Here is a 57,671-nt window from a genome sequence, read left to right as displayed (position 1 = left end):
GCCAGGATCGGCAGCGTCGTGCTGTTCGTGCCCGGTCCGCCGCCGGTCATCACGTAGATCAGCGTGAAGACGGAGAGCGTCTGCAACGTGGTCAGCATGAGGTTGGTCGAGATGCTGCGTCGGATGACCGGCAGCGTGATGTAGACCAGGCGTTGCCAGCCGGTGGCGCCGTCGACCTCGGCCGACTCGGAGATCTCGGGGGGCACCTCCTGAACCGCCGCCGAGTAGACGAGCATCGAGAACGCGGCGCCGCGCCAGATGTTGGCGAGGATCACCGAGAGCATCGGCATCGCGTAGAGCCAGTTGGCGCCCGTGATGCCGAACCACGACAGGACCGTGTTGAGCGTGCCCGCGTCGTTGAAGAACGCGTACGCCGCGAAGGCGGCGACGATCTCGGGCAGCACCCACGCGGCGATGACGAACGTGCCGACGATCGAGCGCACGACCTTGTGGCCGTTCCGCATCAGCAGGGCGAGCCCCAGGCCGACGACGTTCTGGCCGACCACGGCCGAGAAGAAGACGAAGGCGAGCGTCAGCAGCACCGACTTCGGGAAGTCCGGGTCGGCGAACAGCTCGGTGTAGTTGCGGAATCCGATGAACTCCGACCCGCCGGCGGCGTAGCCGGTCAGCGAGGCGTCGGTGAACGAGCCGTAGAAGCTCGAGATGACGGGCCCCAGCAGGAACAGGGCCAGCAGCACGAACGCCGGGACGAGCGGCAGGGTGCGGGCACCGGTGCGCAGGGCGCGCGCCTTCGACGCACCCGCCCGGCGACCCGACTTCTCGCCGTGGGGCCCGGGGCCGGGCCCGGAGGCCCCCGGTCGGCCGCTCTCACGGCCGACCGGGGTGGGGGCGATGGTCGCCATCCGGCTAGTCCCCCGCCTTCTGCGTCTGGTCCTCGCCGACGATGCCGACCAGTTGGTCGTCGAACGCGGCCGCCGCCTCCTCGGGCGACTGCTGCCCGGTCATGACGGCCTCCATCGCGACGGTGATCTCGTTCGAGATGCGGCTGTAGTCGGTGGTCGCCGGACGGAAGTGCGTCACCGGCACGATCGACGAGAAGAACGCGAAGGTCGGGTTGCTGCCGACGTACTCGGGGTCCTCCGCGACGTCGCTGCGCACCGCGATCTGGCTGGCGGCGATGTCGTAGCTCTGCGAGCCGTCCTTGTCGAGCGCGTCGGCGATGAACTCGAACGCCTTGTCGGGGTTCTTCGTCTTCGAGCCGACGGCCAGCGTCCAGCCGCCCGACATGCTCGTCGCGCCCGGCTTCGCCCCGTCCTGGGTGGGCATGGGCGCCTGGCCCATCACGTCGTTCCACTCGGGCCACGGGTTGGTGCCGGTCTCGAGCCAGGTGCCGCTCATCCACGAGCCGTCCAGGGCGATGGCGAGCTTGCCCTGCGGAAGCCACTCACCACCGACGATGGTGGCGATGTTGGTGTCCAGCGCCTCCTCGGGTTTCGGTCCGATGCCGCCCTGGTAGACGTCCTCGATGAAGCCGAGCGAGTCGACGAAGCCCTGCGAGTCGGTGAGCCACTTGCCGGTCTCGTCGTCGTAGAGGGTGCCGGTCGGCGTGCCGTAGAGCAGCATCTCGAAGCCCTGCATGGTCGCGCCCTCGCCCTGCGGCTTGCCCGAGTAGACGTTCAGCGGGACCACGTCGGGCACCTTCGCCTTGACCGTCTCGGCCGCGTCGAGCACGTCCTGCCAGGTCTTCGGCTCCCACGGCACGGGCAGCCCCGCCTGCGCGAAGAGGTCCTTGTTGTACCAGAGGGCCCGCGTGTCGGTGCCCATCGGGATGCCGTAGGTCTTGCCGTCCTCGCCGACGCCCGCCTCCTTGGCGTTGTCGTAGAACTTCTCCCAGTCGTCCCACGCGTCGGTGTACTCGTCGAGCGGCAGCAGATAGCCGGCCGCCGCGTCGCTCTTCACCTTGAACGTGTCCTCGTACATGACGTCGGGTGCGGTGGCCGCCGACCGGTTCATCAGCGCGAGCTTGGTGAAGTAGTCGTCGTTCTGCGCCGCGATGGGCACGAACTCGACCTTCATGCCGGGGTTGGCCGCCTCGAAGGTCTTCGCGGTCTCTTTCATGTGGGCGTCCATCTGCGTGAACGTCCCGAACTTCTGGTACGCGACCTTGATGGTGTCGGAGTCGCCGCTACCGGCACCCCCCGAGCATCCCGAGGCCAGCAGGGCCGTGGCGACCGCTGCGGCGGCGACGGCCAGTGCGCGCTTGCGCCCCCGGGCCGAGGTGAACGTGCGTGACATGGTGCTCCTTTGCTCCAGTCGCGTCGGCGTCGGGCTGCTCTGCCCGACCGCGATTCGATTACTACATCGTATGGAGTAACTCGTGTCAAGATCCTCGCGCGCAACGGTCCGGTAACGACGCGACGGCCGAGGAGGCGCGGGTCACGCAGGAGTCGCGGGTCACGACGCCAGGAGGCGCGGGTCCCGGCCGCAGGAGGCGCGGCTCGGCCCCGTCAGGCGCGGATCAGCAGGGCGGACGGTCGCGGCGAGAACGTCTGGTCGAGCACCAGGCAGGCCGCTCCGACGGCCGCGACGTCGATTCCGATCGACGACTCGACGAGCCGGATCGGGTGCTTCGGGACCAACGCCGGGTCGTCGCGGAGCGCGGCCGGCAGCACGGCGAGGACGTGCCGCGACAGAGGCGCCCAGAACGGTCCGCCGAAGACGACCTCGTCGAGGTCGAGCAGGTTGACGATGGTCACCAGGGCCCGGGCCAGGTGTCGCCCGGCCCCGTGCAGCACGTGCAGGGCCCCGGCGTCGCCCGCGTCCGCCTTGTCGACCAGGGCGACGAACGCCTCGTCGATGCGACGCATGTCGACGTCGTCCCCGCTGCGTGCCGCCTCGGCGAGCGCGTCGTCCGACACGTCTCCCTCGACCAGCACTCCCGTGGCGACGGCCTCGCGCACGAGGGCGTGCGGCGTGATCAGCTCGCCCACGCAGCCGATCCGCCCGCAGGTGCAGCGGTGACCGTGGTCGTCGACCATCACGTGCCCCGAGTCCCCCGCGTTCGCGCTGGCCCCGCGCAGCACGTCGCCGCCGAGCACGAGCCCGGTGCCGTAGCCGGTGCCGTAGTAGACGAAGGCGAAGTCGCTGCGCTCACCCGCGCCTCCGTCGCTCAGCCAGAGCTCGGCGACCGCGCAGGCCGTGACGTCCTTCTCGAGCAGGACCGGCAGGCCGGTGGCCTCGCTGAGCGCCCGGCGCAGCGGCACGTGCCGCCAGAGCGGCATCATCGGCGGGTCGAGCACGAGGCCGGGCCCGATGTCGACCGGGCCGGGTGAGGCGATGCCGACGCCCAGCAGCAGGTCGCGGTCGACGCCGCTCGAGACGACCAGCCCGTCGATGGCCCGCGCCATCAGGGCCACCACCTCGTCGGGTTCGCTGGCGGACGGGGTCAGCTCGCGGGCGTGGGCCACGACCGTGCCCACGAGGTCGAGCAGCACGAACGTCAGCACGGCGGGGTCGACGTGCACGCCGACCGCGAAGCGCCCCCGGGACTCGAGCTGCAGCATGGTGCGGGGCTTGCCGGGGCCGCTGATCACGGTGCCGCTCTCCCGGATCAGGCCCGCCTCGATCAGCCGGCGCGAGACGTTCGTCACGGCTTGCGGGCTGAGTCCGGTGCGCCCGGCGATCTCGGTCCGGCTGAGGCCCGCGCTCTCTCGCCGGATCGCGTCGAGCACGACCGACCGGTTGTAGCCGCCGATCGCCGGCAGGTTCGTCCCGCGGTTCATTCTCGTCATCATCCACGACGTCGGGGGTCGCGCGCGCGCCGCCACCCGTCATCCGTCCGGCGGTGGTGCCCGTCGGGAGGCCCCGTTACCCTGATGCCATGTCTGGTCTGCGCCTCGAAGAACTGTCCGCCGCCACCGTCGTCGCGGCCAACAACCTCACGCTCAAGCCGGGGCAAGAGCAGTTCGTCGCCCCCGTCTCGCACTCGATCGCCGAGGCCTACGTCAACCCGACCACGGCCTGGCCCCGCGTCGTCGTCGACGACGACGGCACGGTCGTCGGCTTCATCATGGGCAACTTCGACGCCGAGGCCGACGACGAGGCACTGCGCAGCTGCATCTGGCGCATCAACGTCGAGGCCGACGCCCAGGGCCGGGGCATCGGGCGGTTCGCCGTGCACGCCCTCGCCGACGAGGCCCGCAGCCGCGGCTTCGACCGGGTCACCGTCATCTACGAGCCGGGCGACGACGGGCCCGAAGAGTTCTTCCACCACATCGGCTTCGAGGTCATCGGCGAGACCCCCTACGGCGAGCACGTCGCGGGGCTGACGCTGGCGTCGTCGCCGGTCTGAGTCGGCACCGCGTGAGGCCGACGTCGTGACGCCGGACGCGCCCGCCCCCGGGGACGAGCCCGGGTCCGTCGCCGGGACCGGATGCGACCCCGGGCCCGTTCCCGACACGGGGCCCGTTCCCGACACGGGGCCGGGGCCCGGGCCCGCAGCCGACTCCCGGCCCCACCCCGACGACTTCGTCTCGCGGGTGATCGCCGTGGTCGAGTCGATCCCGCCGGGACACGTGATGACCTACGGCTCGGTCGCCGCGGCCCTCGGCTCACGGGCCTCCCGTGGCGTCGGCCAGGTGATGGCGTACGCGGGGGCCGACCTGCCCTGGTGGCGGGTGATCCGCGCGTCGGGCCATGCCCCGCGCGACCACGAGCAGCGGGCCCTCGAGCGGTACCGCGTCGAGGGCACGCCTATCGTGTGGAGCCGGTCGGGTACCTTCCGCGTCGATCTCGAGCGCGCCTCCTACCGTCCTTGACGGGGTGCGCTCAGCGCGTCCGGTCGTACGGGGTCGTCGTCGACACGGCGACCAGGCCCGACCGCTCGAGGATCGGACGCGAGTCGTCGGTCGAGTCACTGTGCACGAGGGTCTTGCCCTGCGCGAGGGCGGAACGCGCCCGTGCGGCGGTCAACGCCCGGTAGATGCCGCGGTGGCGGTACGCCTCGAGGGTGGCACCGCCCCAGATGCCGACGAACTGCGTGCCGGGCACGGGTTCGAGTCGGCCACCGCTGACCATGCGTCCGTCGACCTCGGCGACCCAGAGCTCCATGCCGTCGTCGCGACCCAGCCGCGAGAGCAGCGCGTCGGCCGTCCGCGCGTCGACCGCTTCGCCGAACGCCTCGTCGACCATCGCGCTCATCGCCCGCACGTCCGCCCCGGTGATGACCCGACGGATGGTCACCCCCTCGGGCGCGTCCCCGAGACCCGCCAACGCCGTGAGCGGTCCGATCATGACGGACTCGGGCTCGCCGGGCTCGAAGCCCGAGGCCACGAGCGCGTCGTGCAGCCCGGGCGCCCGGTCGTGGCCCCGCGTCTTCCACTCGACCCGGGTGATCTCGGCGTCGGCGTCGAAGTGCTCGACGGCGGCGGCCACGAGCGCGCGCACCGCGTCGGCGTCGGCCACGCCGAGGTCGCGGTAGGTGACGAACCCGCGGCCACCGGCGAAGGTGACGAGCCGCAACGGACCGTGCCGGGTGACGCCGATCGCGCTCGGCGTCTCGGCGTCGGTGCGGAGTTGCTCGTCGTAGGTCTGCAGGTAGGTCGTCGCGTCGATCATCGGGGCCACGCTAGCCGAGCTGCGATCTCAGACGAGCGAGTCGCGCCACGCGGCGTGCAGCTGCGCGAAGCGACCGGTACCGGCGATCAGGTCGGCCGGGGTGCCGTCCTCGACGATGGTGCCGTGCTCCATCACGAGCACCCGGTCGGCGATCGCGACCGTCGACAGGCGGTGCGCGATGATGACGGCGGTGCGGTCGGCGAGCAACGTCTGCAGCGCCTCTTGGACCATGCGCTCGGACGGGATGTCGAGCGACGCCGTCGCCTCGTCGAGGATCAGCACGCTCGGGTTCGCGATGAACGCCCGGGCGAATGACAGCAGCTGACGTTGCCCGGCCGACACCCGGCCGCCGCGCTTGTTCACGTCGGTGTCGTACCCGTCGGGCAGGGCCTCGATGAACTCGTGCGCCCCGACCGCCTTCGCCGCCCGCACGATCTCGTCGCGCGTCGCGTCGGGCTTGCCGAGCGAGATGTTGTCGGCCACCGACCCCGAGAAGAGGTACGCCTCTTGCGTGACCATGACGATCGCGCGGCGCAGGTCTTTCGGGTGCAGGTCGCGCAAGTCGACGCCGTCGAGCGTCACCGCCCCGCGCGTCGGGTCGTAGAAGCGCGAGATGAGCTTCGCCAACGTCGACTTGCCGGCCCCCGTCGATCCGACGAGGGCGATGGTCTGCCCCGCGGGCACGTGGAGGTCGAAGCCGGGCAGCACGACCGTGTCGGCGTTGTAGGCGAACTCGACGTCGTCGAAGTGCACCTGCCCCTCGGCGTGCCACAGGTCGACCGGGCGCGTCGGGTCGGGCACGCTCGGCTGCTCCTCGAGCACGCCCGAGATCTTCTCGAGCGCGGCCGACGCCGACTGGTAGCCGTTGTAGAACATGGCCATCTCTTCGGCCGGGTCGAAGAACCGCTTCGCGTAGAGCGCCACCGCGAGCAGGGCGCCGATCTCGAGCGAACCGTCGATCACCCGGAAGCCGCCGAAGAGCACGACCGCCGCGAGGGTCGCGTTGCCGATGAGCACCAGGCCCGGGTCGAAGGTGCCGAACAGCGTGAACACCTTCGAGTTGGCCTGCCGGTAGTCCTCGACGTGGCCGGCGTACTCCTTCTCGTTGCGCGCCTCCTTGCGGAAGGCCTGCACCGCGCGCATGCCCGTCATCGTCTCGACGAAATGCACGATGACGCGGGCACTCGTGACGCGGGTGGCCCGGAACAGCTTCTGCGAGCGCACCTGGAACCACCTGGTCAGAGCCACGAGCGGCACGAGGGCCACGGCGAGGACGAGGCCGCTCCGCGGGTCGAGCGCGACGAGGGCGACGGCGGTGAAGACCATGTACAGCAGGCCCGAGACGAGTTGGTTGATGCCCGAGTCCAGCAGCTCGCGGATCGAGTCCAGGTCGCTCGTCTGGCGCGAGATGATGCGGCCCGACGTGTACGTCTCGTGGAACTCGAGGCTGAGCCGTTGCGTGTGCAGGAACAGACGCTTGCGCAGGTCGAACAGGATCGCCTGGCTGATGCGCGCCGACAGCACCGTGTACTGCGCCATCAACACCGCACCGATCACGCCGGTCACCAGGTAGGCGACCACGACGAGGATCGCGGGCGCCCAGTCCTGGTCGTCCATCAGCGCCGGCAGGGCCGTGTCGATGCCGATCGCGATCAGGGCCGGACCCGCGACCTGCGAGGCCGTGCTGATGACGACGACGACGCCCATCAGCGCGAGACGCCACCGGAGCGGGTGCACGAGCGACCCGAGGAGGCGCAGCGAACGACGGCGCAGCCTCTTGCTCTCGTCCTTGGTGAAGTTCTCGCGCTCTTCGCCGCGCACGCCCTGCGTCGTCGAGCCCTGCTCGGCGCGCTTCTCGGCGGGGGTGCGTCCGTCGAGTGCCTCGCGTTCGACGGGGCCGTCGGCGACGGCCGGGCGATCGGGACGGTCGTCCTCGAGTGTCGTGTCGGTCATGCCAGCACCTCCTCTCGGCTGGTGGTGGAGTCGTCGTCGAGCGACGAGATGACGTAGCGGTAGTGCTCGTTGCTCGCGATGAGGTCGGAGTGGCGGCCCACCGCGGTGACCGTGCCGTTCTCGAGCAGCGCGACCCGGTCGGCCAGGGTGACCGTCGACGGCCGGTGGGCGACGATCAGGGACGTCGTCGAGGCGAGCACGCGCCTCAGACCGGCCTCGACGCGCGCCTCGGTGTCGACGTCGAGGGCCGACAACGGGTCGTCGAGCACCAGCACGGCCGGGCGGGCCGCGATGGCCCGAGCCAGGGCGAGGCGCTGGCGCTGTCCGCCGGACAGGCTGAGCCCTTCTTCGCCCACCCGGGTGTCGACGCCCTCGGGCAGCCGATCGACGAAGTCGGCCTGGGCGATCTCGAGTGCCTCGCGCATCACCCGGTCGGCCTCGTCGGGGTCGTCCGCGAGATCGGGTCGGCCGAGCAGCACGTTGTCCCGCACGGACGCGCTGAACAGCGTGGCGTCCTCGAACGCCATGCCGATGTGACGGCGGAGCTCTTCGCGGCTGAGATCGCGGACGTCGACGCCGTCGATCAGGACCTGCCCGCCGGTGACGTCGTAGAGCCGCGACACGAGGGACAGGAGCGTGGTCTTGCCCGAGCCGGTGAGACCGACGAGGGCCATCGTCTCGCCGGGCTCGACGACCAGGTCGACCCCGTTGACGAGGTCCGAGAACTGGGCCGGCGAGTCCTGGTAGCGGAAGTGCGTGCCCTTGAACTCGAGGCGACCGTGGGGTTCGGCGATCGTCGACGGGTTCTCGGGGTCGGTCACCGTGTTCTCGCTGTCCATCACCTCGAAGTAGCGGTCGACGGCCGTGCGGGTGTCGAAGGTCATCGACAGCAGGAAGCCGATCGACTCGACCGGCCAGCGCAGCACGGTCGCCGTCGCGAAGAAGGCGAACAGCTGGCCGACGGTCAGCTGGCCGTCGGCGGCGAGCCAGACGCCGCCGAGCAGGCACAGCGCGAAGGCCACGTCGGGGACGAGCAGCAGCCAGAGCCACAGCTTCGAGATGGCCTTGGCCTTCTCGATCTCGGTGCCACGGAGGTCTTCGGCCTGCTTCGCGAACTCGCGCAGCGAGTGCTTGCCGCGACCGAAGGCCTTGAGGACCCGGATGCCGTGGACGCTCTCTTCCACGCTGGTCGCCAGGTCGCCGACCTGGTCCTGGGACCGACGGGCGACGATCGAGTACCGCTTCTCGAAGGCGAAGCTGACGAAGAACACGGGCAGCGACGCGACGAGGAAGACCAGGCCCAACACCCAGCTGTACGAGAACAGCACGACGAAGCCGACGACGATGGTGAGCACGTTGACGACGAGCAGCACGACGCCGAACGCGAGCCAGCGACGGATGAGGCTGAGGTCGCTGACCGACCGGCTCAGCAGCTGGCCGCTCTGCCACCGGTCGTGGAACGCCACCGGCAGGTCTTGCAGCTTGGCGTACAGGGCGTTGCGCATGGTCGCCTCGACGTGGGTGCTCGGGGTGAGCACCAGTCGGCGGCGAGCACCGATCATGATCGCCTCGGCGACGCCGAGGCCCAGCACGACGGCGAAGGCGGGCCACACCTGCGACCGGTCACCGCTCGACAGCGGTCCGTCGACGAGGAGCTGCAGGACGAGGGGGATCAGCAGGGCGACGACGGCGGCGAGCAGGGCCGCGACCATGCCGAGCACGATGCGGGGCAGGGCAGGCTTGACGTACGGGTACAGCCGGGTGAGCGACTGCACCGTCGAGGGACGCTTCGCGGTGTCGGGCGGACGGGCGGACGAGGACTTCTGAGACATGGGTGATCCAAGTGTCGTGATCTGGCACAGGCGACAGCGCAGAGCGCTGACCCGTTGTGGAGAAAGGTGGTGCGGCGACCGTCCTGGGAGGACGCATGGTCGCGCGGTATCGCCCGGGGCGTCGCCGGGCGGGGTGTCGGAGTGGTGCCGGTGGGCGGCGGGCCGTCTCGTCTAGCTGATCGGCGCCGGGCTCGGATACGCCGAGGAGGCGCGACCCACGCGAGCACCGTCGGTGGCCGTGCCCACCGTGGTCAGTGTCGTCGTCGTCATCATGTCCTCCTGAGTGTCGTCGTCCGTCCGTGCGGTCGTGTCCGACCGGCTGTGAGCAGCCTTACAGGATATGCGTGCCGTCGACTCCGCCGCAAGACGGAATCGTTCGGATCGGTGGACGACGCGACACGCGCCTCCGGACCCTCGTCGACGGCGACCTAGTGGAAGAAGTGGCGCTCGCCCGTGAAGTACATGGTCACGCCGGCGGCCTTCGCCGCGGCCACGACCTCGTCGTCGCGGATCGACCCGCCGGGCTGCACCACCGCGGCCACGCCGGCGTCGAGCAGCACCTGCAGGCCGTCGGCGAACGGGAAGAACGCGTCGGACGCCGCGACCGACCCGGCGGCGCGGGCCCCGGCGCGGTCGACGGCGAGGTGGCACGAGTCGACCCGGTTGACCTGGCCCATGCCGACGCCGACCGATGCCCCGCCCGAGGCGAGCAGGATCGCGTTCGACTTGACGGCGCGCGACGCCTTCCAGGCGAACTCGAGGTCGGCACGCGTCGCGGCGTCGGCCTCGTCGCCGGCGACCAGCGTCCAGGCGTCGGACGTGAACCCGTCGAAGCGGTCGGCGTCCTGGACGAGCAGACCGCCCGAGATCTGCTTGACCTCGCGGGCGTCGCGCGCGAAGTCGGCCGGCAGGGTCAGCAGGCGGATGTTCTTCTTCGCGCTGAGGATCTCGACGGCCTCGGGCTCGAAGGCCGGCGCGATGACCACCTCGGTGAAGATGTCCTTCACCGTCTCGGCCATGGCTCGGGTGACCGGGCGGTTGGCCGCGATGACGCCGCCGAACGCCGACACGGGGTCGCAGGCGTGGGCCCGCTGGTGCGCGTCGGCGATGGCGTCGACGGCGTCGGGGGAAGCGACGGCGATGCCGCACGGGTTCGCGTGCTTGATGATCGCGACGGCCGGCTCGTCGAAGTCGAACGCGGCGCGCAGGGCCGCGTCGGCGTCGACGTAGTTGTTGTACGACATCTCTTTGCCGTGCAGCTGCGTCGCCTGCGCGATGCCGTGGGCCCCGGGCGTCGCGTAGATCGCGGCGGCCTGGTGGGCGTTCTCGCCGTAGCGGAGGGTGTGCTGCCGCTCGGCCGAGAGGGTGACCGTGGGCTCGAAGTCGGCCCGCGCCTCCTGCTCGTCGACGACGGACGAGGAGGCGCCGGTCGCCGCGGCGGACGCGTCGGCCTCGGCGCGCGCACCCACGTGTGCGGCGAAGTACGCCGCGACTGCCGTGTCGTACGCGGCCGTGTGGGCGAAGGCCTCACCGGCGAGACGCTGACGCTGGGCCAGGGTCGTGCCGCCGAGCGTGAGCGCCTTGACGACCTGCGGGTAGTTCGTCGGTGACACGACGATGGCGACGTTCGCGTGGTTCTTCGCGGCGGCCCGCACCATGGCGGGCCCGCCGATGTCGACGTTCTCGATGACGGTCGGCACGTCGGCACCCGACGCGACGGTCTCGACGAACGGGTAGAGGTTGACGACGACGAGCTCGAACGCGGCGATGTCGAGTTCGGCCAGCTGGGCCTCGTGCGCCTCGAGCCGCAGGTCGGCGAGGATGCCGGCGTGCACCGCGGGGTGCAGGGTCTTGACGCGACCGTCGAGCGACTCGGGGAACCCGGTGACGCTGCTGACGTCGGTGACGGCGTGGCCGGCGTCGCGGATGGTCTGGGCGGTCGAGCCGGTCGACACGATCTCGACGCCGGAGGCCGACAGGGCGGCGGCCAGGTCGAGCAGGCCCGTCTTGTCGCTGACGCTGATCAGCGCCCGTCGCACGGGCACGGCGTCACGGTCGCGGTAGAGGCTGGGATCGATGGCGTGGCCGCTCATGCGGTGGGCTCCTGTTCGAGAGTGGTCGTTCCGTTGGCGATGTCGAGCACGGTCTGGACGAGCAGTTCGCGCTCGACGACCTTGATGCGGTCGTGCAGCGACGACTCGTCGTCGCCGGGCAGCACCGGGATGCGGCGTTGCGCGAGGATCGGGCCGCTGTCGACGCCCTCGTCGACGACGATCACGCTGGCGCCGGTCTGCTCGACGCCGGCCGCGAGCGCGTCACGCACGCCGTGCGCCCCGGGGAACTCGGGCAGGTAGGCGGGGTGCGTGTTGATCAGGTTCGGGGCGAGGGCGGCGACGACCCGCGGCGGCACGAGCCGCATGAAGCCGCTGAGCACCACGAGGTCGGGCTGCCACTGCTCGATCTGGGCGAGCAGTTCGTCACCCCAGGCGGCACGATCGGCGAAGTTCGAGAAGGCGACCGAGAAGGTCGGCACCCCGAAGTGCTCGGCGTGCTCGAAGCCGTCGGCCTCGCGGTCGGCGCCGACGGCGACCACGCGGGCCGGGTACTCGGCGTCGCTCGCGGCCTCGAGCAGCGCCCGGAGGTTCGAGCCGCCACCGGAGATGAGCACCACGAGCTTCAGCACCCGGCAAGCCTAGCGGGCCGGGCACGCGCGCCGTGGGGCGGCGGAGACGGGGCTCGGTCGTCGGTCGGTCGGCCGGACGACGACGTCAGCGCGTGATGCCCTCGATGCGCTCGGTGTCGTCACCGTCGTGCCGCGGGGCAGCCACGGGCACGGGCCCGGTCGTCGCGGTCGCGTCGACATCCGGATCGTCGCGCCGCTTCGTGCGGGGCCCGTCCGACGTGGTCGCGGCCCGCTCTCCCGCGAACCTCGGCGGCGTGACGACCATGGCCAGCACACCGGCGACGGCGAACTCGAGCGCCGCGAACCCGCCGACCAGCAGCGGGTCCGGTCCGACCTCGGTCAGTCGCCCGGGCCCGGCCGAACCCGAGGCCGCCCAGGCGAGCAGGCCCAGCAGCACTCCCCCGACGAGCCCGCCGACGACCGCGGCGACGATGCGACGGACCATGTCGTCGACACCGTGCCCGGCGAGCATCCGCTGCAGCTTCGGCCTCAGCAGCGTCGCGCAGACGTACGCGGCGACGACCGGCACCAGCAGCCCGACGAACCCGAACGTCAGGTCGGCGGTGGGCAGGGCGCCGAGGAAGGGGATCGCGGGCATCGGACCGACGGCGGTGCCGAGGGGCGAGATCGACGACCCGGTGCCGATGGCGAAGCCGGGGCCGACCAGCCACGACGCCGCCCACACGACGACGTCGGGGAGCAACGCGAGCTGACCGAGCGTCAGCGCGAGTCCGCCGAGGAACCCGCCGTGCGCGCCTTCGTACAGGGTGATGATCTCGGCGTAGTTCGTCACGATCAGCACCGAGACGACCAGGGCCGACACGGCCAGGACGGTGGACGCGGCCGCGGTCCCGAGGCGCAGCCCGGCGGCCGCGATGCCGGTCACCTGTCCGGGCAGCCGGGACAGCAGCCCGACGACGGCACCGGTGACCGGGTCGGCGGTCTCGCCCCGTCGACGGCGCGTGACCTCGGCCATGGCCACGACGGGCACGGCGTAGACGAGCGCGGGCAGCAGGGTGCCCTGCCACACCGACGGGCGCGCGAGCTCGTGCTGCGCCGAGGCCGCCAGGGCGAGGGACAGCAGGGCGAAGGTGCCGATCGTGACGAGCACGCCGGTCGTGCGGTGGGCGGTCTCGGCGGCGGCGCGGCCGGCGCGGACCCCCATCAGCACCGTGAGCAGGGCGAAGCCGAGCGCGGCCAGCGAGACGACGATGGGGGCGTCGGCCCCGGGGATGCCCGTCGCCGCGGCCGCGTCGGCGCTGAGCTGGACGGTCAGGTCGGCTCCGTGCCCGACGAGCCACGAGTCGACGGCTGCTCGCCAGAAGACGACCCAGTCGATCTGCAGGCCGTACTGGAACGCCCAGAGCGAGGTCAGCACGACGAGGGGGATGCCGACGCCGATGGCCACGACGAGCAGGGCTTCGAGCGCGGAGAAGAGGGCGGTGACTGGGCGGTTCATCGCGAGCGACTGTACCGGTGCCGACCGGGGCCGGCCTGCTGCCCCGCCGCCCACGACGACGACACCGGTCGGCAGCCGTGCCGCGCCTGCACCGCGCCCACACGGACGACGACGGGCGTGTCCGTCGTGACCGGGCGTCCGAGGACGACCGGCCGTGACGAACACGCCCGTCGAGGAGGCGCGGGTCGGCCCCTAGAGGGAGGCGAAGACCTCACGGAGCAGCGCCGCGGTCTCGCTCGGCGTCTTGCCGACCTTGACGCCGGCGGCCTCGAGTGCCTCTTTCTTGGCCTGGGCGGTGCCGGCCGAGCCGGACACGATCGCACCGGCGTGACCCATCGTCTTGCCCTCGGGGGCCGTGAAGCCCGCGACGTAGCCGACGACGGGCTTGGTGACGTGCGCCTTGATGTAGTCGGCGGCGCGCTCTTCGGCGTCGCCGCCGATCTCGCCGATCATGACGATGGCCTTGGTGTCGGGGTCGGCCTCGAACGCCTCGAGGGCGTCGATGTGCGTCGTGCCGATGACCGGGTCGCCGCCGATGCCGATGGCGGTCGAGAAGCCGAGGTCGCGCAGCTCGAACATCATCTGGTAGGTCAGGGTGCCCGACTTCGAGACCAGGCCGATGGGCCCCGAACCCGAGATCGAGGCGGGCGTGATGCCGACCAGCGACTCGCCCGGCGTGATGATGCCGGGGCAGTTCGGACCGATGATGCGGGTCGTGCCACCCTTGGCCTTGGCGAGCGCCCAGAACTCGGCAGCGTCTTGCACCGGGATGCCCTCGGTGATGACGACGACGAGCGGCACCTCGGCCTCGATGGCCTCGACGACGGCGTCCTTGGCGAACGCCGGCGGTACGAAGACGATCGAGACGTCGGCGCCGGTCTCGGCGACGGCCTCGGTGACGGTGCCGAAGACGGGCAGCTCGACGTCACCGTGGGTGACGGTCGTGCCGGCCTTGCGGGCGTTGACGCCACCGACGACCTGGGTTCCGGCCTTGAGCATGAGGGCGGTGTGCTTGGTGCCCTCGCCGCCGGTGATGCCCTGGACGATGACCTTGCTGTCCTTGTTGAGGAAGATCGACATTGTTCTGTGCAGTCCTTACTTCGAAGCCAGCTCGGCGGCCTTGTCGGCAGCCTCGTCCATGGTCGCGACGACGGTGACCAGCGGGTGCGCGGCCTCCGCCAGGATGCGTCGACCCTCGTCGACGTTGTTGCCGTCGAGTCGCACGACGAGCGGCTTGGTGGCCGCGTCGCCGAGGATGCCGAGGGCGGCGACGATGCCGTTGGCGACCGCGTCACAGGCGGTGATGCCACCGAAGACGTTGACGAAGACGCTCTTGACCTGGGCGTCGCCCAGGATCACGTCGAGCCCCGCCGCCATGACCTCGGCGCTCGCTCCGCCGCCGATGTCGAGGAAGTTGGCGGGCTTCACGCCGCCGTGCGCCTCGCCGGCGTAGGCGACGACGTCGAGCGTCGACATGACGAGCCCGGCGCCGTTGCCGATGATGCCGACCTCGCCGTCGAGCTTCACGTAGTTGAGGCCCGCGGCCTTGGCCTTCGCCTCGAGCGGGTCGGCCGCGTCGGCGTCCTCGAGCTCGGCGTGGCCGGGGTGACGGAACTCGGCGTTCTCGTCGATCGAGACCTTGCCGTCGAGGGCGACGATGTCGCCCTGCTCGGTGAGGACGAGCGGGTTGACCTCGACGAGCGTGGCGTCCTCGCCCTCGTAGACGGCGTAGAGCTTGACCAGCACGGGCGCGACCTTCTCGATCAGCTCGTCGGGGAACCCGCCGGCCTTCGCGATCTCGGTGGCCTTCGCCAGGTCGATGCCCGAGCGGGGGTCGACCTCGATGCGCGCGAGGGCGTCGGGCTTCTCGACGGCGAGTTGCTCGATCTCCATGCCGCCCTCGACGCTGCAGAGCGAGAGGTACGAGCGGTTGGCGCGGTCGAGCAGCACCGAGAAGTAGAACTCCTGAGCGATCTGGGCGCCACCGGCGATCATGACGCGCTTGACGACGTGGCCCTTGATGTCGAGCCCAAGGATGTCCTTCGCTGCGGCCTCGGCGTCGTCCGGGGTCTTCGCCACCTTCACGCCGCCGGCCTTGCCACGGCCGCCGACCTTGACCTGGGCCTTCACGACGGTGACGCCACCCAGCTTCTCGGACGCCGCTCGCGCCTCCTCGGGGGTGTCGGCCACGATGCCCGGCAACACGGGCACGCCGTACTGCTCGAACAGGTCTCTGGCCTGGTACTCGAAAAGATCCACGCTGTTCTTCCAATCCGCATCGCTGCGTCGTCTCACCATGATCCGTCTCGACATCGAGCCATCTCGACATGAAGACATATGGGCCAGCGGTCAGCCTAGCGGGCGACCCGAGGGGTACGCCGAGCGTCGCGTCTGCTGTGAGCATCGGCGGCCACCGACGACCTGGGGAGTAGACGAGAGGCACCCCGACAGAACGAGAAGACGGAGACACGCATGTCGAAAGAGAAGAACCTCGCCACGCAGGAACGCATCGGCGAGATCCTGACCACCCGTGAGATCGACCGCCTCGGCGAGGGCTTCCACGCCGACGTCGTCGACCACGACCCGGCCCCCGACGCACCCGCCGGCCTCGCGGGCATCCAGGCCTTCTGGACCGAGTTCTTCGCGGCCTTCCCCGACGCCGACCTCGGCGTCGAGACGCTCGTCGCCGACGACGAGAACGTCACCGCGGTCTTCACGATCTCGGGCACGCACACGGGCACGTTCCAGGGCGCCGAGCCCACGGGCAAGTCGTTCACCGTGCGCGGCATCCAGGTCGGCCGCTTCGACGAGGACGGTCTGCTGGTCGAGCGCTGGGGCGCCACCGACGAGGCCGGCCTCAAGCAGCAGCTCGGCCTGGCCTGAGCCGCTCCCCCACCACCACGCACCGCTTTCGGAAGGACGCATCATGAGCGACACCAACACCCCCGCAGCATCGGGCGACCAGCCCTACGACCAGGCCGACGAGTTCGCCGAATCCGAGCAGATCGCGACCAACGACGCCGTCGCCGGCGAGACGGTCTTCCCCGGTGTCGGTGAGGGCAACGACGGCCCCACCGGTGGCGCACCCCGAGAGGGCTCGCCCGAGTACGCCTCGAACGACCTCGAGGGCGACGAAATCGACCTCGACGAGGTCGAGTGATACTAAGTCGTCCCCTCGTCAAGTAGGGGCGCAAGAAATGCGACGGGCCGCCAGCCGTGCCTCAAGAACACGACCGGCGGCCCTTGCAGTTATTAGGGCGTCCGCACAATCTTGTTTCCGCCAACGGGCGTCTGGTAAGAAGTAGCCTTGTTTTTGACGACCAACTTGACTACATTCCCTTGCCACAGGCCCGTTGTAGCGTTACCTGCCGCGATTCGCGTTACGCCGCTCCAAGAGCCGCTTAGCGAACCTGTCCCGCTGTAGCCCAGGTTGCGGCCGCCGGAGGTAAGGCATGCCCCGGTGGTTGTGCAGCCCGGGGACGTCCAGTAGACGGCCCGTTGAAGCGCCGAAGCTTTGTTCACTGCCACCGCCGAGAGAACCTGTCCTTGTTCGTCCACATATTCCTCGACGTGAACCGATGGACTAGCCAGAGCACTGGTCGCTTCGATGCTTTGGCGGGTCTGTTCCCCGCTGTGGTCCTTCAGCCAATCGAGGGCCTGCTCGTATGACGTTGTGGGCGGCAGAACAACTGGCCCCTCAGTCGTGGCAGTTTCGGCACTCGCGGGCCCAGCTCCTAGTGCGCTTAGGACGATCATGCTGGCCGCCCCCAGGAAGGCCAGCTGATGAGATTTGTTCATATCTATCCCTCATTTCCAATCGATATTTTCGATTTGGCATGACGCTACTCGTCGAAGCGGGAGTGCGTAAGGGGTCTTTGTCTCCGCGGGTCTTGAATTTCCTCACCGAGCGCTGGGGCGCCACCGACGAGGCCGGCCTTAAGCAGCAGCTCGGCCTGGCCTGAGCCGCTCCCCCATCACCCCGCACCGCTTTCGGAAGGACGCATCATGAGTGACACCAACACCGCCGCAGCATCGGGTGACCAGCCCTACGACCAGGCCGACGAGTTCGCCGAGTCCGAGCAGATCGCGACCAACGACGCGGTCGCCGGCGAGACGGTCTTCCCCGGTGTCGGCGAGGGCAACGACGGCCCCACCGGTGGCGCACCCCGAGAGGGCTCGCCCGAGTACGCCTCGAACGACCTCGAGGGCGACGAAATCGACCTCGACGAGACCGAGTGACCTCGGTCGCCACAGTCTGACGACGCCCCCGACGCAACTCGCGGCGGGGCGTCGTCGCGTCAAGATCCGCCACCGACGGTCGCCGTCTCTATGCGTACACAAGAAGCGCCGTGCTCGGCTCAACAACCGAGGTCACTGCCCGACGGTCGTCGATGCATGAGAGGTCCAGCCGCGCCATGGGGCCTGAAGCGCAACAAGTAGCCATGACACCAACGCGTAGCGCCCGAATCAACCGATGATTGTTACGTCATCCCCGCCGCTCGGGCGCGTGAGTTCGAAGACGCGTGAACTAGAGAACAGTAATCTCGTCGGACGTGAACATTCCGTCAGCCAGGGCGCCACTCCGAGCAAGGGCCGGACTTGCCGTATAGGCGACTACAGCGAGGCTGTAGCGCGCTCGGCTGCACGCGACATACAAGAGGCGCCGTGTTTTGTCGATCGTGGTCTCCTCCCCGTTCCGCATATGTTCTACATCCGTAGAACTGGCCTCCTTGACACTGAATAATTTTTCATAGCTGAACCAATTTCCTTTTGCAGCCGAGTCGTCCAACACAACCATGACGCGACTAAATTCGAGGCCTTTCACACCCTGGTGAGTGTCGACACGAGATGAACCCACTGCGTAGTCGTAATAGCGCATGAACTCGTTGAGGGAAACGTCAAGCGCAATTCTCCATGCGTCGGTCAGCGAGTCGTTGCTGACCGAAGCCTGCTTCGTGTCGCCCTCCGTCAAGTCGGTGTCTCCTGAGGCAAGTGCATCGTCAAGTTCATCAGGAAGTGCCAATAATTTGTTTGCCTTGACAACCCCTAGGACCGCGCCCAGCGACGGGTCGTTACCGCGAGAGACATCACGAAGTTCTGAAACGGCGCGTCGAATCTGCGCCACTCGGCTGGTCGGCGTTGGTGCCGAACCGTTGGATGTCGATTGATCGAACAAGGGCGACGAGGAGCGAATTATTTGGTCTACCGCGAACGAGTCGTCGGCTTTGAGCGCGACCCACAAGGGCAATACCTGCTTGCCTAGGAACGCGACGGGCCCAGCTTGAATGGAGTCACGACTCGTTATGGCCGAACGAGTTTCACCGTCTGCATTGAACGCATCAAAGAACTCTTCAAAATGCAAGCGGGCAGCTGCCATGGAGTGCTCGAGAATTAACGTCTTGACAGAACCCTCTTGAGCGCGCCACGCGCCATCACCAGATAAGTGCGCCATGCGACGCATGACTTCTTCTTCGATTGCACCTCGATTCGCGGTGGGCGCGTCAGTAAGGAACAGCTGGACCGTGCCTACCTGCGCATCATCCAGAGGGCGCTGCTCAAGGCCGTCCACTGGCAGACGAATCTGATTGATTAGTTGCACGATCCGTTTCGACGATCTCCTGTTCAGGCCTTTTTTTGGCTGCGCCCAACCTCCAATAGTTTCCAAAAGATTTGGCTTCCCATCGAGGTAAACCCGTTGCATGGTGTCACCAAAAAGACCCAACACAAAGCGTCTATCATAGCGTTCGGCAAGGCCCAGAAGACCATCCATGATGGCCTTATTGGTGTCCTGAGCCTCATCGACCAGAACAACTGGATACCGCCCGACGATAATTTCTCGGAAAGTCGGCTTGTTTCGTATGAAGCTAGCCGCGGCCTGCAGCACCTGGCTGTGACTTAGAGCTCCCCTCCCAGGAACAATCTGGTCTGGGCTATAGGAAAACTTCTGAATTTGAGGAAGCTGCGCGAGCGATTCTTCATACCGCGCAATCTTCTGCTTACGCTCAACACTCGCCTTGGTCCCAGCCCTCCCCTTGCGCTCCGCCTCTCTGGTCTCTTGTAATTGCACCGTCAGGTGGTCTGCTAGCCAGATACGAAGGTCATCGTCGAAACCTCGCAATAAACTCCAAGCGAAAGAGTGAATCGTCGAGATGTCAGCGATGCTGGTGTCGCCGACTCGACTTCGAATTTCCTCAGTCGCTGCTCGCGTGAAGGTCACCACCGCTACGCGCTGGCGATTAGCTAGAAGTTCGGCTCCCCTCTTGCTACGAACAGATTTCAAAGCAGTCACGAGTGACCACGTTTTGCCGGCTCCCGCCCCGGCGTACAAGAAAAACGATCGCGGTCGAGTCCCAGTTAGATAGTCAGAAATAGCGTCCTCTACGTCGACCTCAAATTCGCATGCGCCTTCCACGTCACACCTCGTTTGCAGAGACATCGGCGCTACCATCCGTGTCGGAAGCGAGCTTGGCCAGACCCGTTACTAGAGGCAGCCGCTCAACCTGATGCTGAAGCCAAAGCAGCCCGTCTGCTATGTACAGAGGAGCCCTTACTTGTCCTGACGCCCGCGGAATGGTCAATATGTCTATGGCAAATCTTGCCTTCTCTCCATGTGCAAGTGACTCAAAGAGGGCAGACACGACAGCATTCAGATCACCTTGCTTGCCGAGTTCCAGAGCTTTCACTATCGCGCCGGTCAAGCTGGTGCCGACCGCTCGCTCGACCACGTCGTAATTGAACAGCGCCAGGGAGTCCTCGAAGGTCGAAGGCAGAGCAACGCCCAGAGCGATGCCGTCTCGACTCACTTCCATGTCGCCTTGAAAGGCGAAATGGACTAATCCACCCTGAACGGCAGCCTTAGTTTTCTCTGCGCCGTGCAGACCGACCAGCGCGTCAATGTCTTCAACCTCGAGCCAGTCCCTAAGCGACGTATTCATCGTCCTTTGCCCAGAACCCATTTTTGGCAAAACTTTTTTCAGTGGAGTGCCGGCGCCTGCATCCAGATCGGTGATGATAAGAGTTGGTATGCCAAGAGTTTCGACTAGCGGTCTCAAACGATGCGCATGGGCTCCGCCGATATCCAGGTACTCGATGTATCCCTGATTCAATGTTGGGAACTCGTTGGCCACGAAGTGCGGGAGGAGTATCCGTTCGGCTGCTCCCTCCAGGAGAACCAGTGCGTCTGCAAAGAGGACGTTGCAGTGTTGGACTTTAATGTATCTCTGTACGAACTGGCTGCTCTCAGTTTTATTGCCGAACACTTCTGCCAGACTGCGCACCGTGGTCAATGGAACGAGACCACGCACCTTTTCTTCGCGCCTAAAATAGCGAATCGAAGAGAAGTCGACCTCGTGGGCTATGTGGCTCGAGTGCGTACTGACAATGAGTTGCGTTCCAAGATCCTGACGCAACCTTTCTGAATCACCACATAATGTGGCGTAAGCATGATTTATGAATACCTGCTGAACTTGGGCATGCAGGTGCGCCTCCGGCTCCTCGACCAGAACCAGATGAATTGGGGGTACTTCAGGATTGACATCCGGCCTGGTAACGCCACCTGCCGCTTTTCCAACCCTGTGCCGACCGTCGCGGAATAGCATTAGATTGAATATCATGAGGACTAGATTCTGGTAACCAAGACCATTCATGCCCTCTGGCAGCTCCAACGAGGCATCCCCGCCTCCTGCCGGCTTACCGACCTGGTATCGCAAGACCGAACGGTGCGATAGACCGTCCACCAATTGCAAGCTAGTTCGAATAACTACTTCGGGATCGGATCCACCCGGGTAGCCCATCTTGGCGATTTCCTTAAGAGGTCCCTTAAATACCGAGGACAACCGTTGGTCAAACAGGCGAGATGCCTCTTGCGTCGCTCGAATGGCCTCCAGATCCTTGGGCTCTGGCTTGCGGTCAAAATCGAGATGACGTTCGTAATAAGTGGCTACTTGGCGTGAGAGCCGTCCAGACCGGTCGTCGCCCCCCAAATGCCGTTGGGCATTGACAATATCTACCTGGATCAGCTTGCCGAGGGGATTGCCTTCGAGGGGATTTGCACCCTGTCGCAGGGCCTGTGGCCCCGCCGGTTCCGAAACATCCTTCACTCCCACACACGTCTCACCGACGGATAAAGCAGGGTGGAGTTTATCCGGATCGAGTTTAAAGGCCTCCACGTGAAAATACGTGGACATCTGGCGAGTCAGAAAATCTGACAGCGTGCTCGGCCACAATCTTGCGGTCGTGTCGTCATTCGTCGCAGCACCAAGGGTCGTCACTACGAATTGTCGCCGCTCTAAGTACGCCGACCTGAGCATTTCTATGTCGCGGGGTGCCCAGCGCAATCGAACACCTACAACTCCTTGGTAGCTCTCCAAGAGCGGCAGGAGTGTTTCCACGCGATACAGCTCCTGCTCCTTAGCCATGATCCAGATGTCAAGGGTGGGGAGAACTGACATCAATTCTTTAGTCGCTGAATGGGAGTCCGTGATTGGCGGAGAGTCTGGCTCCGTGGCCGTCTCATCCGTTTCCCCCGCATCTGCCTCCATCTCGACTGGCGGCTGCCCCGTTTCAGTCTCGCCTGCCGTCTTCACGCCGGGCGTAGATTTGTCCTTCGTGGGCATCACCATCGTGTCGTCCGCCGTGGCGCCGAGTCCAGCCTCGTCCTCCCAGAATTTACCGACTCTGTCGACTAGTTCGAGATTCGAGAGGGTGAAGTCGGTAACGACAAAGCTTCTGGATTCAGCAAGAAAAAGCTGAATGGCGTCCATCGCAGATGTCTTCCCACTGTTGTTGGCGCCAACAAACAAAGTTGTCGCCTCTTCCACCTCTATGCGAACAGCATGCAGCTTTCGGAAGTTCTGGATTTCGAGCAGAGCTATTCGCATTTTTCCCCCGAGCGAGCTACGAGCCATGACTCCGATACGCGCATATGTCGAGACGGATACATGAGAGATTATCGCGATAGTTCTCCCTAGCCAAACTGCCCGCATCCACCTATGCAGTCCTCTTAGTGTGAGCTGGCCGCTACGCGGCTCAGGGTTGGTGTCGGCCTAGTCGTTACCCGCCCCGGCCTCTCGTGCATCTCTTAGTGTCGACTCTGCGTGAAAGGGTTCTAAATTTGTTAGAAAGTCGTCGCCGCCGAACTGGGCTACCTCCTCGATGAGAATCCCGGTTTCTGTCCAGCGGCGACCCGTGGGAGGCGTCTTGCCCTCATCGCGAGCGCTCATAGAATCTTCTCGATCGGCGCGACCTTGATCAGCAGCTTCTTGCGGCCGGCGGCGTCGAAGAGCACCTCGGCGATGCGGCGGGCGCCGATGCCGGTGACGGCCATGACGCGACCCTCGCCGAAGTCGACGTGCGAGATGCGGTCGCCCGCCTCGAGCTCCATGTCGCCGTTGTCGCGCACGGTGCCCGTGACCCGGTTCGCCCACTCGGTCTTCGGCTTGGTCTTCGCCGCCGCCGTGGCCCGGTCATAGCTGCCCGAGCCGTAGCCGCCCGACGCCCGCGGTGTCGCACCACGGTTGCCGTCGCCACCCTCGCGACGGGCGTTGAGCGCCCGCGGCTGCGTGCCCCCGCGGCTGGTGGCCATGCCCGGCGACTGCTTCCAGTCGATGAGCTCGACGGGGATCTCTTGCAGGTAGCGCGACGGCATCGCCACGTTGACCTCACCGAACTGCGCCCGCGTCATCGCGAGCGACAGGAACAGCCGCTGTCGAGCACGCGTGATGCCGACGTAGAACAGTCGTCGCTCTTCGGACGGGCCGCCGGGCTCGTTCGCCGACATGCGGTGCGGCAACAGGTCTTCTTCGACCCCGGTGAGGAACACCGCCTCGTACTCGAGCCCCTTGGCGGTGTGCAGCGTCATCAGCGAGACGGTGCCGCTCGTGTCGTCGAGGTCGTCGGCGGCCGCGACCAGCGTGACCTCGGTGAGGAAGTCGAGCAGCGTGCCGTCGGGGTTGTTCTTCTGGAACTCTTTCGTCACGGCGACGAGCTCGTCGATGTTCTCGGCGCGGGCCTCGTCTTGCGGGTCGCGCGACGCCCGCAGCACCTCGACCAGGCCGCTGCCCGCGATCAGGGCCGACAGGATCTCGTGGACGGGCGCGGTCGCCGCCGTGGCCTGCACGTCGTCGAGCAGTTTCGCCAAGCCCGTGATCGCGCCGGTGACCTTCGGCCCGAGGCCGAGCTGGTCGGCGTTGCGCATCGCGTCACGCAGCGGCGCCTCGTTGGTATCGGCCCAGCGCTGCATCGCCGTCTCGGTCGCGGGACCGATGCCGCGCTTGGGCACGTTCATGATGCGTCGCAGGGCGAGCGGGTCGGCCGGGTTGGCGACCGTGATCAGGTACGCCATGGCGTCCTTGATCTCGGCACGCTCGTAGAACTTCGTACCGCCGAGCACGCGGTACGGGATCGCCGAGCGGATGAAGATCTCTTCGAGCGCCCGCGTCTGCGAGTTGGTGCGGTAGAAGACGGCCATGTCTTTGTAGTCGGTGCCCGACTCGTGCAGCGCCGCAATCTCGTCCGCGACGAACTGGGCTTCGTCGTGACCGGTGTAGCCGGTGAACCCGACGATCTTGCTGCCGGCGCCGACCGTGGTGAAGAGGTTCTTGGCCTGACGGTCGAAGTTGTTCGAGATGACCGCGTTGGCGGCGTCGAGGATGTTCTGCGTCGAGCGGTAGTTCTGCTCGAGCAGGATGACCTTCGAGTTCGGGAAGTCTCGTTCGAACTCGACGATGTTGCGGATGTCGGCGCCGCGGAAGGCGTAGATCGACTGGTCGGAGTCACCGACGACGGTGAGCGACGCCCCGGGGATGCCGCCGCTGCCGTCGCGCATCGACTGGACGAACTGGCCGCCGCGCTCGAGCTCGTCGACGAGGTCGGCCTGCACGGGGCGGGTCAGCTCGCGGATGAGCGAGTACTGGGCATGGTTGGTGTCTTGGTACTCGTCGACCAGGATGTGCCGGAACCGCCGCTGGTACTGCGCCGCCACGTGCGGGAAGGCCCGGAACAGGTAGACGGTCTGCGCGATGAGGTCGTCGAAGTCGAAGGCGTTCGCCCGCTGCAACTCGCGGGTGTACTGCCGGAAGATCTCGAGGAACATGACCTCTTGCGGGTCGTTCATGTTGATCTGGCGCGAGTACGACTCGACGTCGCTGAGCTCGTTCTTGAGCTTGGAAATCTTGCCCGACGCCATGCTGACGGTGAGCCCGAGCTGGTCGGCGTCGAGCTCTTTCAAGATGCGCTTGAGCAACGCCCTCGAGTCGGCCGAGTCGTAGATCGTGAAGCTCTTGGTGAAGCCGAACTGCTCGGCCTCGCGCCGCAGGATGCGCACGCACGCCGAGTGGAACGTGCTGATCCACATGCCTTCGCCGGCCTGACCGACGAGGTGCGCCACGCGCTCGCGCATCTCGGCCGCGGCCTTGTTGGTGAACGTGATGGCGAGGATCTGACTGGGCCATGCCTCGCGAGTCGCCAACAGCCCGGCTATGCGGCGGGTGAGGACGCTGGTCTTGCCCGAGCCGGCACCGGCCACGATCAGCAGCGACTGCCCGCGGTACTCGACCGCCTCTTTCTGCTGGGGGTTGAGACCGGCGGTCAGGGGGTCGCCGGAACCGCCGGCAGCGTCAGAGGGCTCGAGCACGATCGTCATGGCCCGGCAAGTCTAGGCGCGACCACCGACATCGTGAATGCGCGGAAAGGCTCCAGGTCGCCCCGTGGCGGCGGCGTGCAGAAAGGAAGACGGAGCATCTGTCCACGGGTGACTCCCGCAACCCAACTTGGAGCTTATGAAGGAGGCCGAAGGGCGAGTACGTCGTTAGATTGCGGTCCCGTCGTGAAATTGCGGTCCCACAGTCCCACAGTCCCGCCGGCGTCGTTCAGCAGGCGGTCATGCCATACGGGAAAACGGTTGCGATAGCGACGGAGGCAGGACACCAACAAGCTATTTGTAGAGTTTGTGACCAACGTGATTGACGATAATGCGTCCCCCGGTTTCGTCCTGAGCAAAGTGGATTCGGGCAACCTGTGGCCAGGGCACTGCGTCAGTGACCTTAACATGGGGCACGTTGTTCCAGCCACCCTTGCCCTCGAAGTGAAATGCGGCATCCGCCTTATGATGAGTTTCAATTTGTGAGTCATGAAATGAAACGGCTATGCCGAAACTCGCTTCGATCCAGTCATCCAGCCTGCCGTCAATCTTTGGTTTAGAAGCGTTGCCGTATTGCTCCATGGCCCACCGGCTTAGCCCGATGAGGGCCTGCGTCATCTGCTCATTATTGGAGAGCGAGGCCTTACGCCAGGATGACAGCGCATTAGGCGTAAATGTGATCCGACCTTCGGACGCTTCTTCGAGGAAACGATAAGTAGGTTCAGCATTCTTAGAATCTAGTATCGGTGCATCATCAATCAAAGTGATATCGTCTTGATCCGCGGCGATGCTGATCTTTTGTATTTGAGCTTGCAGATTATCTGCCTTAGCCCTCTGCTCGTTTCTTTCGCGCTCAACCTCTTCAAGCTCTCCCTTGGCAGCGTCGGCGTCTCGGGCGTAAGCGTTGGTTAGCAACTCCGCGTCGTCTAGCTGCTGTTTGAGCTTTGAGGCCTGCTCCTGCAGCGCCGCGATTTGCGAAGACAAGTCGCCGTCTGAGGCTGCTCGATCCGCTTCCTCGGCAGCCCGAGAGACACCTTCGGTGAGAGCCAGTTGTCGCAAAGCAGCCCATCCCACGTCTGCACCCCGCGCACGGACCGACAGGTCGGCGAGCAGAGCCATGAGGCGGCTTCGAAGCCCCTCCTGCCCCAGGGCCTCAAGTTCTTCCCGAACGAAGACGAGTGGCGGCGAGGAGAGCCTGGACCAAGCGAGCACTGCTCCACCAAACGGAACACGAACACTCGGAATTTCAGCCTCTATTAGACGCGTGTATCTGTATCCCGCCACAACGACACGAACCAGGCCGATCAGCCTTTTTGCGATTATCTTCGCGGCGTCCCACTGAGCCTGGCCCTGAGGATGCATAACGATGATGGGTATGCGGCTTGGGTTCTGCAGTGCTTGCGAAACGGCCCTAGCCTCGGCGTCCGATTGCACAAGCAGATAGCGGCCATCTTGAACTGCTCCCTCAGCCGCCAGAGAAAGATGATCATCTGAAGCAAGCTCAAGAACAAAGGTCGGCTGCCGAATGGCGGGCGCTGGTGCAGGAAACAACCCAGGCGCCGTGGATTCACGTCCCAGCGATACACGAGCGGTAGCGTTTCCTCCCACATTCGCGAGAGTTATGCGAGATTCAAAAATTGTGCCCCCGCTGGCTGGCTGGCGGGTAACGATTTTGAGCGCCTGATCACCTCCGACGCGGAGCAATTCCCACCCTGACGCTCCTCCATTGGAACGCAAGAAAGACCCATCCTGGGTCAGGTCGATCTCATCCGGCTTCGTAGTCGTCTTCTCTACAAGCCAGTGGGCAGCGTGGCCGACGAGCCTATCCATCGCCGTCGGGCCATCGGCGATATCTTCGCGAAGCGTCACCTTGAAGTGAGTTACATACAAGATTTCCATTGCTCCCCCTCAGCCGTCAACTAGCCCAGGATACTTGACGAGCTCTCACAATGCGGACCGCGATCAAAGTAAGGCACGCAGGCTCACGTAGCTCCATAACTGCCTCGGCCCGTGTAGATCCAACCTGGTGCCTGAGACTTCACTGTTGTCCCTCGATATGAGGAGCCCCTCGATGTCGAGCGAGGTCAGCGGGACGCGAGGGCGACCCCCGCCTCCTCGGCGAGCTCGGGCTGGTCGGCGAAGACTCCGTCGACGCCGAGCGCCATGAGCGAGGTGAACTCGGCCCGCCAGTCACCGAAGGCGGCCTTGCCGCCGGGGCCGCGGTTGGCCTTGGCCAGGAACGCGTTCTCGGCACGGAGCGTCCAGGTGAAGACGTCGAGGCCGGCCGCGTGCGCCCGGTCGACGACCCGGCCGTCGGTCACCCCCCGGGCGTCGACGAGCGTGTGCTTGTCGAGGCTGACGCCGTGCAGCCCCGCGTCGACGAACGACTCGAGCGACTCGGCGTGCAGCTGGTCGCGATAGCCCACCGACGATCTGCCCGCTGCGACCAGGTCGGCCGCGACGCCGGCCTTCTCGAGCAGGTAGACGAGCCGGGCCCCGAGTCGCTGGTCGGCCAGCCGACCGAGCACGGTCTGCTCGAACGACTCGATGGTCAGCCGGGGGTCGTCGACCCACCGCCGCTGCCGCAACTCGTCGGCGAGCAGCTCGCCGAGCGGCAGGCCGATGGAGTCGAAGTAGGTCGCGTGCTTGACCTCGGCCACGAGCCCGACCGGGCGATCGGCCGCGTCGAGCAGGTCGAGCAGGTCACCCAGCCGCTGGATGCGCCCCTCGCCGTCGTGCGCGGCACTCTCGGGCCGCAGCTCGGGCAGCCGTTCACGGATTCGCAGCGTGCTGAGCTCGTCCCAGGTGAAGTCCTCGGTGAACCAGCCGGTGACCTTCGTGCCGTCGATCGTCTTGGTCGTGCGCCGGTGTCGGAACTCCTCGTGCTCGGCGACGTCGGTCGTGCCCGAGATCTCGTTCTCGTGCCGCAGGACGAGGACGCCGTCACTCGACGCGACCAGGTCGGGCTCGATGGCGTCCGCCCCGAGCTCGATCGCGAGCCGGTAGGCGTCTTCGCCGTGCTCGGGTCGGTGACCGCTGGCGCCGCGGTGGGCGATGACGAGAGGCGAGGTGGACACCCGGCCACGCTAACCGGCGTCCCCGTGCAGGGCCCGAGCCGCCCGACCGCCTGGGGAGAGCCGAGGAGGCGCGGCCCCTGGGGACGAGGCGTCTCACCCACCGCAGACGCAAAAGATGCACGGCATGCACGTTCGCCCTGCGAGAATGCGGCTCTCATCAGGCAGATCTTCAGCCATTCGTTGCACGACAGGCGTTAGCCTCATCTGTACGGAAACGCCTTCGTGAACCTACGTGGGCGGTCCACACATCCCTAGCGATCAGAAGAGGAACCCCTTGGCATTCTCGAATCCCGGCTTCAGTCAGTCGCCGGCCTTCTCGAAGAACGGCGGGCCCGTCATCCGTCAGCAGCAGGGCGCAGCCCAGCCGGTCGAGTACAACGGCATGACCGCCGAACAGCTGCAGCAGCTCTACTCGCAGCCCGCCGCCGGCCCCACGCAGACCGACCGCATGACGTACGAAGACACGATCTCGAAGACGCTGCTCGCGTTCGGCGTCGTCCTCGTCTTCGCCGCCGTGGGTTGGTTCGTCCCGGCCCTCGCCTTCGTCGGTGCCATCGCCGGCTTCGTGCTGGCGCTCGTGAACATCTTCAAGAAGAAGCCGTCCCCCGGCCTCGTGCTCGCCTACTCGGCGGCTCAGGGTCTGTTCGTCGGTGGCATCTCGTCGATCTTCGAGAGCCAGTGGGACGGCATCGTCACCCAGGCCCTGATCGGCACCGTGGCCGTCTTCGTCACGACCCTGCTGCTCTTCAAGAGCGGCAAGATCCGCGCGTCGGCCAAGGCCACCAAGGTCTTCATGATCGCGATGATCGGCTACGGCGTCTTCTCGTTGCTGAACCTCGGCCTGATGGTCTTTGGTGCCAACACCAACCCCTGGGGCCTTCGAGGCATGGAGATCGCGGGCATCCCCCTCGGTTTCATCCTCGGCATCCTCGTCGTGATCATGGCGGCGTACTCGCTCGTCCTCGACTTCGACCAGGTCAAGACCGGTGTCGAGCGCGGTGCGCCCCGCATCTACGCCTGGTCGGCGGCCTTCGGCATCGTCATGACCGTCATCTGGCTCTACGTCGAGATCCTGCGCATGCTCGCCATCCTGCGGGGCAGCGACTAGCCACCAGGGCGACACCAGCACCACCCCGAAGCGGGGCTCGTTCCGAGAGGGACGGGCCCCGCTTCTGTGTGTGGAGACCGACGGCCGAGTGGGCAAGCGGTGCTGTTCATGCGCGGATGAGGAGCGTGTTCTGCCCACTCGCTGAACCATCACTGATCAGGGAACGACGAGACCCCCTCGGAGACGACGAAACCCCTGGGACACAGCAAAACCCCCTCGGGCAGATGTCTGCCGGAGGGGGCTTCGCGTCACTGCGCTTCGCGGGAGGTCTCCCTCACTCCACGTTCGCGGCTACTGGTGGGCACTGACGGCGCAGAGCGCCGCCAGAATGAGGCTGCGCCTCATTCCCATTCGATCGTTCCCGGGGGCTTCGACGTGACGTCGAGCACGACGCGGTTGACGCCGTCGACCTCGTTCGTGATGCGGTTCGAGATGCGGGCCAGCACGTCGTAGGGCAGACGCGTCCAGTCGGCCGTCATGGCGTCTTCCGACGACACCGGGCGCAACACGATGGGGTGACCGTACGTGCGACCGTCGCCCTGCACGCCCACCGAACGGACGTCGGCGAGCAGCACCACGGGGCACTGCCAGATCTCGTCGTCCAGGCCGGCCGCGGTCAGCTCGGCCCGCGCGATGGCATCCGCCGCACGCAGCAGCTCGAGACGCTCGTGCGTGACCTCGCCCACGATGCGGATGCCGAGCCCCGGGCCGGGGAACGGCTGGCGACCGACGATGACCTCGGGCAGGCCGAGCTCGCGGCCGATCGCCCGCACCTCGTCCTTAAAGAGGGTGCGCAGCGGCTCGACGAGCTCGAACTGCAGGTCTTCGGGCAGCCCGCCCACGTTGTGGTGACTCTTGATGTTCGCCGTGCCCGTGCCGCCGCCGCTCTCGACGACGTCGGGGTAGAGCGTGCCCTGCACGAGGAACTTCACGGCAGAGTCGCCCTCGGCGGCGGCCTCGAGCACGAGCGCCTCGGCGGCCGCTTCGAAGCTGCGGATGAACTCGCGGCCGATGATCTTGCGCTTCTGCTCGGGGTCGGTCACCCCGGCGAGGGCGTCGAGGAACTGCTGCTCGGCGTCGATCGTGACGAGTCGCACGCCGGTCGAGGCGACGTAGTCCTCTTCGACCTGGCGACGCTCGTCGGCCCGCAGCAGACCGTGGTCCACGAAGACACAGATCAGCTGGTCGCCGACGGCCTCGTGCACGATCGCGGCGGCGACGGCCGAGTCGACGCCACCCGACAGGCCGCAGATGACGCGCGCGTCACCGACCTGCTCGCGGATGCGGGCGACCTGCTCGGCGATGACGTTGCCGCTGTTCCAGTCGGCGGGGATGCCGGCGGCACGGTGCAGGAAGTTCTCGAGCACGGCCTGGCCGTACGACGAGTGCTTGACCTCGGGGTGCCACTGCACGCCGTAGAGCTTGCGGGCGTCGCTCGAGAACGCGGCGACGGGGGTCGACGCGCTCGAAGCCAGGACGTCGAAGCCCTCGGGGGCCTTCGACACCGAGTCGCCGTGGCTCATCCACGTCGTCTGCGAGGTCGGCTGGCCCGACAGCAGCGTGCTGTCGCCCTCGGCGAGCGTGACGTCGGTGGCGCCGTACTCGCGCTGGCCCGTCTGCGAGACCTCGCCGCCGAGCGCCTTGGCCATCGCCTGGAAGCCGTAGCAGATGCCCAGCACGGGGATGTCGAGGTCGAAGATGCCCGCGTCGATGCTCGGCGCGCCCTCTTCGTAGACGCTCGACGGCCCCCCGCTGAGCACGATGCCCACGGGGTTCTTCTCGGCGATCTCGGCCGCGGTGATCGTGTGCGGAACGATCTCGCTGTACACGTTGGCCTCGCGCACGCGGCGGGCGATCAGCTGCGCGTACTGGGCGCCGAAGTCGACCACGAGCACGGGGCTCTGGGCGGTCTCGGGCGCGCGCTCGGCCGGTGCGGGTGCCGTGGCGGCGGTCGTCGCCGACGCCTCGGCGGTCTCGGGTGCGTCGGTCACGCGGGGGCTCCCTCGGTCGTGGGGGTGGTCTCGGCGGTCAGGGCTTCGTACTGCCGCGTCGCGAGCTTGGTCATGTGGCTCTCGACGAAGAACGAGAGCAGGGGCACGACACCGCCGAGCGCGATGAGGAAGAACCGCGAGAACGGCCACCTCATGAGGCTCCAGAGGCGGAAGTCGGCGAAGAGGTAGACGACGTAGAGCCAGCCGTGGGCGATGAGGATCGCGGTCGACAGGTTGAACCCCGTGGTCGAGTCCACCGGCACGAGGAACCCGCCCTGACCGCCGAGCTGCATCTCGAGCTGCAGCGGCGTGTACTTGAACACCATCTCGAAGATGAGCAGCAGCAACATGACGCCGGTCACGTACGCCGAGATCTTGTAGAACCTGACGGCACCCAGGATCTTCGGGATGTCGCGTTGCCGGGGCTTCAAAGGCATGGGCACGATTCTAGCCGCGCCCGTCGACGCGCCAGGACGGCACCTGTCGATGTCGAACGAGGCCGACCCACCGCCCTGCCGGGGCCGGGACGCGGGGGGTCGGGAGGCGCGGGTCGGCTGGGTCGCGCCGCGCGCGTCCGCCTCGGCCCGCGCCTCCTCGGCTTCTTCGTGCTCACGCTCGAACGCGTCACGGACGAGCCGGAACCAGAGGAACACGGCGAAGCCGGCGAAGACGACCCACTCGATCGCGTAGAAGACGTTGAGCCAGTTGAACTGCACGTCGGAGGCCGGCGGAGCGGAGTCGATCTCGCTCAGCGAGGCGGGCGCGGCGTCGGAGACGACGTAGCCGCCGTAGACCTGGCCGTCGAAGCCGGGCCATTCGTTGATCAGGGCGGCCACCGAGACGACGGTCTGCGCTCCGCTCTCGAAGTCGCTCTCGGTCGGCGACTCGGACGGGAAGTAGCGGCCCTCGACCGTGACGGTCGAGGTCGCGGCCACGGACGGCTCGGCGGCCTCGGCACCCTCGCGGGTCGCGGACCAGCCGAGCCCCACGGGCAGCGAGGCGCCGTTGGCCTCGTCGACGAAGCGGCCGATCAGCCAGTAGCCGGTCTCGCCACCGTTGACACGGTCACCGACGACGGCGAAGTCGTCGGGGTCGAACTCGCCGGTGACGGACACGCGCTGGGCGCCGAGCGAGTCGGCGAAGGGCGTCTGCGGGGTGGCGACGGACGACAGCACCTTGCTGGTCTCGGTCTCGGGGTTGACGACCTGCACGCTCTCGACGCTGCGCTCGATCTGCCAGTGACCGAGCCAGGCGAAGATCGCCGCCACGACCAGGGCGAGGCCGAGCAGGGCGATCCACCGGGGCCGACGGGCGACGTGCCACATGGTCGCGGGCAGCGGCTCGCCGTCGACGCCGAGGAGGGCGGGGCGCTGCTCGGTCTGGGTCACGGAGGCGATCGTACCTCCCGTCGCCCACGAACCCGCTGGGACGGCAGGGCCCGGATCAGTACTCGGGGTCGCGTCGGCGCGTGGCCCGCTGGTCGCTCTGCTGACCGGCCTGCTCGGCCCAGATCCGGGCCTCGTCGGCGTCCATCGCGTCGAGGTCGTCCAGGTCGTCGTCGCTGCCGTCGATGTCGTCACCCTCGGCGCCGTGACGGCCCGCGGCGCCCCGCCCTGCGGCAGCTCGTGCCGTCACGGCCCGGACCCGCTCGGTCTCGCGCTCGTCGTCGTCCTCGGTGACCTCGGTCTGGTCGAGGTCGTCGCCGGCGAGCGCGGCCTCCATCAGGGCGATCTCGTCACCGCTGCGTGCCTCGCGTTCGAGGCGACGGGCCTCGGCCTCGGCGCGCTCGGCCTTCTTGCGCGACCGCAGCAGCACCGAGCCGATGCGCTCGCTGTTCGAGGCGAGCACGGGGCCGAGCACCGCCATGATCAGCACGTAGAGACCGGCGAACGGCTGCAACCGCTCGTCGAGACCCGCGCCGGCGGACAGCGTCGCCAGGATGAGCGCGAACTCGCCCCGGTTGACCAGGATCACCGTCGTGTTGATGCCCGCTTGCGGCCCCAGCTTGTTCAGCCAGGCGACGAACTGCCCCGCGCCGACGTTCAACAGCACGGTCATGCCGACCGCGATGGCGACCGGGCCGAGCACGCTCGGGAAGAGGGCCGGGTTCAGCCCGAGACCGAAGTTCAGGAAGAAGAACGCTCCGAAGACGTCGCGCATGGGCAGCGCGAACTGTTCGACCCGGTTGCGGAACTTCGTCGCCCCGATGATCAACCCGATGAGGAAGGCGCCGATCGCGTCGGTCACGCCGAGCACCTCGCCGAGGCCGGCGAACAGCACGGCCAGGCCGAAGAAGAGCACGGTGAAGAGTTCGTCGTCGCGGGTACGCATGAGCCTCGACACGACGCGGCCGCCCCATCGGGCCACGCTGAACATCACGACGAGGAACGCGAAGGCGATGCCGAGCTTGAGGATCACCGGCCCGGGGTCGGTCTCGCCGCTGAGCACGACCGACACGATGGCGAGGTAGATGGCGATGAAGATGTCTTCGACGACCGTGACGCCGAGGATCATCGGCGTCTCGCGGTTGGCCAGGCGGTTCAGCTCGATCAGCAGCTTGGTGACGATCGCGCTCGACGACGTCGCCGTCATGCCCGCGATGATCAGCGCCTCGCGGGTGCCCCAGCCGAGCATGAAGCCGAAGATCAGGCCGACGCCCATGTTGATGGCGATGTAGCTGCCACCCGAGACGATCAACCGCCCGGCGTTCGAGAAGAACTCGTCTTGATCGAACTCGAGGCCGAGGTTGAACAGCAGCAGGATCAGCCCGAAGATGGCGATCAGCTCGATGTTGTCGGACTCGAAGCTGAGCGGGAACCACCCCGTGTTCGTGCTGGCGAGCAGGCCCACGATCATGTAGATCGGGATCGACGGCAGGCCGATCAGCTTGCCGGCGCGGCCGAGCACGTACGCGATCAGCAGCAGGATGCCGAGGACGATCAGCTCTTCACCCAGGTGCATCGGCCTAGCCCCCGGGCGGCGCGTCGACCGGCGAGCGGTGCTTGAGCTCGCCCGTGCGGTAGAACGAGAACGCCTTGGCGACCTTCTCGGGCGAACCGGCCACGACGAGCGTGTCGCCGGGGAACACCTTGAAGTCGCCCGACGGTGCCGGGTTGGCCGCGTCGCCGCGGACGACCGCGACGACGGTCAGGCCGACGACGCCCTTGGCGCCGAGGTCGCCGAGCGGCTGCCCGGCGATGTGGTCGTCGTAGTCGACCGTGAACCAGTCGATGCTGAGGCCGGGGATCTGGTCGAGGGCCGACAGGGACTCGGTGATGCGCGTGCCGCCGAGCAGTTCGGCGAGCGTGTGGGCTTCGTCTTCGCTGAGACGCAGCGAGACCTTCTTGACGTGGTCGCCGTCGACGTCGTCGCTGAACGTGATGAGGTCGCTGTGACCCGAACGGTGCGTGATCACACCGCACTTGCCGCCGTCGTCGGTGATGAAGGTGTGCAGCACACCCACGCCGGGGAGCTTGACTCGACGCACGTCAACCATGGTTCGTCTCCAGTGGACTCGGGGGCAGTCGTCTCAGCCTAGCGGCGGGTTCGGCCGCGGCAGCCGGGCTGCTCGTGCTGGGGAGAACGTCGCCTGGCAGCATGTTGTTCCCGACTCGCACGACCGAAGCCGACCCTCGGTCGCAGGCTCCCTCGGCGCTGGGGTCGCGGATCGCTTGGCGATCCCCCGAGCTCCACCGCGGGAGGCGCGGTGCCGGTCGAACCGGCACCGCGCCTCCTGCAGGTGGTCGCGCGAGCGACCCGGGGTCAGCCCTGCCGACCGCCCGGGCTGCCCGCCGAGGTGTCGTCGCCCGGCGTGCCCGCGGGCTCGGTGACCTTCTCGCCCGGCTTGGGTGCGCCTCCTTGGTCGGCACCGGCGACGACCATGTCGTCCTCGTCGAAGCCGAAAGTGATGTCGGGCGCCTCGAGGCGGACGCGGTCGGCCGACTCGTCGTCGGGCTCGAGCTGGCTCGCCCGCTCGGCCGCGACGCGCTTGAGGTAGTTCGCGACCTCGGCCTCGGCCTCGTCGTCGCTCCAGCCGAGCACGCCGGCCATGAGCTTGGCGGCGACGGGGGCGGCGGACTCACCGCGGTCCCACGCCTCGATCGAGATGCGCGTGCGACGCGCCAGGACGTCCTCGAGGTGAAGGGCGCTCTCGTGGCTCGCGGCGTAGACGACCTCGGCCCGGATGTAGTCGTCCGCGCCGGGGAGGGGCTCGGCGAGCGAGGGGTCGTCACGGATGAGGTCGAGGATCTCGTCCGTCGTGGTGCCGTAGCGGTTGAGCAGGTGCTCGATGCGCACCTTGTGCACGCCGAAGGCCTTGGCGATCTTGCCGCGTTTGTTCCACGCCGCGTGGTACCCCTCGGCGCCGATCAGCGGGATCTCCATCGTCGTGCTCGACGGGATGCGCCCGTCGAGGGCCGCGACGGCCTCGTCGATGGCGTCCTCGGCCATGACCCGGTAGGTGGTCCACTTGCCACCGGCCACGACGACGAGGCCCGGCACGGTGTGGGCGACGATGTGCTCACGCGACAGCTTCGACGTCTGGTCGGACTCGCCCGCCAGCAGCGGACGCAGACCGGCGTAGACGCCCTCGACGTCGGCACGGGTGAGCGGCACGGCCATGACCTTGTTCACGTGCTCGAGGATGTAGTCGATGTCGGCCGCCGTCGCCGCGGGGTGGGCCTTGTCGAGGTCCCAGTCGGTGTCGGTCGTGCCGACGAGCCAGTGACGACCCCACGGGATGACGAACAGGACGCTCTTCTCGGTGCGGAAGATCATGCCCATGTCGGAGTGGATGCGGTCGCGCGGCACCACGAGGTGCACGCCCTTCGACGCCCGCACCTTGAACTGTCCCCGCTCGCCGACCATCGCCTGCGTGTCGTCCGTCCAGACGCCGGTCGCGTTGACGACCTGCTTGGCCCGGATCTCGAAGTGCTCGCCGGTCTGGTAGTCGTGGGCCTTGACCCCGACGACCCGCTCGCCGACCTTGACGAAGCCCTCGACCCGGATGCGGCTCGCGGCGTGGGCGCCGTAGCTCGACGCGGTGCGCACCAGCGACGAGACGTAGCGGGCGTCGTCGACCTGGGCGTCGTAGTAGGTGAGGCCACCGACGACCGCGTCCTTGGACAGGCTCGGGATGGCGCGCAGCACCTGCGTCTTGCTGAGGTGGCGGTGGTGGGGCACGCCGGGCGGGCGGCCTCCGGTCCAGCTGAAGATGTCGTAGAGCGCCATGCCGGCACCGATGTAGAACCGCTCGTAGATCGGCTTGCTCAGGGGGTAGAGGAACCGCACGGGCTTGACCAGGTGCGGCGCGAGACGCTGCAGCAGCAGGCCGCGCTCGATCAGGGCCTCGCGGACGAGCCGGAAGTTAAGCTGCTCGAGGTAGCGGATGCCCCCGTGCACGAGCTTCGACGAGCGGCTCGACGTGCCCGAACCCCAGTCGCGGGCCTCGACGATGCCGACGCTCAACCCCCGGGTCACCGCGTCGAGCGCGGAACCCGCACCGACGATGCCACCCCCGATCACGAGGATGTCGAGTTCTTTCGTCTTCAGTGCTTCGACGGCTGCGGCCCGTTCGTCGGGGCCGAGCTTCGTGGAGAGCGAAACGGACGCGGACTTGGCCATGCGAGCCTCCATCGTTGGATTCGGTCGGCCCGGCCTCTCGACCGGACCACCCCATCAAACGCTAGTGAGGCTGGTAGGGGGCCACAACCACTTCGACGCGCTGGAACTCTTTCAGGTCGCTGTAACCCGTGGTCGCCATCGAGCGTCGCAGCGCACCCATGATGTTCGACGTGCCGTCGACCGTCGTGGCCGGGCCGTAGAGGATCTTCTCGAGCGAGCCGATCGTGCCGACCTGCATGCGGCGACCGCGGGGCAGCTCGGGGTGGTGCGCCTCGGCGCCCCAGTGGTAGCCGCCACCGGGCACGTCGTCGGCCCGGGCCAGCGCGGCACCGAGCATGACGGCGTCCGCACCGCAGGCGATGGCCTTGACCAGGTCGCCCGAGGTGCCGAGGCCCCCGTCGGCGATGACGTGCACGTAACGCCCGCCCGACTCGTCGAGGTAGTCGCGGCGTGCGCCCGCCACGTCGGCCACGGCGCTCGCCATCGGTGCGTGGATGCCCAAGGAGGCGCGGGTCGTGCTGGCGGCGCCGCCCCCGAATCCGACGAGGACGCCCGCGGCACCGGTGCGCATCAGGTGCAGCGCGGCCGTGTAGGTCGAGGCCCCGCCGACGATGACGGGGACGTCGAGCTCGTAGATGAACTTCTTGAGGTTGAGCGGCTCGCTGCTCTTCGAGACGTGCTCGGCGCTGACCGTCGTGCCCCGGATGACGAAGAGGTCGACACCGGCGTCGACGACCGTCTGGTAGAGGTCTTGGGTGCGTTGCGGGCTGAGGGCACCGGCGACGGTGACCCCGGCTGCCCGGATCTCGGCGAGGCGGTCGCGGACGAGCTCGGGCTTGATCGGCTCGCTGTAGATCTCTTGCATGCGGGCGACCGAGTCGTCGTCGGAGAGCTCGCGGATCTCGGCGAGGACCTGTTCGGGGTCGTCGTACCGCGTCCAGACGCCCTCGAGGTCGAGGACGCCGAGGCCGCCGAGCTGGCCGATGCGGATGGCCGTGGCAGGACTGACCACCGAGTCCATCGGCGCGGCGATGACCGGCGACTCGAACTGGAACGCGTCGATCGACCAGCCGACCGAGACGTCGCGCGGGTCGCGCGTACGCCGGCTCGGAACGATGGCGATGTCGTCGAACGCGTACGCGCGGCGGGCTCGCTTGGAGACGCCGATCTCTACCTCAGTCACCGTGCCACCCTACCGGAGCCGGGGGTCGCACCCCCGGCCCGGCGGCTCACCGGCGGTAGTTCGGGGCCTCGACGACCATCTGGAGGTCGTGCGGGTGGCTCTCTTTCAGGCCGGCCGCGGTGATGCGGACGAACTTGCCCTTGGCCTTGAGCTCGGCCACGGTGCGCCCGCCGACGTAGAACATCGACTGACGCAGTCCGCCGCTGAGCTGGTACACGACGTTGTTGAGCGCGCCGCGATAGGGCACCTGGCCCTCGACGCCCTCGGGGATGAGCTTGTCGTCGCTCGGCACGTCCGCCTGGAAGTACCGGTCTTTCGAGTAGGACGTGTTCTTGCCGCGGGTCTGCATCGCGCCCAGCGAGCCCATGCCGCGGTAGTTCTTGAACTGCTTGCCGCCCACGAAGACCAGGTCGCCCGGGCTCTCGTCGCAGCCTGCGAGCAGCGAGCCCAACATGACCGTGTCGGCGCCGGCCACCAGGGCCTTGGCGATGTCGCCCGAGTACTGCAGCCCGCCGTCGGCGATGACCGGGACGCCGGCCTCGCGCGCGGCGAGGGAGGCTTCGTAGACGGCCGTGACCTGGGGCACGCCCACGCCCGCGACGACGCGGGTGGTGCAGATGGAGCCCGGCCCCACGCCGACCTTGATGGCGTCGGCGCCGGCCTCGATCAGGGCCTGGGCACCGCTGCGCGTGGCGACGTTGCCGCCGATCACGTCGATGTGCGCGAAGCTCGGGTCGGCCTTGATGCGACGGATCATGTCGAGCTCGCCCGAGCTCTCGCCGTTGGCGGTGTCGACCACGAGCACGTCGACGCCGGCGTCGCGCAGGGCGCCGGCGCGCTCCCACGCGTCGCCGAAGAAGCCGATCGCGGCGCCGACCCGCAGGCGGCCCTCGTCGTCCTTCGTGGCGTCGGGGTACTTCTCGCTCTTGTCGAAGTCCTTGACGGTGATGAGGCCGCGCAGGTGCCCGGCCTCGTCGACCAGGGGCAGCTTCTCGATCTTGTGCTGCGCGAAGATGGCGATCGCCGAGTCGGGGTCGACGCCCTCGGGTGCGGTGATCAGCGGGGCCTTCGTCATGACGTCGCGGACGAGCGTCGTCGACATCTCGAACGGCGAGACGAAGCGCATGTCGCGGTTGGTGATGATGCCGACCAGCGTGCCGTCGCCCTCGACGACCGGCAGACCCGAGACGCGGAACTGCCCGCAGAGCGCGTCGACCTCGGCCACCGTGGCGTCGGGCGTCGTCGTGACGGGGTTGGTGATCATGCCCGACTCGCTGCGCTTGACCTTGTCGACGTGCGCGGCCTGGTCGGAGATCGAGAGGTTGCGGTGGATGATGCCGATGCCGCCCTGGCGTGCCATGGCGATGGCCATGCGCGACTCGGTCACGGTGTCCATCGCGGCCGAGAGCAACGGCACCGCGACCCGGATGCGCTTGGTGAGCTGCGACGAGGTGTCGGTCTCGCTCGGGATGACGTCGGTGCGGCCCGGAAGCAGCATGACGTCGTCGTAGGTGAGTCCGATGAATCCGAACGGGTCCGGCTGGTCCATGAGTCCCCTTCGAAGGAGCGAGATGAGGGTGGGTGGGTTGGCACCGGTTCGCCGTCGAGTCCGGTAGTCGATATTAACCCAGCCCGCGCCTCCTGCATTCCTGTCGGGCGCGTCCCTCGCGGACGACGAGGAGGCGCGGAGCGGCCCCCCGGGGACGCGACGGAACGGCACCGTTACCGATCCGACACACGGAAGATTCGTGATTCTCGCTCGACATGGGGGATTCTGTACCGACTCCACTCCGTCTCGCACCTGAAACATGCTCGACACACAGCGGAGTTACTGTCAGCGACGACGACGCCCCGGGAGCAGAACGAGACCGCCCGAATCTCGACGGGGCGCTTCCCACCAGGAGGTTTTGTGAGACTCTCGACGACCATCGCGTCGCGGCCACGGCTGCGGCAGTCCCTGATCGTGACGGCCTCCGCCGTACTGCTCGGACTCCTGGCGACCTTCATGGGGGCGTTCGCCCCGACGGCCGCCCACGCCGCGGCCGCCGCCTGCACCACCGACGCGACGACCGGCTGCATCCAGGGCACGATCAACGACAGCGAGCGGGAGCCCGCCTCGGGCGTCGACGTGATCGCGACGAACTCGACCGGCGACGAGCAGACCGCGACCACCGACGACACCGGTCGATGGAGCATCGCGGTGACCGAGGCCGGCAGCTACACCGTCACGGTCGACCAGGACACCCTGCCCGACGGCCAGTTCCTGGTGAACGCCGACAACGCCGAGCGCACCGTGACCGTGAACCTCGGGGCCACGGCGAGCGCCCTCTTCGCCCTCACCGCCGAGGAAGGCGCCACGAGCGGCGAGGCGGCCGCGTCGAGCTTCAACTGGGACCGCTTCGCGCAGCAGTTCGCCTCGGGCATCCGACTCGGCCTGCTGCTCGCCCTCGCCGCCATCGGCCTGTCGCTGATCTACGGCACGACGGGCCTCAGCAGCTTCTCGCACGGCGAGCAGGTGACCCTCGGCGGTCTGCTGGCCTACTCGTTCACCTCGATCGGGATGCCGCTGATCCTGGCCGCGGTGCTGAGCACGGTGATCTGTGCGGCCACGGGCTACCTGCAGGACCTCGCGATCTGGAAACCGCTGCGGAAACGCCGGCTCAGCCTCACGCAGCTGATGATCGTGACCATCGGCCTCTCGATCGCCCTGCAGTACGCCTTCCAGTACTTCTACGGCGCCGGCACCGTGCGCATCGACCGGGACAACCCGACCACCGTGGACTTCCTCGGCGTGACCCTGACCGTCCAGTCGTACGTCGCGATGGCGATCTCGGTGGTCGTGCTGGTCGGAACGGGGCTGTTCCTGCTGAAGACCCGCACCGGACGCGCCACCCGCGCCGTGTCGGACAACCCGGCCCTCGCCGCGGCCTCGGGCATCGACGTCGACCGCATCATCCGCCTGGTCTGGACGCTGGCCGCCGGCCTGGCCGGCCTGTCGGGCGTCATGCTCGGCCTCGTGCTCAACGGCGTCAACTGGATGACCGGCCTGCAGATCCTGCTGCTGATCTTCGCCGCCGTCACCCTGGGCGGCCTCGGCACGGCCTTCGGCGCCCTGGTCGGCTCGCTGATCATCGGCATCATCGTCGAGCTGACCAACATCTGGCTGCCCGGCGACTTCAAGTACGCGACGGCGCTGCTGATCCTGATCCTGATCCTCGTGTTCAGACCACAGGGCATCTTCGGGCGAAAAGAACGAGTGGGCTAAGGGGACACGACCATGTACTTCATCGAACTCCTGCGGGCGCTGAGCGCCGAGGCCCTCGCGCCCACGACGGCCGCCTTCGCCATCGCCGCGATCGGCCTGAACATCCACTTCGGCTTCACCGGCCTGATCAACATGGGCCAGGCGGCGTTCCTCCTCCTCGGCGCCTACGGCTTCGCCATCTCGATCAGCAACGGTCTGCCCCTCGGGCTCGCCGTCATCATCGCGCTGCTCTGCTCGCTGGTCTTCGCGCTCATCCTCGGCGTGCCGACGCTGAAGCTGCGGGGCGACTACCTGGCCATCGTCACCATCTGTTCGGCCGAGATCATCCGGTACGTGGGACGGTCGAGCATCCTGACGACCACGACCGGTGGCTCGAACGGCATCCCCGGAGCCTCGTACCGCGAGGCCTTCACCGCCCTGTCGCCCCTGCCCGACGGACAGACGACGATCCTGTGGTTCACCTACGAGAACAACGGCGTCAACGGCTGGTGGATCCGCATCGCCGGCTGGAGCATCGTCGCCCTGCTCAGCCTGCTGGTCTTCCTGCTCAGCCGCAGCCCGTGGGGCCGCGTGCTGAAGGGCATCCGCGAGGACGAGGACGCCGTGCGCAGCCTCGGCAAGAACGTCTACTCGTACAAGATGCAGGCCCTCGTGCTCGGTGCGCTGATGGGGTCGCTCGCCGGCATCATCTACGTCCTGCCGAGTTCGGTGCAGCCGGACAGCATGGGACGGTCGATGACCTTCTTCATCTGGACGGCCCTGCTGCTCGGTGGCGCGGCCACCGTCTTCGGCCCGGTGCTCGGAGCGATCCTCTTCTTCGTCACCCGTCTGCTGGTGCGGACCCTCGCCGGCGACTTCATCCCGTCGAACATCATGAACGGCCAGCAGGCCGAGCAGTTCTCGTACATCCTCGTCGGCATCGCCCTGATGCTGCTGATCATCTTCAGGCCACAGGGCATCCTCGGAAAGAAGAAGGAGTTGGCGTTCAGTGTCTGACACCTCGAGCACCACCAACGGACCGGCCCCGAGCGGCAGCACGCTGCCCCGCCGCGAGGGCTACGACTACGACCGCAGCGTCCTGCGCTCGAAGCTCACCACGGTCGAGCGGACCCCGGGGTCGGCCAAGCCGGACCCGATCCTCACGGTCGACAACGTCGTCCGACGCTTCGGTGGCATGACCGCCGTCGACGTCGGCCACGTCGAGGTGCAGCGCGGCGCCATCACGGCGCTGATCGGCCCCAACGGCGCCGGCAAGACGACCTTCTTCAACCTGCTGACCGGCTTCGACAAGGCCTCGTCGGCCCCCACGGCGTTCAAGCGCAGCGGCCCGGGCATCGCCAAGTGGGTGTTCGAGGGCAAGGCCATGGGCAACGTCGGCGCCGCCAAGGTCGCCCGCTCGGGCATGGTGCGCACGTTCCAGCTGACCAAGGCGCTCTCGCGGCTCACGGTCATGCAGAACATGCTGCTGGGTGCGAAGGACCAGCCCGGCGAGAACTTCTTCGTCGCGATCGTCGCGCCGCTCTGGCGCAAGCGCGAGCGCGAGATCGAGGCCAAGGCCGAGGACCTCCTCGCCCGGTTCAAGCTGCTCGAGAAGAAGGACGACTTCGCCGGCAGCCTCTCGGGCGGCCAGCGCAAGCTGCTCGAGATGGCCCGCGCCCTGATGAGCGACCCGGCCATGATCATGCTCGACGAGCCGATGGCCGGCGTGAACCCGGCGCTGACGCAGTCGCTGCTGGGGCACATCCAGAGCCTCCGTGACGACGGCACCACGGTGCTCTTCGTCGAACACGACATGCACATGGTCCGCCACATCTCGGACTGGGTGATCGTCATGGCCGAGGGCCGCATCGTGGCCGAGGGCCCGGCCGACACGGTCATGGACGACCAGGCCGTCATCGACGCCTACCTGGGTGCGCACCACGACACCGACCTGGGCGACGACTCACTGCTCGACGACGCCACGCTCGAACAGCTCGAAGAAGAGGTGGCGCGCGAGGACGCGGCCCGCGCGGCCGAGGCGACCAGCGCCTCCTCGTCCACCGGCGGCGTCGCGGGACGCGACCTGCCCGGCCACCCCGACCCCTCGACCCCGCAGGCCACGAACGCGGCCGACGACCAGCTGTCCGACGGACGGCAGAGCGGAGACAAGCGATGAGCACGGCACAGGACGGCGCGGGTGCCCCCACCGCCCCCAAGCACCCGGGCACCGAGAAGTTCGTCGGCGTCGAACCGGTCATGAACGCGACCGACCTCGTCGCCGGCTACCTGCCGGGCGTCAACATCCTCAACGGGTGCGACCTCGTCTGCTACCCCGGCGAGCTGATCGGCATCATCGGCCCGAACGGCGCCGGCAAGTCGACGCTGCTCAAGGCGCTCTTCGGCCAGGTCAAGATCCACTCGGGATCGGTCACCCTCGGCGGCACCGACATCACGAACCTCAAGGCCAACAAGCTGGTCGAGGCGGGCGTCGGCTTCGTGCCGCAGACCAACAACGTGTTCCCCTCGCTCACCATCGAGGAGAACCTGCAGATGGGCATGTTCCTTCGGCCCGCCAAGTTCGCCGAGCGCCTCGAGGTCATCTACGACCTCTTCCCGGTGCTCGCCGATCGTCGCGGCCAGCGCGCCGGGTCGCTCTCGGGCGGCGAGCGCCAGTCGGTCGCCATGGCCCGGGCCCTGATGATGGACCCGAAGGTGCTGCTGCTCGACGAGCCGTCCGCCGGCCTGTCGCCGGTGCGCCAGGACGAGACGTTCATCCGCACCCGCCGCATCAACAAGGCCGGCGTCTCGGTGATCATGGTCGAACAGAACGCCCGCCGCTGCCTGCAGATCTGCGACCGCGGCTACGTCCTCGACCAGGGCCGCAACGCCTACTCGGGCACCGGCCGCGAGTTGGCCGACGACCCCAAGGTCATCGAGCTCTACCTCGGCACCCTGGCGAAGGACGTCGACGCGTCCTGACGACCCCGGTGGCGCCCTGAGGCCCCGATCACGCCCTGGCGTGGTCGGGGCCTCGTGCGTGCGCCCGCCGGGGCGTCGGGGGCTGCGCACCGCGGTTCGTGCAGCACACCCCGTCTCGACGCGGTGCGGTGCACGGAACGCGGTGCGGAGCGGAGCACGGCCCCCACGACCGGTGTGGCCGGGGACGAGGAGGCGCGGTGCCGGAGGGCGCGGACGTCGCGACCCTCCTGCGGTCCGGCACCGCGCCTCCCGGGCACGCCGAAGGGCCCGGCTCCGCGCCTCCCGGGCACGCCGAAGGGCCCGGCACGATGACTCGTGCCGGGCCCCGGGTGGTGCGAGGTGCTGTTATTCGACCTTGCCCTCGATGCCGGTCTGGTAGACGGGCTTGTTGTCGGCGTCGAACGTGTAGACGCCGATCGAGGCGGACGACGGGTCGTTGTTGTCGTTGAACGGTCCGATGCCCGAGGGGCCGGTGTAGTGGATGTCGTCACCGGCGTCGAGCGCGGTCTTGCAGTCCGCGTACGTGGTGCACTCGGTGCCGCCGTTCGCACCGGAGACCGCGGCCATGTTGGCCTGGATCGTCCCGGCGTCGGTGCCGCCACCGGCCTGCGCCGCGAGGGCGGTCAGGATGACGGCGTCGTACGACTCTGCCGCGTACGAGAAGTCGGCCAGCTCGCCGCCCTCGCTCGCCTGGTAGCCGGCCACGAGCTTCGACTTGAAGTCGGCACTGGCGTCGGCACCGGGGATCGTGCCCTTGGCGCCCTCGAGGGTGCCGGGCTCGAAGTCGGCGCTGTAGTCGGCCGTGTTGCCGTCGGACATGTAGACCTTGCTCATGTCCCAGCCCTGGCTCTTGAGCTCGGGCACGATCGACTTGGTCTCGTCGAAGGCCAGGATGACGATCGCGTCGGGCTCGGCGGCGATGGCCGCGGACACCTCGGACGAGAACGTGGTCTGACCGGGGGGGAACTCCTCGCCCTTGCCGGTGCCGCCGTAGACGACGGTGCCGCCCGAGCTCTCGATCGACTTCTGCGTCGAGTCGCGGAGACCCGTCCCGTAGGTGTCGTTGAAGACGAGGAACGCGACGTTGGCGTTGCCGTCGGCCGTGATCTGCTGGCCGAGCGCCGAACCCTGCACCGAGTCCGGCGGAGCCGTCCGGTAGTAGTACGACGAGTAGCCGCTGAGCGAGCTCGCCGTGTTGGCCGGCGAGATCTCGATGATGCAGTTGCTGGTGAGCTGGTCGACCACGTTGAGCGTGACGCTCGACGACTCGGCACCGAGCACGACGGGCACCTTGGCGTCGATCAGTTCCGTCGCGGCGTTGCTCGACACGGTCATGTCGTTGCTGTCGCCCGAGTCGGTGCTGGTCGAGATCTCGGCGGGTTGGTCGAGCACGCCGCCGGCGGCGTTGATGTCGCTGATGGCCAGGTTCGCCCCCGCGATGGCGGGCGGGCCGAGGTAGGCCAGGGTTCCGGTCAGCGGCAGCATGGTGCCGATCGCGAAGGGATCGGTGCTGGGCGTCCCGACCTCGCACTTGGCGGCGGGATCGGCCTTGGCCGACGACGACGACGAGGCGTCGTCAGAGGGAGATGCCGTCGAACAGGCAGCGAGCAGCACGGAGGCTGCGCCGGCGAGAGCCAGTGCTCGGAGGGCGGTGCTGGATCGGATCATCCGTGGAACCCTTTCGTGGACAGCGGCAGTGCAGCCCGACCGGTGGCGGTCGAACCTGCCGCGATTGGTCCGAAACTAGGGGTCGAATGTTTCTGGCGTGTGTTCTCGACGTCAAAGTGACGTTTCGTTAGCCATTCGTGACTTTGCGAGGGATGGTCGCTTCTAGGCGGTCGGTGCCACCGCGACCGGTCGACGTGACCGCCGCCCCGCACGCACCATGTCGACGGTGAGCACGATCGAGGCGACCCAGACGATCTCGAAGCCGACCCATCGCGCCGCCGACATGTGCTCTCCGAGCACGACGACACCCACGACGAACTGCAGCACGGGGGCGACGTACTGCGTCAGGCCCACGGTCGTCAGGGGCAGCCGACGCGTCGCCGAGGCGAAGAGCAGCAGCGGCACGGCCGTGATCACGCCCGTGCCGATCGTCGCGAGGGTGTGCCCGACGCTCACGGTGCCCAGCACGACGCCGCCCCCGAGGCCCGTCACGTGCAGCACGATCAGGGTGACGGCCGCGAAGGGTGCGATCCACAGCGTCTCGAGCGTGAGCCCGCCGACCGCGTCGACCCGACCACCGACCTGCTTCTTCACCAGGCCGTAGAGCCCGAACGAGAACGCGAGGACGAGCGAGATGGACGGGGGCCTGCCCGCCCCGATCGCGATCACGAGGACGGCGACGGCACTCAGCCCGACGGCCACCCACTGGGTCGTGCGCAGCCGTTCACGCAGCACCACCACGCCGAGGAGGACCGTCACGATCGGGTTGATGAAGTACCCCAGGGCCGCCTCGACCACGTGCCCGCTGAGCGTCGCCGAGATGAAGACCGTCCAGTTGACGACGATGAACGCCCCCGCCAGCCCCATGGTGCCCACCACGCGGGGCTGCCGCAGCAGAGCGAGGAACGAGCGCAGCGCCCCCGCCACGACGAGCAGCACCGCGCAGAAGACGAGCGAGAACAGCACCCGCCACGCGACGATCTCGAACGGGCCGGCCGGGGCCAACAGCAGGAAGTACACCGGCAGCACACCCCAGAGCCCGTAGGCCCCCAGGGCGTAGGCCAGGCCCGCCCCGCCGGCCCCGGCGACGCCGAGCCCCGAGGTCGGGGCGGAGGGGGACGAGGAGGCGCGGGTCGAGGTCACCAGGCGACTCTAGGTCGCTGCGCCCGTCGCCGGAACGGCCACTCCTGCCACCGTGGATCGATCGACGGACGATCACGCCTGGGGACGAGCGGAGGCCGGCGGCCACGTCGCCCACACGCCGAAGGCCCCTGCCGGAGCAGGGGCCGTCGGGACGGCGCCCGGGGTCGCGGGGCACGGCCGGAGCCGTGCCGGGGTGCTAGCGGACGATGCCCGCCAGGACGTCGCGAGCCGAGAGCACGAGCAAGTCTTCTCCGCCGTACTTCACCTCGGTTCCGCCGTACTTGCTGTAGATGACCTTGTCGCCGGTGGCGACGTCGGGCGGCACGCGGTTGCCGTTGTCATCGATGCGGCCCGGGCCGACCGCCACCACTTCACCCTCTTGGGGCTTCTCTTTGGCGGTGTCGGGGATCACGAGACCCGAAGCAGTGGTCTGCTCGGCTTCGACCTGACGAATGACGATGCGATCTTCGAGCGGCTTGATGCTGACCGACACGGGTGACCTCTTCTTTCTCGGTGCTACGAAAACATGGGGGCTGGCACTTGCCGGGGGCGAGTGCCAGAACAACTGTAGGACGAGACTGGCACTCGGTCAATCCGAGTGCCAACGCGTCGGCCCGCGTGCGTCACACTGGACGACATGGATTCCTCCGCGCTGCTCGAAGTCCTCTCGCCCGAGGGGCTGCGGCTGCTCGACTCGCTGCCGACGGGCGGAGCCACCGGCGACGACGTCGTCGGGACGGTGGCCGCGTTGCGCAAGCAGGGCCACTCCCCCGCCCTCGCGTCGGCGGTGCTCACCCAGGCCCGGCCCCGAGGCCGGGCGACCGCCAAGGTCGGCGCGTTCGCGCGCCGCATGCTGTTCGCCGAGGCGGGCCTCGAACAGGCCACGCGCCTCCCGGTCGCCGCCCGCCACGCCGGACGCCACGCCGCGGCGGGCACCGGCAGCGTGGCCGACCTCGGCCGCGGCACCGGGGGCGACGCCCTCGCGTTCGCCGCGCTCGCCCTCGACGTGCTCGCCGTCGACCGCGACGAGGCCACCGCGGCCGTCGCCTCGTACACCCTCGCGCCGTGGCCGTCGTCGCGGGTCGAGCAGGGGGACGCCGAGACGACCGACCTCGGGGGCGTCGAGGGCGTCTTCCTCGACCCGGCGCGACGCCCCTCCGGCCACAGCGCCACCAAGCGCCTCGCCGATCCGGCCGACTGGTCCCCCGGCCTCGACGTCGCCTTCGGCTTCGCCGACCGCCTGCCCACCGGCGTCAAGCTCGGCCCGGGCGTCGACCGCGAGCTGTTGCCGACCGACGCCGAGTGCCAGTGGATCTCGGTCGACCGCGACGTGGTCGAGGTGGGCGTGTGGTTCGGCCCGCTCGCGCGGCCGGGGGTGGGCCGGTCCGCGCTGGTGATCGCCGCCTCCGGGGCATCCGAGCTGACGGCCGCCGCCGACTCGGACGACGTGGACCCGGGTGACCTCGGCGAGTACCTCTACGAGCCCGACGGTGCCGTCATCCGGGCGCGCCTGATCGGCGACCTGGCCCGGTCGATCGACGCCCGCATGATCAGTCGCGACATCGCCTGGCTGACGACGGAGGCGCGGGTCGACACCCCCTTCGCGCAGGGTTTCCGCGTGCTCGAGACCTTCCCGCTCGACGAGCGGACGCTGAAGCGCGAGCTGCGGGCGCGGGGCATCGGCCGCCTCGAGATCAAGAAGCGCGGGGTCGACGTCGACCCCGCGACGTTCCGCAAGCGCCTGTCGCTGCAGGGCACCGGGTCGGCGACCCTCGTGCTGACCCGGGTCGCGGGGCGGCACACGGCCCTGCTCTGCGAGCGCCTGGTCTGAGCCTTCCGGCCGTCATGCACGAGTGGGCAGAAGACGTCGTTCGCCGGCGGCGCGGGAACGACATCTTCTGCCCACTCGATGCCCCACCGAGGTGAGGCGACGGTCAGTACCCGCCGTAGTAGTCGGAACTCGACGAGAAGCCGGCGATCCAGAGGCCGAAGGCCACCCAGCCGATGATGATCAACGCGATGCCGGCGTAGCCGACGATCAGCCCGGTGAGCCAGAACCCGCGGGCGTGACGCTCACGCGACATGCCCAGGTGCCCGAGCACGACGCCGGCGATGGACGCCACGATCGAGAGCCCGAAGGTGAAGGGTGCGAGCACGACGCCGGCGATCGAGCCGATCATCGAGAGCAGGCTGAGCAGTCGAGGGGGCTGAGCAGCACCCGCTGAGGCGTACGGCGGGTAGGGCGATCCGTAGGGCTGCTGGCCGTACTGGGCACCGGGCTGGCCCTGCTGACCCTGCTGACCGTACTGTCCACTGGGCTGACCCTGCTGGCCATACTGTCCACCGGGCTGACCCTGCTGGCCGAACGACTGCTGACCGTACGGCGCACCGGGCTGACCGGAGGGCTGCTGAGCCTGCGGCTGCTGGCCGTGACCCTGCGGCTGGCCGTAGCCCGGCTGACCCTGCGGCTGGCCGTAGCCCGGCTGAGCCTGCGGCTGGCCGTAGCCCGACTGCTGACCCTGCGGCTGGCCGTACCCGGGCTGCTGGCCGTATCCGGGCTGCTGGCCGTAGCCAGGCTGCGGGCCGTAGCCCTGCTGCCCGTAGCCCTGCTGCCCGTACCCCGCCGGCGGCTGCACACCCGGCTGGCCGTAAGGCGGCCGGGGCGGCTGGGGCGCACCCGGCGGGACCTGCCCCGGGCGGGACTGCGGAGCCGGAGGCCCCTGGGGTGCGCCGTAGGGTGCCGACCCTGTCGGCGACACTCCGGCCCCGGCGTACGGCGACGAGGCAGGCGGTTGGGACGCGGCCCCCGGGAAGGCGGTCGGCGGCAGCGGCGGCGGGGCGGTGGCCGCACCGCTCCCCTCGGTCGGGCGCGCGGGGGGCGCGGTGGGTGCCGCGGGCGGCGTCGGAGCCGAGGGCGCGGTCGGCGCCGAGGACGGCTTCTCGGGGGTGGTGTCGTCGGTGGCCATCAGCTGCCTTTCGCGAGCGGTGCGTCGGTCGTGCCGCCGGAGCGGCCGGTCACGCCTGTGACGGTCGCGTCCCGGGACACGAAAGGGCCCACACCGTCCGGTGCGGACCCCGTCATGCTAGCGAGGGTCGTGATGAGCGGCCCCTGGGAGGCGACGCCCGACGACGTGAGGACGACCTACGAGTCGTAGCTGCCGTCGTAGAGGCCGGGGTTGCTGGCGATGGCACCGAAGAGGACCACGAGCAGGATGATGCCGATGATCGTCAGGGCGACGACGACGTAGCCGAGGATGAGACCCGTCAGGGCCATCCCGCGGCCCTCTTCGCCCCGCTTCTTGATCTGGCTCAGTGCCATGTGGCCGGTGACGATGGCACCGAGGGCCGTGATCGAGGTCAGGAAGCCGGCGATGCCGAGGATCATCGACACGAGGGCGAGGGTGTTGCGCTGGCCGGGAGCGCCGTTCTGCCCCTGGTAGGCGGGCTGGCCACCGTAGGGCTGCCCCTGGTGGGTCGGCTGCTGCCCCTGGTAGGGGTTCTGCGGCGAGGGCTGGCCGTAGGGCGTGGGGTTCTGGTCGGTCATCGGTGACGTCCTTCGTCTGGGGCTCGGCCGGTGACGGCCGCGGTCGGTCGAACCCCGTCATGCTATCGGCGGGGGACGGTCGCCGACCGTGACCCCGTGCTCGTCGGACCCGACCGTGGCTCAGACGGCCTGGACCGTCGTCACCGGCAACGTCGAGTCGGCCCCGAAGTCGAGCGGCGACGGTGCCCGGCCCCGCGACACGAGCTCGGCGCCCAGCGCCGCGATCATGGCGCCGTTGTCGGTGCACAGCGAGAGGGGCGGCACGCGCAGCTCGACCCCGGCCGCCGCGCACCGCTCGGCCGCGAGCTCGCGCACGCGGGCGTTGGCGACGACTCCCCCGCCGAGCAGCAGGCGGGGCACGCCCCGGTCGGCGCAGGCCGCGAGCGCTTTGGTGAGCAGGACGTCGGCGACGGCCTCGCGGAAGCTGGCGGCGACGTCGGCGACCGGCACCGCGCCTCCTTCGCTGCGGCGCTGTTCGACCCACCGGGCCACAGCCGTCTTCAGCCCCGAGAACGAGAAGTCGTACCGGTGCTTCGCCAGGTCTTTCGGCAGGGTCAGCCCCCGCGGGAAGCGGACTGCCTTCGGGTCGCCGCCCTCGGCGACGCGGTCGATCTGAGGCCCGCCGGGGTAGGGCAGTCCGAGCAGGCGGGCCACCTTGTCGAACGCCTCGCCCGCGGCGTCGTCGATCGTCTCGCCGAGCAGTTCGACGTCGTCGACGAGGTCGCGCACGTGCAGCAACGAGGTGTGGCCGCCCGAGACGAGCAGTGCGATGGTCGGCAACTCGAGCTCGCTGCCGTCGTCGCGCAGCACGTCGGCCCCGACGTGGCCGACGAGGTGGTTCACGGCGTAGAGGGGCTTGCCGGTCGCCAGGGCGAGGGCCTTGGCCGCACCGACGCCGACCATGAGCGCCCCGGCGAGCCCGGGCCCGCTCGTCACGGCGATCGCGTCGAGCCCGGCCGTCGTCACCCCGGCCTCGGCGAGCGCCGCGGCGGGGGCGGGGTCGGGCGCCCCGGGGGGGGCGCGCGCGGCGACCTCGGGGACGACGCCGCCGTAGCGGGCGTGTTCGTCCATGGACGACGAGATGACGTTGGCGAGCAGGGTGCGGCCGCGCACGATGCCGATGCCGGTCTCGTCGCAGCTGGTCTCGATGCCGAGCACGAGCGGCTCGCGGACGGCCGGCTCGGCGACGGCGGACGAGGAGGCGCGGGTGGCGGTCACGGGCGGACGTCCTGTTCGTCGAGGGGCGCGTCGCCGAACGGCTCGACGCGGCCCGGGGTGGTCTCGGTGACGGCCGCCGGGACGTTCAGTCGCATGACGACGGCGTCGACCCCGTCGGGCATGTAGTACCGCGTGCGGACGGCGATCTGCTCGAAACCGAGCGTCTCGTAGAGGTGCTGTGCCCCGGGGTTGTCGGCGCGCACCTCGAGGAACACCTCGCGCACGCCGCCCTGACGGGCCTCGGTGAGCAGCTGGGTCAGCATCGCCCGCCCGAGCCCCTTCCCCTGGTGCTCCGCGAGGACGGCGATGGTCTGGATGTCGGCCTCGGGCGCGCCCTTCGGCGCCAGCATGCCGGCGTAACCTATGACGGTGGTGTCATCGCCTTCGGCGGTGGCGACCAGATACCGACCGCCCGGGGCCGTCAGCTCATGCGTCATGCTCGCCCGCGACCAGGCGTCGTTCTCGAAGGTCGTCGTCTCGATCGCCATGATGCCGTCGAGGTCGTCGAGGGTGGCCGTGCGCAGCAGCACGCTCATCGCCTGACCGGCTTCGGACCGGCCGACGGGGTGACGTCGGGCTCGCGCAGGTACAGGGGCTCGGCGTCGGCGAACGCGCGACCGTGCTCGAAGAGCCGCTCGGCCAGCATGCCCAGGGCGGCCGCCGAGACCGTCGTCGCGTCGGGGTCGGTGCGTGGCCAGGACGAGGAGGCGCCGGTCGCCTCGTCCAGGTCGGCTGGCCTCACGAGGGCGGGGCCGGCCACGAGCACGGGCAGGCCGTCGTCGTCGAGCCCCGACCACGAGCTGTAGGCCACCTCGCGGCGGCGGGCGTCGGTGACGACGACGAGCAGCGAGTCGACGGGCCCGCCGGCGGTGCCGACGGAGCGACCGGCAGCCGCCGAGAGCCGCTCGAACGCGACGGCGTCGTGACTACCGACCGACAGGCACGGCACGCCGGCGCCGAACGCGAAGGCCCGGGCGGCGGCGATTCCGACGCGCAGGCCCGTGAAGGGGCCGGGGCCGCGACCCGCGACCACGGCGGAGAGCTCGGCCGGGGCGACACCGGCCTCGCGCAGGGCGTCGTCGATCAGACGGCCGATCACCTCGGCGTGACGCCGGGTGTCGGCGACCGTGTGTTCGGAGAGGACGCCGCCGTCACGGTCGACGACGGCGACGGACGAGCCGGCTGAGGTGTCGATGGCCAGGATCACGGGGTCAATCGTAGGCGGTGCAGGGAAGCCGACCCGCGCCTCCTGACGGGTGACGGAGCCCGGCCGGGGCCGGGCTCCGTCAGATGGGTCAGAAGGCGCCGATGCGTCGGGCCGTCCCGGGCTGGCCGAGGAGCGCGGCGATGTCGGACGGCAGGGCCGACACGATGCCGAGCGACGAGGTCAGCAGGCTCGTCATCCCGCCGAGGTCGAGCACCTGCGAGGTCTCGACGTTGCGCCACGCGGAGTTCTTCCCGGACAGGGCCGACACGGTGTCGAACCGGGTGACCGTCTTGTTGTCGCCCGCTCCCCAGCCGACCAGCGTCGCCTGGGCCGTCGTGCGACGCTGGTTGAAGGCGTTGCCCGTGACCGTGACGCCCATCGAGTCGGCCGAGCGGTTGGTCTTCGAGTCGAGGACGTAGACCTGGTAGTAGCCGCCGCTGCCGAAGGCGTTGTTGGCGATGGTGATCTTGCCCGTGACCCAGCTCATCGTGGGGTCGGGGATCGGCCGACGACGGTCCTGCCCGGTGGCCGCGGTGGCCTGGCGACGTTCGTCTTGCAGCACCTTCACGCCGAACTGGCTGAAGCCGCCGACCGAGTTGTTGTAGACCCGCACGTCGTCGGTACCGATGATCTGGATGCCCGTCTTGCCACCGGTTACCGTGTTGCCCGCGACGACCGCCTTGCTCGAGAGCTCGAGCTGGATGCCCGTCCACTCGTTGTCGACGACCGTGTTGCCCACGACCTTCGAGTCGTACACGGACTCGTCGAGCCAGAGGCCCGAGCTGTAGTTGCGGCTGACGTCGTTGTTCGAGACCGTCACGCCGCGCGACCGCGTGATCTTCACGCCACCCGAGACCGGCGTCTCCTTGAAGCGCTGCCAGTTGTTCTCGCGGACCACCGAGTCGGACAGCGACATGTCGTAGGACGCGTTGGCGCCGATGCCGAGCATGCCGTTGTGCTCGACCGTCAGCTGACGCAGGGTGCCGCCGTTGTTCTCGAGGTTGACGCCGATCATGGCGTTCTCGACGACGACCAGGTCCTGCGCCGTGGCGCCGGTGTTGCCGAGGCGGATCGTGCCCCGGTCGGAGTCGAGGGTCGCGTAGCGGCGCACGCCGAAGCCCTGCAGCGTCGTGTCCGGCGCCTGCACCCAGATGGCCTGCTGTTTGTTGCTGATGCGCAGCTCGTGCCCCGAGGGGTCGCTGCCGATCAGCACGCGTCCACCGGCGGGGTCGGGGGCGAAGGTGCCGGGGGCCAGCTTGTCGGGCGTGACCTGCGTGAGCTGCACACCGTCGAGGAAGACCTGGTCGGGGCGCCCTGCGAGGGGGAACGACGGCGACAGGAAGCGCGGGTTGTCGGCGATGCCGAGCAGCGCGGACGACGGGAACGACGACCACGGGGTGCTCCAGCCCGAACCCGAGCGCTGCCACGACGACACGGGCACCGATCCGTCGAGCCAGACGGCCTCCTTCGGATAGGCCTGGATCGTCAGCGGCTTGTTGTAGGGCACGACGACGCTCTCGTTGTAGCTGCCGGCCCGCAGGACGACGGTCCCGCCGGCCTTGGCCTTCGCGACGGCGGCACCGAGGGTGCGGAACGGGGCGGTCTTGCTGCCGACCGCCGAGTCGTTGCCGCCCGGAGCCACGAAGACGGCACCGGCGGGAACGGCGTACGAAGCAGAACCGACGGGCACCGGGACGGGCACGGCGGCCTGTGGCGACTCGACGACCGAGAGATCGTCGAAGGTCGTCGTGGTCCCGGTCGTGTTCGACGAGCTCGAGTACTGCCAGAGCCCGACGGTGCCGGGCTTGGCGATGCGATCGGCGGCGGTGTCCGAGACCGAGAGCTGCCAGCCGGGCTCGGTCGTGCCGGCGACCCAGCCCTTGCCCTGTACGCTCACCGACCCCGTGCCGACGGCGCGGAAGGCGACCGAGACGGCCGAGCCCTTCGTGACGCCCGAGGGCAGGGCGACCCGGCCGAGATCCTTCTCGCCGGACTTGCCGACCTTGGTGATCGCGAGGGCGATCGTTCCCGACGAACCCTGCTCGAGACGCCCCCGGTAGGCCGAACCGTCGGTCTGACGGCGCAGCTCCCAGCCCTGGTAGAACCCGCGGGTCGTCTGCGGCAGGCGGATGGTCTCGCGCACCTCGACGTCCTGCACCGAGACCCCGGCGAGCGCGGCGGTCGCCGACCCTCCGGGCACGAGCCCGGTGATGGACGAGACCCCTCCGCCCACGGCGAAGGTGGCCTTGGTGGGCCCTGACCAGGTCGTCCAGGTGCCGCCCTTGTCGGCCGCGCCCCAGCCTCCCGAGGCCGTGCGGCCCGAGGCGTCGGATGCGACGGTCGTGGCGGCCGCGGAAGCGCTGGTCGCGGGCACGAGGACGGCGGCGACGCAGGCCGCCGCCATGGTCAGGGCGCCGAGAATCGTCCGGGTGCGGTTCGGTGAGCTGAGCTGAGGCGCGGAGGCGTCGAGCATCGGCGCTCCTTTCGTCGAGGTGGAGTCCTGATGGATTCGGCGCATGCCCCCAGGACGGGGGCTTGCGCGATCGGGGCTACGGCGAGTCGATTCGGGACCTCGGCGAAGACAAGAACGAATCCTCATACATCTATGCGCGGTTGGCAAGCACCCGTCAGCCCCCGTGGGGGTGCCCTCCGTGCGGGTGGCATCCCTCCGGGTGCCACCCGTCGGGGGTGTCCGGCCACACGCCGGCGTCGCCTAGAGTTCACGCATGACGCCACCCGAAGCCGGCCAGGGGGCCTCGGCGACCCTGCGTCGAGGGGCCGCGCGCGCCTCCTCGTGGCGCCCGTCGCCCCTCGGCACCCCGGACGGTCGCGACGCGCCGCTCGAGCCGCGGGTCTGGGTGCGCGGCCTCGCGGCCGCCTGCCTCGTGCTGCTGGGCATGAGGTTCACCCTGCCGCAGAGCCTCCAGGTCGGCTTCGTGGTCGCGCTCGTCATGCTGCCCGTCTGGTGGGCCCACCTGCGCCGTCAGCACGGGGGAACGCTCTTCGTCGGACTGGGTCTGCTGGCCCCCGTCGCCGGGCTCTGGCTGGGCGTCGCCAACGCCGCCGACCACGAGACCGACCCGACCGCGGTCATCCCGGGGACGGTCTTCCTCGTGGGCACCGTCCTCAGCGTCGGCCTGTTCGTCTGGGGTCGCGACGTCCTGACATCGCCTCGCGCCGGCCTCTGGTTCGGCGTCGGGCTGGCCCTCGGCTTCACCCCCGACACCACGCTGTTCGCCACGAACCCTTGGAAGTTCGGCTTCGCGCTGCCCGCCACGGTGATCCTGCTCGCCCTCGCCGCCCGGTTCGGCCGCCGATGGGAACTCGGTGCCCTCGCCGTCCTCATCGTGGTCGCGGCACTCAACGACTCGCGCTCGGCCTTCGGGCTGCTGCTGCTGGCCGCACTGTTGGTCTTCGCCCAGATCGCGATCGTCCGCCCCCACCGGAGACCGTCGGCGATCGCCGTCGTCGTCGGGCTGGGCGGGCTCGGGGTGGCGGTCTACCAGCTGGGGCAGGCCCTCATCCTCGACGGCTACCTCGGCGTGACGACGCAGGCCCGCAGCCTCGAACAGCTGCGACAGTCAGGGTCGCTGATCCTCGGCGGACGGCCCGAACTCGCGGCCACGCTCGGCCTCATGGAGCACCACCCGTGGGGCTTCGGCACCGGTTCCGTGCCGACCCCCGAAGACGTCCAGGTCGCGAAGGAGGGGATGAACGCCATCGGCTACCAGCCGAACAACGGCTACGTCGAACGCTTCATGTTCGGCGGCCACGTCGAACTGCACTCGGTGTTCGGAGACATCTGGACCCAGTCCGGCATCGTCGGCCTGCTGCTCGTCGCCACCGCGATCGTCGTGCTCGCGGTCGGCGTGGTCCGTCGCCTCGCCGACGGGACGGCCAGCGGACTGCTGCTCTACGCCGCGTCGCAGAGCGTCTGGAACGTCTTCTTCGCGCCGTTCTACACGTCGTTCCCGACGCTCGTGCTGGCACTCGCCCTCGCGTTCCTCCCCCGACCCGAACCAGGAGTGCCCCATGTCGCCGGAAAGTGATGCGACCACCGGGTCGACCCCCGCCACCGCCCCCCGACGCCGCCTGATCGCCGCCGTGGCGGTCGCCGTCGTCGTCGTGGTCGCCGTGGTGGTCGCCCTCGTGCTCACCGGTCGCGGCGACGGCGCCCCCTCGACGGACGGCACGGCGTCGAGCTCGCCGCCGACCGGCGACCCGTCGGGCTCCGCGACCGACCCCTCGACCACGGACGCCCCGACGTCGACCACGCCGCCGGCCGCCGGCCCCGACACACCCGAGTCGCCACCCGTCGGCCTCGACGAGTCGCCCGCCGTCGTCGACGGGGTGACGGTCCGGGTGAAAAGCCTGGACGGGGTCGAGGGCGAGGCCGCGCTGCCGGGTGAGGTGTCGGGACCGGCGGTCCGCGCCGAGCTCGAGGTGTACAACGCGTCGGCGGCTCCCGTCGACCTGTCGCCCGGGGTCGTCAACCCGGGCTACCGCACCGGGCGGACCCCGGCCCACCCGGTCCCGACCGGGCCC

The 57,671-nt window shown here is 68.7% G+C and carries 44 protein-coding genes and 1 pseudogene (1 of these 45 running past the window's edge); 13 read left to right on the top strand and 32 right to left on the bottom strand.

From position 1 onward, the window contains the following. From AEQ27_RS15225 to AEQ27_RS15215, 3 genes are all read right to left on the bottom strand, one after another. Window positions 1–863, bottom strand: the 5' portion of a protein-coding gene (locus tag AEQ27_RS15225) for a carbohydrate ABC transporter permease (protein ID WP_054147438.1). 124 nt of this gene lie to the left of the window's left edge; the window shows 863 of its 987 coding nt (coding positions 1–863); its start codon is at window positions 861–863; its stop codon lies beyond the left edge, outside the window. Between the two features lie 4 nt (window positions 864–867). Then, window positions 868–2,256, bottom strand: a complete 1,389-nt coding sequence (locus AEQ27_RS15220; protein ID WP_054147437.1) for an extracellular solute-binding protein — start codon at window positions 2,254–2,256, stop codon at window positions 868–870. A gap of 212 nt (window positions 2,257–2,468) precedes the next feature. After that, window positions 2,469–3,743 carry an ROK family transcriptional regulator gene (locus AEQ27_RS15215; RefSeq protein WP_054147436.1) on the bottom strand — a complete coding sequence of 425 codons (1,275 nt, stop codon included), beginning with the start codon at window positions 3,741–3,743 and terminating at the stop codon, window positions 2,469–2,471. A 98-nt stretch (window positions 3,744–3,841) separates the two neighbouring features. Between AEQ27_RS15215 and AEQ27_RS15210 the strand changes: the two genes are divergently transcribed. Both AEQ27_RS15210 and AEQ27_RS18435 read left to right on the top strand, forming a co-directional pair. Beyond that, entirely contained in the window at window positions 3,842–4,312 is a 471-nt protein-coding gene (locus tag AEQ27_RS15210; protein WP_054147435.1) for an N-acetyltransferase, read from the top strand. A 25-nt stretch (window positions 4,313–4,337) separates the two neighbouring features. Beyond that, window positions 4,338–4,778, top strand: a complete 441-nt coding sequence (locus AEQ27_RS18435; protein ID WP_082383640.1) for an MGMT family protein — start codon at window positions 4,338–4,340, stop codon at window positions 4,776–4,778. 10 nt (window positions 4,779–4,788) lie between these two features. On the opposite strand, the gene AEQ27_RS15200 is transcribed toward AEQ27_RS18435, so the two are convergent. From AEQ27_RS15200 to sucC, 8 genes are all read right to left on the bottom strand, one after another. Continuing rightward, a complete protein-coding gene (locus tag AEQ27_RS15200) occupies window positions 4,789–5,577 on the bottom strand; it encodes a GNAT family N-acetyltransferase (protein WP_054147433.1) in 789 nt (262 codons plus the stop codon). Between the two features lie 27 nt (window positions 5,578–5,604). Further along, window positions 5,605–7,530, bottom strand: a complete 1,926-nt coding sequence (locus AEQ27_RS15195) for an ABC transporter ATP-binding protein (protein ID WP_082383639.1) — start codon at window positions 7,528–7,530, stop codon at window positions 5,605–5,607. After that, on the bottom strand, window positions 7,527–9,362 hold the full coding sequence (locus AEQ27_RS15190) for an ABC transporter ATP-binding protein (RefSeq protein WP_054147432.1): 1,836 nt from the start codon (window positions 9,360–9,362) through the stop codon (window positions 7,527–7,529). The genes AEQ27_RS15195 and AEQ27_RS15190 overlap by 4 nt, the downstream gene beginning before the upstream one ends. Window positions 9,363–9,790: 428 nt before the next feature. Continuing rightward, window positions 9,791–11,455, bottom strand: a complete 1,665-nt coding sequence (purH, locus tag AEQ27_RS15185) for a bifunctional phosphoribosylaminoimidazolecarboxamide formyltransferase/IMP cyclohydrolase (protein ID WP_054147431.1) — start codon at window positions 11,453–11,455, stop codon at window positions 9,791–9,793. Further along, window positions 11,452–12,045: a phosphoribosylglycinamide formyltransferase gene (purN, locus tag AEQ27_RS15180; RefSeq protein ID WP_054147430.1), complete on the bottom strand. Its 594-nt coding sequence runs from the start codon at window positions 12,043–12,045 to the stop codon at window positions 11,452–11,454. Before purN ends, purH begins: the two co-directional genes overlap by 4 nt. 85 nt (window positions 12,046–12,130) lie before the next feature. Next, window positions 12,131–13,504 (bottom strand): DUF6350 family protein, encoded by a 1,374-nt coding sequence (locus AEQ27_RS15175; protein WP_200908386.1) that lies wholly within the window; start codon window positions 13,502–13,504, stop codon window positions 12,131–12,133. Between the two features lie 192 nt (window positions 13,505–13,696). Next, a complete protein-coding gene (sucD, locus tag AEQ27_RS15170; RefSeq protein WP_054147429.1) occupies window positions 13,697–14,584 on the bottom strand; it encodes a succinate--CoA ligase subunit alpha in 888 nt (295 codons plus the stop codon). Window positions 14,585–14,599: 15 nt separating this feature from the next. Then, the gene (sucC, locus tag AEQ27_RS15165; protein WP_054147428.1) at window positions 14,600–15,763 is read right to left on the bottom strand and encodes an ADP-forming succinate--CoA ligase subunit beta; all 1,164 of its coding nucleotides are present in this window, start codon (window positions 15,761–15,763) and stop codon (window positions 14,600–14,602) included. A 213-nt stretch (window positions 15,764–15,976) separates the two neighbouring features. Between sucC and AEQ27_RS15160 the strand changes: the two genes are divergently transcribed. The 3 genes from AEQ27_RS15160 to AEQ27_RS17505 all read left to right on the top strand — a co-directional run bounded on the left by AEQ27_RS15160 (window position 15,977) and on the right by AEQ27_RS17505 (window position 17,743). Continuing rightward, window positions 15,977–16,387, top strand: coding sequence for an ester cyclase (locus tag AEQ27_RS15160; protein ID WP_054147427.1), 411 nt, complete (start codon window positions 15,977–15,979; stop codon window positions 16,385–16,387). A gap of 43 nt (window positions 16,388–16,430) precedes the next feature. After that, complete coding sequence (locus AEQ27_RS15155) at window positions 16,431–16,664, top strand: hypothetical protein (protein ID WP_054147426.1); 234 nt, start codon at window positions 16,431–16,433, stop codon at window positions 16,662–16,664. A gap of 845 nt (window positions 16,665–17,509) precedes the next feature. After that, the gene (locus AEQ27_RS17505; RefSeq protein ID WP_054147425.1) at window positions 17,510–17,743 is read left to right on the top strand and encodes a hypothetical protein; all 234 of its coding nucleotides are present in this window, start codon (window positions 17,510–17,512) and stop codon (window positions 17,741–17,743) included. A gap of 289 nt (window positions 17,744–18,032) precedes the next feature. Here the strand turns inward: AEQ27_RS17505 and AEQ27_RS16830 are convergent, their stop codons facing one another. From AEQ27_RS16830 to AEQ27_RS15135, 5 genes are all read right to left on the bottom strand, one after another. Continuing rightward, window positions 18,033–19,940, bottom strand: coding sequence for a UvrD-helicase domain-containing protein (locus tag AEQ27_RS16830; protein ID WP_255349771.1), 1,908 nt, complete (start codon window positions 19,938–19,940; stop codon window positions 18,033–18,035). Further along, window positions 19,918–22,410, bottom strand: coding sequence for an AAA family ATPase (locus AEQ27_RS16825; RefSeq protein ID WP_161805564.1), 2,493 nt, complete (start codon window positions 22,408–22,410; stop codon window positions 19,918–19,920). Before AEQ27_RS16825 ends, AEQ27_RS16830 begins: the two co-directional genes overlap by 23 nt. Before the next feature lie 311 nt (window positions 22,411–22,721). After that, window positions 22,722–25,145 (bottom strand): ATP-dependent helicase, encoded by a 2,424-nt coding sequence (locus tag AEQ27_RS15140; RefSeq protein WP_054147423.1) that lies wholly within the window; start codon window positions 25,143–25,145, stop codon window positions 22,722–22,724. A 291-nt stretch (window positions 25,146–25,436) separates the two neighbouring features. Continuing rightward, the gene (locus AEQ27_RS17500) at window positions 25,437–27,041 is read right to left on the bottom strand and encodes a FlxA-like family protein (RefSeq protein ID WP_152970407.1); all 1,605 of its coding nucleotides are present in this window, start codon (window positions 27,039–27,041) and stop codon (window positions 25,437–25,439) included. A 185-nt stretch (window positions 27,042–27,226) separates the two neighbouring features. Continuing rightward, window positions 27,227–28,219 carry a glycerophosphodiester phosphodiesterase family protein gene (locus AEQ27_RS15135; RefSeq protein WP_054147422.1) on the bottom strand — a complete coding sequence of 331 codons (993 nt, stop codon included), beginning with the start codon at window positions 28,217–28,219 and terminating at the stop codon, window positions 27,227–27,229. 274 nt (window positions 28,220–28,493) lie between these two features. On the opposite strand from AEQ27_RS15135, the gene AEQ27_RS15130 reads away from it, so the two are divergent. After that, window positions 28,494–29,327, top strand: a complete 834-nt coding sequence (locus AEQ27_RS15130; RefSeq protein ID WP_054147421.1) for a Bax inhibitor-1/YccA family protein — start codon at window positions 28,494–28,496, stop codon at window positions 29,325–29,327. A gap of 341 nt (window positions 29,328–29,668) precedes the next feature. Here AEQ27_RS15130 and guaA read toward each other — a convergent pair whose 3' ends face one another. From guaA to guaB, 7 genes are all read right to left on the bottom strand, one after another. Continuing rightward, a complete protein-coding gene (gene guaA / locus AEQ27_RS15125) occupies window positions 29,669–31,222 on the bottom strand; it encodes a glutamine-hydrolyzing GMP synthase (protein ID WP_054147442.1) in 1,554 nt (517 codons plus the stop codon). A 92-nt stretch (window positions 31,223–31,314) separates the two neighbouring features. Further along, window positions 31,315–32,706 carry an SURF1 family cytochrome oxidase biogenesis protein gene (locus tag AEQ27_RS18825; RefSeq protein ID WP_054147420.1) on the bottom strand — a complete coding sequence of 464 codons (1,392 nt, stop codon included), beginning with the start codon at window positions 32,704–32,706 and terminating at the stop codon, window positions 31,315–31,317. A 55-nt stretch (window positions 32,707–32,761) separates the two neighbouring features. Next, window positions 32,762–34,279, bottom strand: coding sequence for a cation:proton antiporter (locus AEQ27_RS15115; RefSeq protein ID WP_054147419.1), 1,518 nt, complete (start codon window positions 34,277–34,279; stop codon window positions 32,762–32,764). A gap of 4 nt (window positions 34,280–34,283) precedes the next feature. Then, the gene (locus AEQ27_RS15110; RefSeq protein WP_043595745.1) at window positions 34,284–34,814 is read right to left on the bottom strand and encodes a cation:proton antiporter regulatory subunit; all 531 of its coding nucleotides are present in this window, start codon (window positions 34,812–34,814) and stop codon (window positions 34,284–34,286) included. A gap of 266 nt (window positions 34,815–35,080) precedes the next feature. Further along, complete coding sequence (locus tag AEQ27_RS15105) at window positions 35,081–36,940, bottom strand: glycerol-3-phosphate dehydrogenase/oxidase (protein ID WP_082383643.1); 1,860 nt, start codon at window positions 36,938–36,940, stop codon at window positions 35,081–35,083. A gap of 61 nt (window positions 36,941–37,001) precedes the next feature. Further along, window positions 37,002–38,123, bottom strand: coding sequence for a GuaB3 family IMP dehydrogenase-related protein (locus AEQ27_RS15100; RefSeq protein WP_054147418.1), 1,122 nt, complete (start codon window positions 38,121–38,123; stop codon window positions 37,002–37,004). A 46-nt stretch (window positions 38,124–38,169) separates the two neighbouring features. Further along, a complete protein-coding gene (gene guaB, locus AEQ27_RS15095; protein WP_054147417.1) occupies window positions 38,170–39,672 on the bottom strand; it encodes an IMP dehydrogenase in 1,503 nt (500 codons plus the stop codon). A gap of 360 nt (window positions 39,673–40,032) precedes the next feature. On the opposite strand from guaB, the gene AEQ27_RS15090 reads away from it, so the two are divergent. The 4 genes from AEQ27_RS15090 to AEQ27_RS15075 all read left to right on the top strand — a co-directional run bounded on the left by AEQ27_RS15090 (window position 40,033) and on the right by AEQ27_RS15075 (window position 44,346). Further along, on the top strand, window positions 40,033–41,388 hold the full coding sequence (locus AEQ27_RS15090) for a branched-chain amino acid ABC transporter permease (RefSeq protein ID WP_054147416.1): 1,356 nt from the start codon (window positions 40,033–40,035) through the stop codon (window positions 41,386–41,388). 12 nt (window positions 41,389–41,400) lie between these two features. Next, a complete protein-coding gene (locus tag AEQ27_RS15085; RefSeq protein WP_043595990.1) occupies window positions 41,401–42,384 on the top strand; it encodes a branched-chain amino acid ABC transporter permease in 984 nt (327 codons plus the stop codon). Window positions 42,385–42,427: 43 nt separating this feature from the next. Beyond that, entirely contained in the window at window positions 42,428–43,543 is a 1,116-nt protein-coding gene (locus tag AEQ27_RS15080) for an ABC transporter ATP-binding protein (protein ID WP_152970409.1), read from the top strand. Window positions 43,544–43,623: 80 nt separating this feature from the next. Beyond that, entirely contained in the window at window positions 43,624–44,346 is a 723-nt protein-coding gene (locus AEQ27_RS15075) for an ABC transporter ATP-binding protein (protein ID WP_054147441.1), read from the top strand. Window positions 44,347–44,691: 345 nt separating this feature from the next. Here AEQ27_RS15075 and AEQ27_RS15070 read toward each other — a convergent pair whose 3' ends face one another. The 3 genes from AEQ27_RS15070 to groES all read right to left on the bottom strand — a co-directional run bounded on the left by AEQ27_RS15070 (window position 44,692) and on the right by groES (window position 47,650). Continuing rightward, a complete protein-coding gene (locus AEQ27_RS15070) occupies window positions 44,692–46,014 on the bottom strand; it encodes an ABC transporter substrate-binding protein (protein WP_054147415.1) in 1,323 nt (440 codons plus the stop codon). A 162-nt stretch (window positions 46,015–46,176) separates the two neighbouring features. Then, on the bottom strand, window positions 46,177–47,157 hold the full coding sequence (rarD, locus tag AEQ27_RS15065; RefSeq protein WP_082383633.1) for an EamA family transporter RarD: 981 nt from the start codon (window positions 47,155–47,157) through the stop codon (window positions 46,177–46,179). Between the two features lie 196 nt (window positions 47,158–47,353). Further along, entirely contained in the window at window positions 47,354–47,650 is a 297-nt protein-coding gene (gene groES / locus AEQ27_RS15060) for a co-chaperone GroES (RefSeq protein ID WP_054147414.1), read from the bottom strand. 144 nt (window positions 47,651–47,794) lie between these two features. On the opposite strand from groES, the gene AEQ27_RS15055 reads away from it, so the two are divergent. After that, window positions 47,795–48,988 (top strand): hypothetical protein, encoded by a 1,194-nt coding sequence (locus AEQ27_RS15055; protein WP_054147413.1) that lies wholly within the window; start codon window positions 47,795–47,797, stop codon window positions 48,986–48,988. A 103-nt stretch (window positions 48,989–49,091) separates the two neighbouring features. Here AEQ27_RS15055 and AEQ27_RS15050 read toward each other — a convergent pair whose 3' ends face one another. From AEQ27_RS15050 to AEQ27_RS15025, 6 genes are all read right to left on the bottom strand, one after another. After that, window positions 49,092–50,123, bottom strand: a complete 1,032-nt coding sequence (locus AEQ27_RS15050) for a DUF4190 domain-containing protein (RefSeq protein WP_054147412.1) — start codon at window positions 50,121–50,123, stop codon at window positions 49,092–49,094. Between the two features lie 176 nt (window positions 50,124–50,299). Beyond that, complete coding sequence (locus AEQ27_RS18130) at window positions 50,300–50,701, bottom strand: DUF4190 domain-containing protein (protein WP_054147411.1); 402 nt, start codon at window positions 50,699–50,701, stop codon at window positions 50,300–50,302. 120 nt (window positions 50,702–50,821) lie between these two features. Further along, on the bottom strand, window positions 50,822–51,919 hold the full coding sequence (gene tsaD / locus AEQ27_RS15040) for a tRNA (adenosine(37)-N6)-threonylcarbamoyltransferase complex transferase subunit TsaD (RefSeq protein WP_054147410.1): 1,098 nt from the start codon (window positions 51,917–51,919) through the stop codon (window positions 50,822–50,824). Further along, window positions 51,916–52,455: a ribosomal protein S18-alanine N-acetyltransferase gene (rimI, locus tag AEQ27_RS15035; protein ID WP_054147409.1), complete on the bottom strand. Its 540-nt coding sequence runs from the start codon at window positions 52,453–52,455 to the stop codon at window positions 51,916–51,918. The genes tsaD and rimI overlap by 4 nt, the downstream gene beginning before the upstream one ends. After that, window positions 52,452–53,126 carry a tRNA (adenosine(37)-N6)-threonylcarbamoyltransferase complex dimerization subunit type 1 TsaB gene (gene tsaB / locus AEQ27_RS15030; protein ID WP_054147408.1) on the bottom strand — a complete coding sequence of 225 codons (675 nt, stop codon included), beginning with the start codon at window positions 53,124–53,126 and terminating at the stop codon, window positions 52,452–52,454. The genes rimI and tsaB overlap by 4 nt, the downstream gene beginning before the upstream one ends. A gap of 88 nt (window positions 53,127–53,214) precedes the next feature. Further along, window positions 53,215–55,599, bottom strand: a complete 2,385-nt coding sequence (locus tag AEQ27_RS15025; RefSeq protein ID WP_054147407.1) for a right-handed parallel beta-helix repeat-containing protein — start codon at window positions 55,597–55,599, stop codon at window positions 53,215–53,217. Between the two features lie 253 nt (window positions 55,600–55,852). Here AEQ27_RS15025 and AEQ27_RS15020 point away from each other — a divergent pair, with 253 nt between their 5' ends. After that, window positions 55,853–57,175: an O-antigen ligase family protein gene (locus AEQ27_RS15020; RefSeq protein ID WP_054147406.1), complete on the top strand. Its 1,323-nt coding sequence runs from the start codon at window positions 55,853–55,855 to the stop codon at window positions 57,173–57,175. Continuing rightward, window positions 57,159–57,671: pseudogene (locus AEQ27_RS15015) on the top strand (hypothetical protein); the annotation flags it as partial. The gene AEQ27_RS15020 and the pseudogene AEQ27_RS15015, both read left to right, overlap by 17 nt.

The sequence above is a fragment of the Frigoribacterium sp. RIT-PI-h genome (assembly GCF_001297205.1).
Taxonomy (GTDB): Bacteria; Actinomycetota; Actinomycetes; order Actinomycetales; family Microbacteriaceae; genus Frigoribacterium.
Note: the sequence above shows the minus strand (reverse complement) of the source record. Positions and strands in the feature narration are given on the sequence as shown.

Bases quoted from the DNA above. Each gene is read 5' to 3' on its own strand.
- AEQ27_RS15220 (WP_054147437.1), bottom strand. From the start codon at position 2,256: ATGTCACGCACGTTCACCTCGGCCCGGGGGCGCAAGCGCGCACTGGCC.
- AEQ27_RS15215 (WP_054147436.1), bottom strand. From the start codon at position 3,743: ATGAACCGCGGGACGAACCTGCCGGCGATCGGCGGCTACAACCGGTCG.
- AEQ27_RS15210 (WP_054147435.1), top strand. From the start codon at position 3,842: ATGTCTGGTCTGCGCCTCGAAGAACTGTCCGCCGCCACCGTCGTCGCG.
- AEQ27_RS15200 (WP_054147433.1), bottom strand. From the start codon at position 5,577: ATGATCGACGCGACGACCTACCTGCAGACCTACGACGAGCAACTCCGC.
- AEQ27_RS15195 (WP_082383639.1), bottom strand. From the start codon at position 7,530: ATGACCGACACGACACTCGAGGACGACCGTCCCGATCGCCCGGCCGTC.
- AEQ27_RS15190 (WP_054147432.1), bottom strand. From the start codon at position 9,362: ATGTCTCAGAAGTCCTCGTCCGCCCGTCCGCCCGACACCGCGAAGCGT.
- purH (WP_054147431.1), bottom strand. From the start codon at position 11,455: ATGAGCGGCCACGCCATCGATCCCAGCCTCTACCGCGACCGTGACGCC.
- AEQ27_RS15175 (WP_200908386.1), bottom strand. From the start codon at position 13,504: ATGAACCGCCCAGTCACCGCCCTCTTCTCCGCGCTCGAAGCCCTGCTC.
- sucD (WP_054147429.1), bottom strand. From the start codon at position 14,584: ATGTCGATCTTCCTCAACAAGGACAGCAAGGTCATCGTCCAGGGCATC.
- AEQ27_RS15160 (WP_054147427.1), top strand. From the start codon at position 15,977: ATGTCGAAAGAGAAGAACCTCGCCACGCAGGAACGCATCGGCGAGATC.
- AEQ27_RS15155 (WP_054147426.1), top strand. From the start codon at position 16,431: ATGAGCGACACCAACACCCCCGCAGCATCGGGCGACCAGCCCTACGAC.
- AEQ27_RS17505 (WP_054147425.1), top strand. From the start codon at position 17,510: ATGAGTGACACCAACACCGCCGCAGCATCGGGTGACCAGCCCTACGAC.
- AEQ27_RS16830 (WP_255349771.1), bottom strand. From the start codon at position 19,940: ATGTCTCTGCAAACGAGGTGTGACGTGGAAGGCGCATGCGAATTTGAG.
- AEQ27_RS16825 (WP_161805564.1), bottom strand. From the start codon at position 22,410: ATGGCTCGTAGCTCGCTCGGGGGAAAAATGCGAATAGCTCTGCTCGAA.
- AEQ27_RS15140 (WP_054147423.1), bottom strand. From the start codon at position 25,145: ATGACGATCGTGCTCGAGCCCTCTGACGCTGCCGGCGGTTCCGGCGAC.
- AEQ27_RS17500 (WP_152970407.1), bottom strand. From the start codon at position 27,041: ATGGAAATCTTGTATGTAACTCACTTCAAGGTGACGCTTCGCGAAGAT.
- AEQ27_RS15115 (WP_054147419.1), bottom strand. From the start codon at position 34,279: ATGCACCTGGGTGAAGAGCTGATCGTCCTCGGCATCCTGCTGCTGATC.
- AEQ27_RS15110 (WP_043595745.1), bottom strand. From the start codon at position 34,814: ATGGTTGACGTGCGTCGAGTCAAGCTCCCCGGCGTGGGTGTGCTGCAC.
- AEQ27_RS15105 (WP_082383643.1), bottom strand. From the start codon at position 36,940: ATGGCCAAGTCCGCGTCCGTTTCGCTCTCCACGAAGCTCGGCCCCGAC.
- guaB (WP_054147417.1), bottom strand. From the start codon at position 39,672: ATGGACCAGCCGGACCCGTTCGGATTCATCGGACTCACCTACGACGAC.
- AEQ27_RS15085 (WP_043595990.1), top strand. From the start codon at position 41,401: ATGTACTTCATCGAACTCCTGCGGGCGCTGAGCGCCGAGGCCCTCGCG.
- AEQ27_RS15075 (WP_054147441.1), top strand. From the start codon at position 43,624: ATGAACGCGACCGACCTCGTCGCCGGCTACCTGCCGGGCGTCAACATC.
- AEQ27_RS15070 (WP_054147415.1), bottom strand. From the start codon at position 46,014: ATGATCCGATCCAGCACCGCCCTCCGAGCACTGGCTCTCGCCGGCGCA.
- AEQ27_RS15055 (WP_054147413.1), top strand. From the start codon at position 47,795: ATGGATTCCTCCGCGCTGCTCGAAGTCCTCTCGCCCGAGGGGCTGCGG.
- AEQ27_RS15050 (WP_054147412.1), bottom strand. From the start codon at position 50,123: ATGGCCACCGACGACACCACCCCCGAGAAGCCGTCCTCGGCGCCGACC.
- AEQ27_RS18130 (WP_054147411.1), bottom strand. From the start codon at position 50,701: ATGACCGACCAGAACCCCACGCCCTACGGCCAGCCCTCGCCGCAGAAC.
- rimI (WP_054147409.1), bottom strand. From the start codon at position 52,455: ATGAGCGTGCTGCTGCGCACGGCCACCCTCGACGACCTCGACGGCATC.
- AEQ27_RS15025 (WP_054147407.1), bottom strand. From the start codon at position 55,599: ATGCTCGACGCCTCCGCGCCTCAGCTCAGCTCACCGAACCGCACCCGG.
- AEQ27_RS15020 (WP_054147406.1), top strand. From the start codon at position 55,853: ATGACGCCACCCGAAGCCGGCCAGGGGGCCTCGGCGACCCTGCGTCGA.